At 28.8% G+C, this 42096-nt stretch carries 37 protein-coding genes and 1 pseudogene; 19 read left to right on the top strand and 19 right to left on the bottom strand.

Annotation, left to right across the window (positions count from 1 at the left end):
- From EGM88_RS12280 to EGM88_RS12325, 10 genes are all read right to left on the bottom strand, one after another.
- Positions 1–191 (bottom strand): GDP-mannose 4,6-dehydratase (locus EGM88_RS12280; RefSeq protein WP_203229466.1); only part of this gene is annotated, 191 nt, incomplete at its 3' end.
- 75 nt (positions 192–266) lie between these two features.
- Positions 267–1523, bottom strand: a complete 1257-nt coding sequence (locus tag EGM88_RS12285) for a glycosyltransferase family 4 protein (protein ID WP_123898660.1) — start codon at positions 1521–1523, stop codon at positions 267–269.
- Between the two features lie 19 nt (positions 1524–1542).
- Positions 1543–2895, bottom strand: coding sequence for a lipopolysaccharide biosynthesis protein (locus tag EGM88_RS12290; protein ID WP_123898662.1), 1353 nt, complete (start codon positions 2893–2895; stop codon positions 1543–1545).
- A complete protein-coding gene (locus EGM88_RS12295; RefSeq protein ID WP_162497578.1) occupies positions 2895–3827 on the bottom strand; it encodes an O-antigen ligase family protein in 933 nt (310 codons plus the stop codon). The genes EGM88_RS12290 and EGM88_RS12295 overlap by 1 nt, the downstream gene beginning before the upstream one ends.
- A 374-nt stretch (positions 3828–4201) precedes the next feature.
- Positions 4202–5488: an NAD(P)H-dependent oxidoreductase gene (locus EGM88_RS12300; RefSeq protein WP_123898665.1), complete on the bottom strand. Its 1287-nt coding sequence runs from the start codon at positions 5486–5488 to the stop codon at positions 4202–4204.
- Positions 5489–5497: 9 nt separating this feature from the next.
- Complete coding sequence (gene rfbC, locus EGM88_RS12305) at positions 5498–6028, bottom strand: dTDP-4-dehydrorhamnose 3,5-epimerase (protein WP_123898667.1); 531 nt, start codon at positions 6026–6028, stop codon at positions 5498–5500.
- Positions 6029–6036: 8 nt separating this feature from the next.
- Positions 6037–7134: a CDP-glucose 4,6-dehydratase gene (gene rfbG, locus EGM88_RS12310; protein WP_123898669.1), complete on the bottom strand. Its 1098-nt coding sequence runs from the start codon at positions 7132–7134 to the stop codon at positions 6037–6039.
- Between the two features lie 6 nt (positions 7135–7140).
- The gene (rfbF, locus tag EGM88_RS12315) at positions 7141–7923 is read right to left on the bottom strand and encodes a glucose-1-phosphate cytidylyltransferase (RefSeq protein WP_123898670.1); all 783 of its coding nucleotides are present in this window, start codon (positions 7921–7923) and stop codon (positions 7141–7143) included.
- 30 nt (positions 7924–7953) lie between these two features.
- Entirely contained in the window at positions 7954–9012 is a 1059-nt protein-coding gene (locus EGM88_RS12320) for a glycosyltransferase family 4 protein (protein ID WP_123898672.1), read from the bottom strand.
- Between the two features lie 34 nt (positions 9013–9046).
- Positions 9047–9874 (bottom strand): hypothetical protein, encoded by an 828-nt coding sequence (locus EGM88_RS12325; RefSeq protein ID WP_123898674.1) that lies wholly within the window; start codon positions 9872–9874, stop codon positions 9047–9049.
- A 249-nt stretch (positions 9875–10123) separates the two neighbouring features.
- On the opposite strand from EGM88_RS12325, the gene EGM88_RS12330 reads away from it, so the two are divergent.
- Positions 10124–11215 (top strand): glycosyltransferase, encoded by a 1092-nt coding sequence (locus tag EGM88_RS12330; protein ID WP_162497579.1) that lies wholly within the window; start codon positions 10124–10126, stop codon positions 11213–11215.
- A 50-nt stretch (positions 11216–11265) separates the two neighbouring features.
- Here EGM88_RS12330 and EGM88_RS12335 read toward each other — a convergent pair whose 3' ends face one another.
- Entirely contained in the window at positions 11266–12240 is a 975-nt protein-coding gene (locus tag EGM88_RS12335; RefSeq protein ID WP_123898678.1) for a Gfo/Idh/MocA family protein, read from the bottom strand.
- A 160-nt stretch (positions 12241–12400) separates the two neighbouring features.
- On the opposite strand from EGM88_RS12335, the gene EGM88_RS12340 reads away from it, so the two are divergent.
- Entirely contained in the window at positions 12401–13792 is a 1392-nt protein-coding gene (locus tag EGM88_RS12340) for a PIG-L family deacetylase (RefSeq protein WP_123898680.1), read from the top strand.
- Here EGM88_RS12340 and EGM88_RS12345 read toward each other — a convergent pair.
- On the bottom strand, positions 13785–18536 hold the full coding sequence (locus EGM88_RS12345; RefSeq protein WP_123898682.1) for a T9SS type A sorting domain-containing protein: 4752 nt from the start codon (positions 18534–18536) through the stop codon (positions 13785–13787). The genes EGM88_RS12340 and EGM88_RS12345 overlap by 8 nt on opposite strands.
- 437 nt (positions 18537–18973) lie before the next feature.
- On the opposite strand from EGM88_RS12345, the gene EGM88_RS12350 reads away from it, so the two are divergent.
- Positions 18974–19612: a DUF4369 domain-containing protein gene (locus tag EGM88_RS12350; RefSeq protein WP_162497580.1), complete on the top strand. Its 639-nt coding sequence runs from the start codon at positions 18974–18976 to the stop codon at positions 19610–19612.
- A gap of 49 nt (positions 19613–19661) precedes the next feature.
- On the opposite strand, the gene EGM88_RS12355 is transcribed toward EGM88_RS12350, so the two are convergent.
- The 3 genes from EGM88_RS12355 to pepE all read right to left on the bottom strand — a co-directional run bounded on the left by EGM88_RS12355 (position 19662) and on the right by pepE (position 22988).
- A complete protein-coding gene (locus EGM88_RS12355; RefSeq protein WP_123898686.1) occupies positions 19662–20597 on the bottom strand; it encodes an SGNH/GDSL hydrolase family protein in 936 nt (311 codons plus the stop codon).
- Between the two features lie 9 nt (positions 20598–20606).
- Entirely contained in the window at positions 20607–21698 is a 1092-nt protein-coding gene (locus EGM88_RS12360; RefSeq protein WP_203229467.1) for an MBOAT family O-acyltransferase, read from the bottom strand.
- Between the two features lie 582 nt (positions 21699–22280).
- A complete protein-coding gene (gene pepE, locus EGM88_RS12365) occupies positions 22281–22988 on the bottom strand; it encodes a dipeptidase PepE (protein WP_123898689.1) in 708 nt (235 codons plus the stop codon).
- Positions 22989–23132: 144 nt separating this feature from the next.
- On the opposite strand from pepE, the gene EGM88_RS12370 reads away from it, so the two are divergent.
- The 5 genes from EGM88_RS12370 to EGM88_RS12390 all read left to right on the top strand — a co-directional run bounded on the left by EGM88_RS12370 (position 23133) and on the right by EGM88_RS12390 (position 28564).
- The gene (locus EGM88_RS12370) at positions 23133–23912 is read left to right on the top strand and encodes a carboxypeptidase-like regulatory domain-containing protein (RefSeq protein WP_123898691.1); all 780 of its coding nucleotides are present in this window, start codon (positions 23133–23135) and stop codon (positions 23910–23912) included.
- On the top strand, positions 23899–24723 hold the full coding sequence (locus tag EGM88_RS12375; RefSeq protein WP_123898693.1) for a carboxypeptidase-like regulatory domain-containing protein: 825 nt from the start codon (positions 23899–23901) through the stop codon (positions 24721–24723). Before EGM88_RS12370 ends, EGM88_RS12375 begins: the two co-directional genes overlap by 14 nt.
- 64 nt (positions 24724–24787) lie before the next feature.
- Positions 24788–25285, top strand: a complete 498-nt coding sequence (locus EGM88_RS12380) for a DUF6702 family protein (RefSeq protein ID WP_123898695.1) — start codon at positions 24788–24790, stop codon at positions 25283–25285.
- Positions 25286–25297: 12 nt separating this feature from the next.
- A complete protein-coding gene (locus tag EGM88_RS12385) occupies positions 25298–26170 on the top strand; it encodes a coiled-coil domain-containing protein (protein WP_123898697.1) in 873 nt (290 codons plus the stop codon).
- Positions 26171–26311: 141 nt separating this feature from the next.
- Complete coding sequence (locus EGM88_RS12390) at positions 26312–28564, top strand: M1 family metallopeptidase (RefSeq protein WP_123898698.1); 2253 nt, start codon at positions 26312–26314, stop codon at positions 28562–28564.
- Positions 28565–28627: 63 nt separating this feature from the next.
- Here EGM88_RS12390 and EGM88_RS12395 read toward each other — a convergent pair whose 3' ends face one another.
- Together EGM88_RS12395 and EGM88_RS12400 are read right to left on the bottom strand one after the other, a co-directional pair.
- On the bottom strand, positions 28628–29584 hold the full coding sequence (locus EGM88_RS12395) for a phosphoribosylaminoimidazolesuccinocarboxamide synthase (RefSeq protein WP_123898724.1): 957 nt from the start codon (positions 29582–29584) through the stop codon (positions 28628–28630).
- Positions 29585–29620: 36 nt separating this feature from the next.
- Positions 29621–30568, bottom strand: coding sequence for a PhoH family protein (locus EGM88_RS12400; protein ID WP_123898700.1), 948 nt, complete (start codon positions 30566–30568; stop codon positions 29621–29623).
- A gap of 137 nt (positions 30569–30705) precedes the next feature.
- On the opposite strand from EGM88_RS12400, the gene EGM88_RS12405 reads away from it, so the two are divergent.
- The 6 genes from EGM88_RS12405 (at position 30706) to EGM88_RS12430 (ending at position 35620) form a co-directional block, all read left to right on the top strand.
- Positions 30706–31524 (top strand): SAM hydrolase/SAM-dependent halogenase family protein, encoded by an 819-nt coding sequence (locus tag EGM88_RS12405; protein WP_123898702.1) that lies wholly within the window; start codon positions 30706–30708, stop codon positions 31522–31524.
- 1 nt (position 31525) lies between these two features.
- Positions 31526–31822, top strand: a complete 297-nt coding sequence (locus EGM88_RS12410; protein WP_123898703.1) for a putative quinol monooxygenase — start codon at positions 31526–31528, stop codon at positions 31820–31822.
- A 3-nt stretch (positions 31823–31825) separates the two neighbouring features.
- Positions 31826–32539 (top strand): gliding motility-associated ABC transporter permease subunit GldF, encoded by a 714-nt coding sequence (gene gldF, locus EGM88_RS12415; protein ID WP_123898705.1) that lies wholly within the window; start codon positions 31826–31828, stop codon positions 32537–32539.
- Entirely contained in the window at positions 32536–34176 is a 1641-nt protein-coding gene (gene gldG / locus EGM88_RS12420; RefSeq protein WP_123898707.1) for a gliding motility-associated ABC transporter substrate-binding protein GldG, read from the top strand. The genes gldF and gldG overlap by 4 nt, the downstream gene beginning before the upstream one ends.
- A gap of 78 nt (positions 34177–34254) precedes the next feature.
- Positions 34255–35097 (top strand): DUF2911 domain-containing protein, encoded by an 843-nt coding sequence (locus EGM88_RS12425; RefSeq protein ID WP_123898709.1) that lies wholly within the window; start codon positions 34255–34257, stop codon positions 35095–35097.
- 25 nt (positions 35098–35122) lie between these two features.
- Positions 35123–35620 carry a DUF2911 domain-containing protein gene (locus EGM88_RS12430; protein ID WP_123898711.1) on the top strand — a complete coding sequence of 166 codons (498 nt, stop codon included), beginning with the start codon at positions 35123–35125 and terminating at the stop codon, positions 35618–35620.
- A 79-nt stretch (positions 35621–35699) separates the two neighbouring features.
- Here the strand turns inward: EGM88_RS12430 and EGM88_RS12435 are convergent, their stop codons facing one another.
- Positions 35700–36506, bottom strand: a complete 807-nt coding sequence (locus EGM88_RS12435) for an alpha/beta hydrolase (protein ID WP_123898713.1) — start codon at positions 36504–36506, stop codon at positions 35700–35702.
- A 142-nt stretch (positions 36507–36648) separates the two neighbouring features.
- On the opposite strand from EGM88_RS12435, the gene EGM88_RS12440 reads away from it, so the two are divergent.
- From EGM88_RS12440 to EGM88_RS12460, 5 genes and pseudogenes are all read left to right on the top strand, one after another.
- Positions 36649–37368: an alpha/beta hydrolase-fold protein gene (locus EGM88_RS12440; RefSeq protein WP_123898715.1), complete on the top strand. Its 720-nt coding sequence runs from the start codon at positions 36649–36651 to the stop codon at positions 37366–37368.
- 117 nt (positions 37369–37485) lie between these two features.
- Positions 37486–38433, top strand: a pseudogene (locus tag EGM88_RS12445) (ATP-grasp domain-containing protein); the annotation flags it as partial.
- Between the two features lie 222 nt (positions 38434–38655).
- Complete coding sequence (locus EGM88_RS12450) at positions 38656–39753, top strand: carboxylate-amine ligase (protein ID WP_123898719.1); 1098 nt, start codon at positions 38656–38658, stop codon at positions 39751–39753.
- Positions 39754–39874: 121 nt separating this feature from the next.
- Positions 39875–40711 carry a type 1 glutamine amidotransferase gene (locus tag EGM88_RS12455; RefSeq protein ID WP_123898721.1) on the top strand — a complete coding sequence of 279 codons (837 nt, stop codon included), beginning with the start codon at positions 39875–39877 and terminating at the stop codon, positions 40709–40711.
- Entirely contained in the window at positions 40708–41904 is a 1197-nt protein-coding gene (locus EGM88_RS12460; RefSeq protein ID WP_123898723.1) for a hypothetical protein, read from the top strand. The genes EGM88_RS12455 and EGM88_RS12460 overlap by 4 nt, the downstream gene beginning before the upstream one ends.
- A gap of 76 nt (positions 41905–41980) precedes the next feature.
- On the opposite strand, the gene EGM88_RS12465 is transcribed toward EGM88_RS12460, so the two are convergent.
- The coding region (locus EGM88_RS12465; protein ID WP_148084083.1) for a single-stranded DNA-binding protein at positions 41981–42096 on the bottom strand (116 nt) is incomplete at its 5' end.

Here is a 42096-nt window from a genome sequence, read left to right on the forward strand (position 1 = left end):
CCATAATGCAAGATGAAATTTGCATTATCTACATGAGGATCTTGATATAAGTGATCTATTCTATCAGTGTTAAATAAAGAAGATCTTCGTTTTAATCCATGAACTATATATCCTTTTTTTAATAAGAATTCACTTAAATAAGCTCCATCTTGTCCTGTTACTCCAGTTATTAAGGCAATTTTTTTTATCATTTAATTTTTTTTAAACTAATTGTGTTATATTAACAATAACTATTTTATAAGGTGAACGAATTTATTATCTAAATATTATTTTTGAGAATCTTTAATTATATTTTCATAAATATTAATCAGTTCTTTTACTATTCTATCGGGATTATGTCTTAATAAAGCTTTTTTTCGTGCATTTTCACCATAGGTTAATGCTTTATTTTTATTATTAATTAATTCTAAGATGGCCCCTGACAACACATAAGAGTCGCCATCCTGAATTAAAATACCATCTTTTTTATTTTCTAACAAAGTGGCTGTACCTCCAGCATGAGATGCAATGCAAGGGAGACCTAAAATCATTGCTTCACATAAATTATTAGGACTATTCTCTATATGAGAAGCCATAACATAAATGCTTGCGGATTTTAATTCTTCGACTAATATATCTTCACTGATTTTTCCTAAAAAAATTAAATTTTCAGAAACTTTAATTTTTAATGATTTCGTTGCCAACTTTATTAATCTATCATCTGGCGTTAATCCTGCTATTTTCCACATATATTTTACATTTAAATTATCTAGTAATAATGCGGATTTAAGAATATTTTCTATACCTTTATATAAATTAGAACCAGTTGTAGTAAATATAATAGGCTCTGTATTATTGTTATTTGACCATTTATTTTGATAGAATGGGGTTCTTAGAATTTCATCATTATGAAAATATTTACTTTTAGGAGCTAAAACTCGAGTGATTCTTTTGTCCCAATCAGTTCTGCCTATAATATAATTGGCGTTTTTTAATATTTTCTGTTCTCTTAATGCTTTCTTTCTAAAAACTAAAAAGTCTCGATAATAAGTTTTTAGCAATATTTTAGATTTAAGAGGAGAATGTTTTTTAGTTGATGATTCTGAAATGCCTACAAAGAATTTATCGGAATATACCGTTAAATTTCCTTGGATAGATATTACAATTGGAATATCTTTAATTTTTTGATTAATTAATCCAAAAATACCCTCAGTACCTAAAACATGAATTAGATCAGGTTTAAAATCTTTTACAATTTTAATTAATTTCTCTAAATCACTTTGAGGTTCTATCCTACTATTTAATCTTTTCAATATAACGTCAAATTTTGAGTTATTATTCGAAGGTTTAATAGGATAATATTTCGTTGTTGACTGATCAAAATCATCAATATTTGTATCAGAATAAAATGATATTCCCAATTCAATATTGGAGTTTTTTATTATTTCTTGCTCTAAAGATTTAATCCACCCTCCGCCTACTGGCTTTCTTTTAGCTTTATTTTCCGCAAGTGAAGGCGTGTTGGTAAACCAAAGTACTTTCATAATATTTTAATTATAATTATTAGGCATTCCAAATACCTTTAGCTTTATTGTTGATTATTTTTTTGTATTGAATAGGAGCAATAATAATACCATTAAAATTACTAATTATTGATGCTAAAACTAGTCCTACTACTCCCAAATCTGTATATTTTGCCAATGATATAGCAATAACAATGAATAATATAGCACCTATTACACTTGTATACATCTGTAATTTAACTTTACCAACACCATTAATAAACATATTATATACTCCTCCAAAGGTAAAGGTCATAAAATATAACAATAAAACTAACGAAAGTTTAAATGGTATTTGTATTTCAGTCCCTATCCAAAAAGCATAAAACTGTTTCGCAAAAATTAACATTATGATACCAGCCACACTTAACATCATCCAAATATTTAATAATTTTTTAACTGTACTTTTAATCCATTTCATATCATTTTTAGCCCATGCTTCAGTATAAGCAGACCAAAAAGGTGTTATTATAATAGTAAATCCCATCATAATTATTGAAAAATATTTGTATGCTATATTATATACGGTTACTTCTGCTGGTCCAATATATTGCGTAATAATGAAATTTGTTGATTGATAAATTATTAAACCAGAAACTTGAATTACAAAAAATTTGATTCCTAAATTTAATAAACCTCGAGCATATTTAAAATCAACATATTTGATTGATGGAGCAATTTTTTTATAGTCATGTGTGTAAAAATAAAATGTTGATATAGTTAAAACAACAACAGGAATAGCACTTAAAGCCCAAGCTAAATAGATTAACGATCCTTCTGTTGTTTTAGTTAAAATAAATATTGTCAAAAGAACAAATAGATTACCAAGGGTATTTAACATATTGGATAAGGCCGGTCGTTGGTCTGCAAATAATACTATTCCAATCAACTTAATCACAAATCTAAAAAAGAAAAACGAAAAGACAATATATGCAACAGTAGTTAAATCTTGCAAAGAAACTTCATTAGTATTTAGAACGATAGTCCAGTCAATAAAGATGTTTGCAATAAAAAAAGCAATTGCCAGAAATATGACTACTAACGATAAAATAGCATAAGCAGTACTTACATAAATTTTACCTTTTTTATAATCTTTAGACGCTAATGACTCGGCAAGTTTATTTTTTAACCCACTACCTAAGCCTATCTCAAAAAAAGTAAACCAAGTTAAAAAAGATGTTAAGGTTAGCCAAATACCATAAGTTGTTTGATCTAAATAATCTAAAGTAACTCTAACCATTAAAAAACCAACAGTCATACTTATTCCTTTGATCAGAATAGATGCTAGAATATTTTTTTTGGCTTTAACAGAACGCTCGTGTCCTTTAAAAAAATTATTTATATATTTTTTCATTAATTAATTTTTAAGTCCTTTTGTTTAAGACTTTGTAAATAAAATTTATTAAATAATAAGGCCAAAATAAGTCCCATTTCAAAAAAAGTAAATGTAACTAGTGTCAAATTTGCTAAAGCAAAACCAAGAAAAGCTACAAAAGGACCGTAATATCCAGTTTTTTCAGCATTTTTATATAATCTTTTTAAAATTAGATATATAAATCCTAGAAAGAATATCCCACCTACTAAGCCGTATATGTATAATAAAGAAAGATAACCAACATGCAATTGTGACGATTTTCCTCCTAATATTTTTTTTAGTTTTGAATCTTGTTCTCCAGTACCGGCCATTCCATATTTTACGTTTCCTCTTCCTAAAATAGGATTATCCATATATACTTGACTAAAAGCTGTGAAAGCCAAAATTCTAGAACTAGCAGAGCCTTTACCCACTCCTCCACTATCCTTTTCTAAAATTCTATCTTCAACAATTCCCATTGTTTTTAATCCAAATGACTCTCCAACAAATAGAGCGATTACAACAATAGAAGGGACTAAAATGAGGTATTTGTAAAATGAGGTTAATTGTTTACGATGATTAAAATAAAGCAATAAAAAAACCATTAATGCATTTAACATAATCCATCTAGTCTTAGTTAAAAATGAAAATAATAGACCTAATAGAACATATAGTAATAGCTTTTTGTTTTTTTTAGATTTTATCAACAACTCAGTAATTAATATAAACACGGGAACAAACCCAAAGCCAACGGCTACTGGACTTATATATGAATAAATTGAAACAAGTCGACTTTCTGTTTCATCTCCTCCGCCCCAATCTCTCATATAATCAGGATTTGTCATAAACTCTTGTCCTATAACTTGTTGTAGTAAAATAACAATAAAAGCTACAATTAATAAAATGTTAGAGAACTTTAATATAGAATTCATGTACTTTAACCTTACCTCTAAATTTTCTACTATAATGAGAGCTAGGAAGGAGCCTATCATAGGGTTTGAAACTAAAAATATGCTTTTAAAATCTCTATCTAAAAAAATAAATTCAGAGATATATGCGTATATAACAAAAAGTAAATAAAAAATAGCATACCTCGGAATTTTAACTGGTTTTCCTTTTTTTGCATAGAAAAATAGCAGTATCACTCCTAAATACATTAGCACTGTAATATTTTTATTGTAATCCGTTTTAAGGATTCCTAGTAAAATATAGGATACTAATGGAGCAAGAGCAATCAATACTATTATAAACCGGTTTAATTTATTCGGTATGGAATAATAATTTGCCAACGTTTAAAATATATGGATTAATTAAACAACAGATCTTGTTCTTTTTTTAGAAAATTTCCTAGCCTATTTTCTGGCAATATTACATCATTATAACTAATTGGTTCGTCTTTTTTAATATCTTTAGTTAAAAGACACTTATTTGCAAGTCCAATAGGTAATAAGTTTTCTTTTTTAGTAATCTCATGATTTTCACATACGCCATAGGTTTTAAATCCTCCCATGCGATCTAAAGTTTCTCCTTTCTTTAAATTTGTTTTTGCTATAGAAATGACATCAACCATTGGACCTGCTTTTGGTGCTATGATTATATCATCAAAATCTACCATTCTTGCAATTGAAATAGGTATTTCAAAAAACAATAAATGATAAGGAATATAAAAACTATAAAGAGGACCATCACCTAATTTACCATATTTTAAATATTTTTCTGTAAATGGATCTCCATCTGAACTGGCATACACAAATACTCCTGGGCCCGGTTTTGCTCCTACTGTAAAATCTACAATTCCACCAAGTTCTTTTAACTGATTGAGGTCATATAATCCAGTTAAATTATCTATATGATCTGTAGATTTAAAACCTAACATTCCTCTTTTAGCTACTTTCATTCCTGTAGCATTGGCTATGCAAGCTTGTTCTAGACTTACTTTAGTTCCATCGGCGAAGTTGGTTGCCATATAAGGAGACATATCCCATGAAGCAGCAAAATTTTCCTGTGTCTTAGGTGTTCTATATTCATCTAACATCCCTTTTACATTTCCACAAACTAAAGGGGTTAAACCAATTTGTTTAACAAAACGATATAAGTTCATAGTACATCCAGGTTGATCACCTTCAGCGACACTATATTTTACACCTGCTTTATCGGCTTTATGTTTTAATATTGGACCTAAAGTAGCATCCAATTCTGCATTAAAAGTTAAAATATCTTTTTTATTACTAATACAGTCTAATGTTAGTTGAGCTGAAAATTCTATAGAACCTGTCATATCTACAATAATATCTACATGTTCTGTTTTAAGTAAAAGTTCTAAGTTTTGAGTTACAGCAATAGTTTTTTCATTAAAAGCTTTATCAAATTCATTTGAAGTTTCAACAATTCTATAGTCTAAATTTAAATCTTTATATACCCGCTTAGGTCGCTCTAATGATCGATTAAAATGACCTACTACCTTCATTCCTGGAGTAAATTTTTCAATTTGATTTAGCAACCCTTTAGCCATTTCTCCTGAACCTACAATTCCAACTTTAATAGGATTGTTTTCTTTTGCTCTTCTATTTAACGCAGTGTCTATTATTATCATAGTTTAATTTTATCCTTTATAATCAGGGCGATTTTTATCTTTATCTGAAATTTCTGTAACAGGAATTGGCCATTCAATTTGAAAACCAGGATCATCATATCTAACTCCCCCTTCGGCATCCGGTTGGTAAAATTGAGTTACAAAATAAGTTACTTCTGAATGATCTTCTAAAGCTAAATAACCATGAGCAAATCCTTCTGGTACATACAACATGGTTTCATTTTTTTCACTTAGTTCTATTCCTAACCATTGTTTATAAGTAGGAGAATCTGGTCTTAAATCAACCACTACATCATAAATAGCTCCCTGAGTACAGCGAACATATTTGGTTTCTTCGTATGGTGCTTTTTGAAAATGAAGTCCTCGCAAGGTACCTTTTTTTTTGTTATAAGAAATATTCGATTGAACTACATTCGCATTTAGATTTAACTCCTCTAATTCTCTTTTACACCATAATCTACTAAAAAATCCGCGTTTATCATTAATTTTTTCTAATTCAATTAAATAAACGCCTTTTAATTTTGTTTCTTTAAATAGCATATTTATTTTTAATTGGGTATTTTATTTATAAAAGCTTTTTCGTAACTATTAATTTGATTAATGGTAATCTCTTTGGGATTACCGTTATCATGGTTTTGTTTGTACCATTCTATCGTATTCTTTATTGTGGTTTCAAATTCCCAAACAGGCTGCCAATTTAATAACTGTACTGCTTTATCAATATTTAAATTTAATAAAAAGGCTTCATGTACAGCTTCAGATTCATTATACTTCCATCTGCCAGGCCAGTTTTTCAATACGGCAGAAACTAATGTTTCTACACTTTTGTTAGAGGTTGTAAATGGTCCAAAATTAAATCCAGAACAATAGTTTTTTAATTCATTACCTTCAGCTGCTAGTAATGTAGCACCTAGCAATAAATAACCTCCAAGAGATTCTAAAACATGTTGCCATGGTCTTGTCGCATAAGGATTTCTAACAGCTATTTCTTCATTATTTTGAAGAGCTCTTATACAATCTGGAATTATTCTATCTTTAGCCCAATCACCTCCACCAATTACATTACCAGCTCTTGCTGAAGCTAATTTTACACCATGGTTTTTATAATCTTCAGGATTGAAAAAAGAACGTCTATAAGAGGATACAACTAATTCTGCTGCACCTTTACTCATAGAATAGGGATCATAACCTCCCATTGCATCATTTTCTCTGTATCCATAAATCCATTCTTTATTCTCATAACATTTATCAGATGTTATAACAACTATAGTTGTAGAAATTCCTAGTTGACGAACAGACTCTAAAAGGTTTGCTGTTCCATTAATGTTTGTTTCAATTGTATTTATTGGATCATTATATGAATCTCTAACTAATGCTTGTGCCGCCAAGTGATAAATTATATCTGGTTTTACCTTAGAAATATAAGACTTTAAAGCAGGAAGATTTCTTACATCATTAATTTCAGAATCTATACTGTCTTTTAAATTCAATTGATTAAAGAGAGCATATTCTTCTTCTGGAGCCAATGCGTATCCATATACATTTGCTCCAAGTTCTAACAACCATTGAGAAAGCCAACTACCTTTAAAACCAGTATGGCCAGTTACTAAGACTTTTTTATTTTTAAATAAATCTAATTTACTCATAAAAAATTACCATTTTTTCCATGCAGGGTTACCTTCATCCCATATAGTTTCTAACACAGTTTTATCTCTTAATGAATCCATACTTTGCCAGTAACCTTCGTGTTTAAAAGCCGACAATTGACCTTCGTGGGCTAATCTTTCCATAGGTTCTCTTTCCCAAACTGTACTATCTCCTTCTATATAGTCAAAAATTTGAGGTTGTAAAACAAAAAATCCACCATTAATCCAAGCTGTTTCTCGTGTACCTCCTTTAGGTTTTTCTCTAAAGTTTTCAATTTTATTATTATCTTTTTCAAGGTTAAAAGCTCCATATCTACCAGGTTGCTGAACGGCAGTTAAAGTAGCTAAAGTACCTTCTGATTTATGAAAATTTAACAATTCGTTAAAATTCACATCACTCACCCCATCTCCATAGGTTAAAAAGAAAGGTTCATTGCCTATATACTCCTTAACTCTTTTAATTCTACCTCCAGTCATTGTATTTTCACCTGTATCAATTAAGGTTACTTTCCATGGTTCAATACTATTATTAATTATTTCAGTAGTATTATTTTTTAAATCAAAAACAACATCAGATGAATGTAAGTAATAGTTTGAGAAAAATTCTTTAATCATATGACCTTTATATCCACAACAAATTATAAAATCGTTATGACCATAAGAGGAGTACATTTTCATTATATGCCATAAAATAGGTTTTCCTCCTATCTCCACTAAAGGTTTAGGTCTTACACCAGTTTCTTCACTTAACCTGGTGCCAAAACCACCAGCTAATATTACTGTTTTCATGATTGCTTTTTTAATTTAAATATTTGTCTTTTAATTGGTACAAAATTCTAGTACTTGATTAGATATCGATTCTATATTATAACGTTCCATTTTTAATTTCGCTTTTCTTCCAATTTTAGTTCTTAATTCTTCATCATCCATTAACATTTCAATTTTATTAGAGAGTTCATCTACATCTTGTAAAGGAACTAAAAATCCATCTTCTCCATCATCTATAATCTCATCAGGACTCACTTCACAATTAAAACTTACAACAGGTAATCCAGTAGCCATAGCTTCACAAATGGCATTTCCCCAAGCTTCAGATAAAGAAGTTGAAGTAAAAATCATAGATTTAGCTAACCATTCATGAACATTTTTAACCGCTCCAGCCAAAACAACATTATTTTCAATATTAAGTTCTTTTATTTTTTCTTCCAATTTAGATCTATATTCTCCGTCACCTAAAATAACAAATTTCCAATCGGGTCTATTTATTTTAGCACAGGCTTCTAAAAAATACAATTGTCCTTTTACAGCTGTTAATCTACCAACATCAATTACAATTTTTTCTTTTTGTGTAGAAACATTTTCAGGATGTTTCTTAACAGGGTTTGGAATAACAGATACATTGTTTATTCCTATTTCTGCCGAAACAAATTTCTTTGCTTTTTGAGTCATTACAATAACACCTGCCGCTTTTTTATATAATATTTTTCTTAATATTCTCTCAATCTTACTTCTCTTTCTATAAGGACTCATTGCTTCTCTAACAAAAATTTTTACTTTTAAAAATCTCGTAAATAATAACGTAAAAATATTAGTAGAACTTAATATTGATAAAACAAAATCTGGAGTCTCTTTTTTTATCGCATTTCTTAATTTTATTCCTGCTTTAAAACCTGTAAAAATTTTTTTTATTGTATCACCACCATAATAATTTAAATGAATTATTTTAATTTTTTCGGAGAGCGTAAAAAAAGACTTTCCAGATCTAAGATGTATAATGGTTACATCATGACCTAGAGAAACCCAGTAATTTGATAAGTTTGCAATATATTTTTGACCTCCTCCATGATCTAATAAAGGAGTTACTAGAACAATTCGCATAGCATTTGATTTTTTTTTAATGCGAAGATACTTATTATATTTTTACAAATAGAGATTTTATAAATAATCCAATGACATTTAGAAATGATTTTGATGATGTAATGGGGGTTTTCATAATTGCCTTTTTAGAAGCCCATCTTGTTTGTTCCATCTTTGAATCATCTAAAATACCCCTTTTACTATAGTCAATTTGTAAGTTTTCCTTATCTAAAAATTCGATTCCCCAAGGTACCCATTTACCTTTAAAAACATACCCGCTATTCCAAGTATCGTAAAGTTGACCATAATTAGATACATATTCATCTGAAATTACGTAAAAACCATCTTTTCTAATCCAAGATCTATATCCATTAATTTTCTCAGACATAAATACGTTCTCGTAATTTTTTAAATATTTATTTAATATTTCTTTTTTCCATAAGCCTGGTATAAGCAGAAAACGATGTTTACAAGTAGCATTAATTTCATTTAGATAATCAAACTTAGAAGGTTTATCTTTCCATCGCACATTGTACCTAAGCATTCTAAGGTGATCAATTTCTTCATTATTCTTCATTAAATCCACAAAATGTTTAAACATTTTAAAATTCACCCTTGAACGCAAAAAATAATCTTCTGATAAAGGAAATACAATATCATATTTTGCCAATTTTAGACTTTCTTTCTGCCGTTTTCCCCAAGGGGCATCATTTCCATGCTTTAAAACTCTAATGTTTAATCCTTCAAATTGATAATCTTTAGTATTTGTACTTAAAATGATATCAAAATCCTTTGCTTCAGGAAAATACTTAACTAACATTTTAAAATAAGGATCCCAACAATCGGAATAACCATCATAAGAACATACAATTAAAGAAATCATAAAGATATTTATATTTAAAATTAGTATTACATAACGTTTGTAACTCTAAGTAATTTAACGAAATAAAACGTTACTATTTCACAAATATAATAAACGTAAAAAATGTGTTTTAATTTTATCTCAAATTGTTTTTATAAAAATGAATATTATTTCATAATTTTATACTTACATTTAAAATATTAAATGCAACCCATTATCATCTTAAAATTTAAAAAATTAAATCTTTTAAGGTAATAAAAAAAAATTGTTGTGAAGATAAAGTTGAGTTTTGTTATACCTCTGTATAACGCAGAAAAATACATAGAGCAATGTATTAATAGTATTATAAATCAATCATTAAAAGAAGAAGAATTTGAGATAATTATTATCAATGATGGTTCGATAGACAATAGTTTATCTAAAGCGATTGAAATTTCTAAAAACTATAAAAATGTTGAAGTTTATGATCAAATAAATAAAGGTGTTAGTGCTACTAGAAATAGAGGTATAGATTTAGCTCGAGGTACTTATATTTGGTTTATTGATTCTGATGATTATATTATTTCAGATACCGCTAATGAATTGTTAAGTTTTGCAGAAGACAACTCTTTAGATATTCTGGAATTTAAAATGATTAGGACCGAATCAAGAGTTTTAAATAAAACTATAAATAAAGGTGTTAACCGTTCTGAGGTAAAAATATTGGATGGAAAAGAATATTCTTCTAAAGTTGATTTAAGCGATAGCACTTGTACAAATTTATACAGAAGAAAATTTATAATTGACTCAGAGGTTAGGTTTATTGAAGGAAAAATAATGGAGGATATGACCTTTAATGCTGAACTTTTTCCTCAAGCAAAGAGAATAGCATTTTACCCATTGGATGCATATCGTTACGTCATAAACCCTAATTCAATTTGGACCAATAAAGAGTCTAAGGCTTATAGGAAATCGATTGAAGATTTTATTTTTATGACTAAAAAATTCTCAAATTTTATTGAAGAGTATAAAAAAGAAGGAATAGATACCAACCTTATAAAAAATAAACAACAAGAAATGCTTTACAATATCTCTAAGCGGTTATTGTTATGCGACTTTAAGCTTTCTGAAATAAAATTAAAAATTGACGACCTTTCAAGTCATAATCTATATCCTATTAACCCATACCTTGGCCATAGTTATTATAAAAAACTAGAAACTTTTTTATTCAATAAAAAATATCTATTCTTATTGTCAGTGTTACTTTATAGATTATTTAAAAGACCTATAAATTATTTTATAATTAAAAATCACCAGCGTAAAAGAGAAAAACGAATAAAAGAAATTGTAGTAAAATTTGAGGAAGAAAAAGTTGCTATATAAACTTTTAACTTGCGTTAACAAATACGTTATCTTTTATTGTTGTAATACTTTTACATTCCGTTTTTAAAAGGGTGATTAGATTTTTCTTTTTTAGCAAAAGGATGATAATCACCTGTTAATGGAGTAATTTCAGCATTTCTTATTTGTTGTACAATTTCAATAGATTGTCTAGCATCTGATAAACCAAAGCCATTTCCTTTTAAAATATCTTCGTAACTTTTGGTATGTAATTCTGTAAATCCGCCACTAAATTCAATCTCTTCTCCATCAACTGTAATAGAACGGTAAGTTCGTTGTCCCGTAGCCTTAATCTCATCTGGAATTACATTATAATCTATAGATAGAAACCAACGTACTCGAGCTTTTTCAAATTCTAGATACCCAGAAGCTCTATCATGTGTATGTAAATGGACTATATTTTGTTTTACTTCACCAAAAATCCAAGACAACATATCATAAAAGTGAACACCAATATTAGAGGCAATTCCTCCAGATTTGGAAGTGTCTCCTTTCCACGATGTATAATACCAATGCCCACGAGAAGTTAAATAAGTTAAGTCTACATCATAGACTTTGTCTTTAGGTCCATTCAATATTTTATTTTTTAAAGCTATTATGCTTTCATGTAATCTTAATTGTAATATGGTATAAACTTTCTTATTTGTTGCTTTTTCAATATCTTTAAGAGCATCAATGTTCCAAGGGTTTAACACTAATGGTTTTTCACAAATAGCATGTGCATCTCTTCGTAAAGCCATTCTTATATGTGCATCATGTAAATAGTTTGGCGTACAGATGCTTACGTAGTCTAAACCAATATTTTTTTGTCTTTTTAATTTTTCAATGTGTCTATCGAAACGTTCAAATTCAACAAAAAAATCAGCATTTGGAAAGTAACTATCCATTATACCAACGCTGTCAAATTTATCTAATGCTGCAAGTAAATTGTTATTAGTGTCTTTAATAGCTTTTAAGTGTCTAGGGGCAATATATCCAGCAGCTCCTATGAGTGCAAAGTTTTTCATAAATTATGAGTGTCTAAATAACTAAATGTTTTGTAAATAGTTTTCAAAAGTAAAAATAATCTATTTTATAAATGAGTTTATTAAAGACTATCTGTGTTTTTGATTACTTTTGTTTTAACGTATTATTATTAGACTTATTTTGAATTTTATTGAATAATTTATGAAAAAAATCATTTTTACGTTTCTTGCTCTCGGTTTGATTGCACTAGGCATTATTTTATTTTATGCTCATAAGAAGAGAGTTTCTGTTTATAATTACGATACTTCAAGAAATTATAATTATAATTTTAAAGGTAGTAATGCTGAAATATTGAATTTAAAATTAACTAATAATACACTTAAAATACCTATTACAGCTAATGATAATATATCAGCATTTTTAAAAGTAGACATAAAATCAACATTAATTGGAAAATTTTTTAGACCTCAAATAAATATTCATTTTAATGATAAAATAATATCTCAGCAATTTGAAATTGGAGCTAACAAAATTCGTTATTTGAATGTTAGTGAGGCTTTAAACTCTAAATGTTCTCAAATTGAATTAGAAACTAAAAATATAAAAATTGTAAGTGATGAAGTTACCCTTTTTCTATTTAAGAATGATAGTTTAAAAGGTAAACGAATATTAATACTTTCTCCACATCCAGATGATGCGGAAATAGCAGCTTATGGATTATACGCATCTTATCCTGAAAACACCTATGTTGTTACAGTTACCGCAGGTGACGCGGGCGAATTTAAATATGATGAAATTTATCAAGATAGTTTAACTCATTATTTACAAAAAGGAAAGATACGTACTTGGAATAGTCTTACAGTTCCTATGTTGGGTGGTGTTAAATCAGAAAACATTATAAATCTTGGGTATTTTAATGAAGCTCTGCCTACAATGTATAAAAATGATACTGCTTTAATAAAAACACGTTTTACTAAAACTTATGATATTAGTACATTTAGAAAACAGAATATTAGTAAAACTATACAACATTTAAATGCTACATCCAATTGGGTGTCTTTAATTAATGATTTTACTTTTTTATTAGACTCTATTAAACCAGATGTTATTATTACTCCATATCCTAAATTAGATAGTCATCTAGATCATAAATTCACCTCGATTGCATTATTTGAAGCTCTAAAAAAATTAGGCGTAAATAAAGGAAAATTGCTGTTATATACTAATCATTTACCTGAAAGTGGTTCTTACCCTTATGGTAAAACAAGAACCCCAATTACTTTACCTCCTAACTTTGAAAGTTCTTTATACTTTAAGAATATTTATTCATTTCCTCTTTCTAAAAAACTGCAGCAGGAAAAAATTTTAGCCTTAGACGCAATGAATGACTTAAGATTAGATACTGATTATTTAAAAACTAAAAGTGCCTTTATTTATGCCTTAAAAATATTTAAACGAAATACTGTTGGACCTCAAATTGATTATTTTAGAAGATCTGTTCGTTCTAATGAATTGTTTTTTGAAATTCCTATTAGTGACTTATATGATACTAACAAACTAAAAATAATATCAGACGACATTTTGTCTAAATAACAATTATTTTTTCTGTTGCATTAAAATTATCATTATACATTTTTACAAAATAAATTCCATCTGCAACATGAGATAAGTTAATTTGTGTAAAAACACCATTAGTATCACCTTTCACTTCTCCTCTGTAAACGATTTTTCCACTTAATGCGGATACGATAAATTTTACTCCTGTTTTTTCTGAGGGTATATTAATGTTTATCAACCCTTCTGACGGATTTGGATACATACTATATTCTACTGCTTTTTTAGAGGTACAATCTTCTACGGTTACTAGTATGTCAACAGTTTCTAAAACTCCGTTTTTCTGTGCAGATACCGTATAAATTGTAGTGGTTTCTGGATTGACAGTAATCTCAGACTCCATACTACCGTTGTTCCAAAGATAATTTAAACTTCCACGGGCCTGCAATACTAGTTCATCGCCTTTACAAATGGTTAAATCTTCACCGTTATTAATAATTAAAGGAACATTTTCTACAGTAACCTTTACTTCATCATATCCACTACAATTAGTTCCATTACCTACATTTACAGAATAGATTGTTGTACTTTCTGGTTGAACAGTTATACTTTGAGTTGTTTCTCCTGTACTCCATAAATAGGTACTACCACCTGTAGCTGTAAGGGTATACTTATCACCTGGTTCTATAAAAACATCATTACCAGCATCAGCAACTACACTTTCATTTACATAAACTGTAATTTCATCTGTTGCGTCTGCCATACAAGCACTACTACTTGCTGTTATTGTATATGTAGTAGTTTCGGTAGGCCTTACAGAGATACTTGAAGTTGTGGCACCTGTACTCCATAAATAATTTCCATGTCCTGTAGCTCTTAAGGTAACTACTTCCCCACTACAAATTGTTATATCTTCTCCTAAACTTACTTGTGCAGCTCGCTGAACATCAACAAAAACCTCGTCAGAAACTGAACAATTTCCATCAGAGCTACTTACCCAATAGCTTTCAGGTTTAACAGGGCTTACAGTTATGCTTTTTGTAGTTTCTCCTGTACTCCATAAGAAATTTCCAGTACCTTCTGCTGTTAAAACAACTGATTCTCCTACACATATACTTTTATCCTCGCCAGCATCTACATACAATTCTTTACCAACATTAACTACTATGTCATCAGATGCTGTTCCCCCACATCCATTAGTAGCAGTTACTGAATAAGTAGTAGTTTCTAAAGGGTTCACTATAATAGATGCCGTTGTTTCTCCCGTACTCCATAAAAAATCACCTACACCTTCTGCGGTTAAAGTCACTTGATCTCCATAACAAATATTTAAATCTTCGCCTAACTTCACTGAAGCCAAGTCATTTACTGTTACTACAACATCATCTGTTACTTTACAATCTCCTGTCCCCGATGAAACAGTGTAAGTTTTGGTTTCTTCAGGTTTTACAACAATACTTTGAGAGGTTTCTCCAGTATTCCATAAAAAATCACCATTACCTGATGCTGTTAGTGTTATTTCTTCTCCTCTACAAATTGTTACATCTTCACCAGCGTTTAGTGTAATTTCTTGAATAACATTAATAACGATAGAGTCAGAAACACTTAAATTTTCACCGCCACATAACGTACTGGCTGTTACAGAGTATGTTGATGTTTCTGTTGGATTTACAATTATGCTTTTTGTAGTTTCTCCAGTATTCCACAAGAAATCACCTATTCCGTTGGCAGTTAAAACCACTTCACTTCCAGAACAAATTGAAATATCATCACCCAAACTAACTTCAGGTGTAGTTGAAACTGTAACAGTGACTTCATCTGTTAATGAACATTCACCTGAAGATGAAGTTACTGTGTAGGTTGTTGTTTCAGAAGGAGTTACTGTTATACTTGGAGTTGTTTCTCCAGTGCTCCAAAGATAATCACCATTACTACTAGTTGCTGTTAATGTTACTTCTGAAGTACCACAAATAGTTATGTCTTCTCCGGCATCAAGTGTTATTCCTGGAATAACGTTTACAACAATGGTGTCAGAGACGCTTAAATTTTCACCTCCACAAAGAACACTGGCCGTTGCTATATACGTTGTGGTTTCCAAAGGAGCTACAGTTATAGTTTGTGAAGTTTCTCCAGTATTCCATAAAAAATTGCCAGACCCTTCAGCTGTTAAGGTTAATTCGCTTCCAGAACAAACTGTTAAATCTTCACCTAAATTCACAGAAGGTGATTCTGTGACCGTAACAACAACATCATCAGAAATAGAGCACTCACCAATAGCAGAAGTTACGCTATAAGTAGTGGTTTCTGTTGGAGATACAATTATACTAGCTGTAGTTTCTCCTGTACTCCATAAATAATTATCAGCTCCTTCAGCAGTTAAAGTAACTTCACTTCCAGAACAAATTGAAACATCATCACCAGCGTTGACGGTACTATCTACAATTTTTACAAGAATTTCATCAGTAACTGTAGAATCACAAGCATTACTTGCGGATACACTATATTTTGTAGTCTCGGTTGGACTAACTGTAATGCTAGGTGTAGTCTCTCCTGTACTCCACAAAAAATCACCAACTCCAACTGCAGTTAAAACAACCTCGTTACCAGAGCATGAAACAACATCTTCACCTAAATCAACCAAAGGCAAATCATTAACCGTAACTACAACTTCATCAGAAGCTGAATTTTCTCCATTGGTTACAGTTACGGTATATGTAGTTGTTTTTTCTGGACTTACATTGATACTTGATGATGTTTCTCCTGTACTCCATAAAAATGTGCCTTCTCCAACAATTGTAGCAGTTAGTGAAATCTCAGAGCCTTTACAAATTTCTACATCGAGACCTGCATCAACATCAATATATCCAGTAGTATTTTCACCATATTGATATGCTCCAATAGTATTTACATTACCTCTAAACTTCATATCATAATCATAATTAACTAATTCTGATATCTGTCCACCTTCAGTAATACTTTTGGGTGTATTATCTGTAGGTTTATAATATTTATCCAATTTTGGATCAACTGAAATATTTCCTTTACCAGATTCAGTACCCCAAGAATTATAAAAGTTAGAGTTTTCAAAAGAAACATTCAAAGAAGAGTTGCTAGGAGCTGTTGCAACATTTTTCTTAACATTCAAAATTTGGGAATTAATTACCTTTAAATTTGAAACCTTTGAATAAATCTCTTTGTAAAAGTAATTACTATCATCAAAAGTACAGTTAATAATAGTGTTATTTATTAATGTTGATGCGGCATTACTAGGATTATTACTTTGAACGTATATAGAGTATTTTGTTTTACTGAACACACTATTTCTGATAATATTATGACTTCCTATTGTGTTATCATTTGTATTTCCTTCTTCTCGATTATCTTTAAACCCAATTCCAAAAGTAGTGTTATGACCTTTAACTCTTTCTATAATATTATAATTAGAACCTCCCCAAATCCAAACAACCCCGGTGTTTTCATTTGAAGTATAATTTGAAGAATTAGCGTTATTACCAGCTACACAATCTTTTATTACATTGTAATTACTTCCATAATTTCTGATATAAAAAGGTTCTGCAATATTAATACCTTGTGATTTTTCAATAAGGTTGTAGGTATTGCTAAGATTGGAAGAACCACGAATTCCAATACCATGAGTACTATTGTTAGTTGACTTAGTATTAAAATTTTCAGCATAACAATTAGTTATAATATTATTATGTCCATTAACACTTATTTGATAGTCAGAATGATCATATTTACCTGTTCTATCGTTGTATGATTTTGTATCTTTAATTAAATTATTACCATCACCAAATAAAGTAAAATTACCCATAGAGGCATTCACTCCTCTACAGTCTAACACTTTCATATTATTATTTGATGTGAAGGGCCTATACCCACTTCCTGATTTGTAAGTTGCAAGATCTATAAAAGAAGCATTTAAATCATTAGGAGATGAATTATTACCTCCAAAAGTCAATCCATTTACTCTATCAAATATCAAATTACTATTTTTCGTATTGTTAGCTCTAATACCTTTGTAATAATTTGTAATTTGTAAATTTCTAAAAACAACATAATTTACTCCCATTAATTGTATTGCATGGCCAGTAGAAGGTGATTTTCCTGTAAGTGTTGGCATTTCATTAGTACTCCATGTTTTACCATAATCATAATAATTACTAGTAATGTCTCCTGGCGAATTCTTATAACCTATAAATTTTAAAGGACTAACCGGTGTTCCATCATTGTATAATGATAAGTTTTGATTTCCATAATTACCTGCTTTTATCCATACCGTAATTCCTGCATTGGCTTTGTCAAAGGCCTCTTCTAACGTCCATGCAGAATCTTCAGACTTTCCATCTCCTCCACCAGTAGCTGAAGTAGTAACATACCTATATTCATTAGCATCAGGTTCTGGAATGTTATTTACAATATATGACAAGGTAAATTCTATTAACGCATTTCCATTTACATCTTTAATATCACTTCCTCCTTCATACCTTATTGTATTATTGTCCCAATACGTAAACTTTTCAGAAACAGTTAAATAATGATTTGATAATTGACCTTCATTAATGGTAATACTAGAAATTGATTTATTACTTATTGTAAAACCATTATAACTAGAACCAATTATAGGTTTGTCACTATCAAAATAAACTCGGTCTGGTTCAGACGCTTCTATCCTGAAATTAGAAATTGTTGGGGGAGTAATCGCAAAAAGGATATTAGTAAAGAATACAATACCAATAAACAAGAATAATTTTTTTGTCATAGTTTTACCTCAGATAATTTATTTAATTAATTATCAGTAATATTTCTTTTTCAAAAAAGCAATTGTATTCTAGTTCATTGAATAATAAAATTCAAATCACAGGGAGGATATAGAATAAATATGTTTTTTAATTCTTTTCTTAGCAGATTTTATTTATTACTCAACGTTATATTTTTAATTAAATTGTATTTTATTAATAACATTTTAATAGTAATAAATAATTTCGTCGCGAACGTACTTTTCAATTCTAAAGGAATTCTAAAGTTATCTTTAGATTCTTATTTTTTGTTTAAAACTTCAATTTTTGTTAATAAGTTTATCACTCTAAGATTGAGTGTTGTATTTTTGTATAAACGTAATAAATTGCTTGATAATTTTTCATGAAGAATCTGATTTTATTTTTTGTTTTAATAGTGTCTTTTTTTTCTTGTGCTAAAATGTCAAGTAAAAATAATAGTAAAGAGTTTTATATTAATGGAATAATTGAAGAAATTAGAGATAGTACCAAAGTTTATTTAAAAGTTCAAAAGTCAAATAAAATATTACCTCTTGATACAGCTTACACAATTAATAATGTATTTAAATTCAATGGCAAAATAGATAAACCTGAAGTTGTTGGTATTTATATTGATAGCTTAAAAGGGGAAATAGGTTTATTTATTCAAAATGATAGCGTTTTTATTGAGGTAAATAAAAACAATTTAAGCGATTCTAAAATATATGGATCTGAATTGAATAATGAGTATTTAAAGTTTGTGAAGCAATCAAATAAGATATTATCAAAAACAAATTATTTATTTCCTCTTTTTCAAAAAGCTAGAACAGAAAATGATGTTGATAAATTGAAAAATATAAATAATCAAATAGAACAAATACACAAGGATAATATCGCTTTTACTCTTTCTTATGCTCGAAATAATCCAGAATCTTATATCTCTGCTTTTGCTTTAAAATCATTATTAAAAAGTGAATATGTAACTAAAGATACTATAGCTTCAATTTATCAAAATTTTACACATGAAGTAAAAAAAGGAGATTTTGCTATTGAAGTTTTATTATTTCTGGAAGAAAAATAGTTTTAAATATACTGGTGTTTGACTGAATACAAAAAGTATATATTATACCTTAATTATGTAACATACTCTTAATTTTTTTCGCTACTTTATTTGATAAAATGTTAGCTCCTTCCAAATTAAGGTGTGCTGCATCTTTAAATAATTCAGGTTTGTAAATAAAATCATTATCATTCATCAAATTTATAATTTTGAAATTATATTTTTCAGATAATTTATTATAAACATCTATAGAAGGTGTTTTATCGCCTGGTTGAAAATCAGGTGATATAACAACATATAACTGAACTCCTGCTTCATTAAATTTTTTAAGTAAAATTTCTAATTCTAATATCGTTTCTTCTTTTAACGTTTTTTCATCTCTTTCTATTTTATGTTTATAATTTAATGACGTATCTAATTTTATAGAACCAATTCTAGGTTTCATACCTTTCATTTTAACATCCCCGTCAATACCGTGAATAACAAAACTTCTAAACAAATAATAAAAAACCGAATTATATCTATATAAACTAGAAAACATTAGATATTTTTCATTGTTAGACTTTCTTTCTAGAATAGGTCTTATTTCAGGATGACTCCAATAAAAAGGTTTAAGAAACATATACCTATTTTTGTCTAATTCATTTTCCAAACGATAAGCTCCTAAATTTAAAATCACTATTTTAGGAATATATCTTTTTAATGTAGCTTCTTGAACACATCTAAAAAAAGGAATAGACTGCCCTCCTCTACCTGAATTCCAAACAGATAAACCAAGAGTTTTTTCAAAAACATGAGGATTAAAATTGGTTTCAGCTTTTGAACTACCCATTATTAAAATATCTGCAGTTGAAGTTTCTAGAGTATGAATACTCTTAAAATATCTTCCATCAGGAGAATTGTACATGATAAAATTAAAAATCACCCCAAATAAAATGTCAATAATTGCCACAAGCAATATTAAAAAAATTATATTTCTAGAAATTCTAATGATTACATTTTTCATCTAAAAAAGTTAAAATTGGAAATATATAAATTGCCCACCATCAAAGACTCCTAAATAAAATATTATAGCTATAAATATTGCAGTTCCTATTAATCTTATATAATAATTTTTATTATGTAAGATTAAAAACTTACCAGGAAAATATTCTTGCTTAATTTCAATAAGAGTTAGGATAGTTATACCAACCAAACATAAAATAAAAATATTTAAATCGCCTGCTGAAAATCCAGGTTTCCAATCGTAGAAAACACGTCTAAAAATAAAAAAAGAGTCACTAACTGAATTTGCTCTAAAGAAAAAATAAGAGCCTACTTTAATAATAAACACAATAATAATTCCTAAAATTGTAAAATTAAATTTTCTTAAAAAGCTAATCTTTACATTCTTTTTTAAAAACACTTCCATAACCATAAACATACCATGATAAACACCCCATAATACAAATGTCCAATTAGCTCCATGCCACAATCCACTAATTAAAAACGTTAAAAAAAGGTTTAAATAAAATCTATCTATCGACACCCTATTACCACCTAAAGGGATATAAACATAATCTCTGAACCATGTAGATAAAGAAATATGCCATCTATTCCATAAATCTCCGATACTTGATGCTAAATTAGGTCTTCGAAAATTTTCCATAAGATCAATTCCCATAATTTTAGCAGCACCAATCGCGATGTAAGAATAGCCCGCAAAATCACAATAAATTTGAAACAAGAAAAAAGAGGAAGCAGTAATAATTGTTAGTGAACTTTGATTGTTCAAATCATTATATACCATGTCTACATAAATTGAAAGCCTATCAGCTACCACAAGCTTCATAAAAAATCCCCATAACATTATTTTGAACCCCTCAGAGATATTGTGATAAGATAATTTTTTTTTCTTCTTAAGCATTGGTATAAATCTGTTTGACCTTTCTATTGGCCCAGCAACGAGCTGTGGAAAAAAAGAGACAAATACGGCAAATTTTCCAAAATGTCTTTCTGGTTTTGTATTTCCTCTATAAACATCAATTGTATAACTTAATGTTTGAAATGTGTAAAAAGAAATTCCAACGGGTAACAATACATCTAAAATAGGTTTATTATAAAACACATTGAATGCTTGAAAAAAATCATGAACAGAATTGTTGAAAAAATTAAAATATTTAAAAAAGAATAATAGACTAAGGTTGAAAATTAATGAAAAGTATAGCAACTTCTTTTTTCTTGACTGAACCTTAATTTCTGAAATTTTAATTGCGACAAAATAATCTACTGTTGTTGAACTTAGTATTAACACCAGATATTCAGGCTTCCAGCACATGTAAAAATAATAACTAGACAGCAATAACAGAATCCATCTGTACTTATCGTGAATGGAATAATAAACTATTATAACAACCAGAAAAAATAGTAAAAAATCAACAGAATTAAATAACATACTATTTTTCTTTAATGGTTTCCTAGATTAATATTAATAATTTACCTGTAAAAGAACTGAAGAAGGATATAAAAAATATAAACAACTAATATTCTTACACTTACAAAATTAAACTTTTTTAAATATTAACCTAATTTTTTTAATTAAACAAAATCAATAGAATGTTAACTAAATTGTTTTACTATTCTTTTTTATTATTATGAAAATAGTCTAATAAATGATTTCGACAAAAAAGAAATTTTAAATGTAAAGCATTTAGCTTTTGTAGTTTACAATTTTATCAGACCCAATCTCAATAGGTAATTTTCCTTTTTGAAACCACCGTGCAGATAATCCTCCTTTTAAAATTATTTTATTTTCTTTTACTTCTAACCAGCTGCCTTCTCGCAAACCAAGAACAGGAATACTATTGTAAGTATGAAATTCTTTAAGTCTAGTTTCTCTAGTTTCTCCCTTATGTTTTGAAGTGGGATCAGGATCTAAATAATGTGCATTAATATTAAATGGAATAAAACCTAATGTAGCATAACTAGGTGGATAAACGATAGGCATGTCATTGGTAGTTTGCATTGTTTGGCCAGCAATATTACTTCCAGCACTTGTCCCCAAATAAGGAATACCTTTGTCAATTGATGCTTTTAATATTCCCATTAACTTTTGATCATATAATTCTTTGACTAAAACAAAAGTATTACCACCTCCTACAAAAATACCCTCAGCGTTTTCTATGGCATGTTGTTTATCTTTACAATTATGTATACTGTTCACTTCAATATCAATAGTTTTAAAAGCTGTAGAAACTATTTTTGTGTATGCCTCATAACTAATTCCACTTGGTCTAGCGTATGGTACAAATGTGATTTTATTTACGTTTTTAAAAAATATTTTTAATTCTGGTAATAAATATTCGAGATACTTACTACCGTAAATTGTTGATGTGCTAGCTAAGATTAAATTTTTCATTCAGATGAGTTTTATGAAGAACATTATGGGTAGTTCTTAATTTATTACGGTAATCAAAAAGCAACACCAAAAGTATTAATCTTTAACAAAAAATTACAATTGATTTAATATTTATTTAGCATTTCATAGGTTTAATTTGTAGCAATGCTAAAAATAACTAACCTAATCCTATTTCTACTTTGTACTATTGGCTGTTTTGGTCAAGAAGATGAATTACTCATTTCAGGAACTATTATAAACGATGAAAGCGATTTAATAGGTGTTCATGTTATAAATAAATCTACCAATAGAGGTACTATTACTAATGAAAACGGATTGTTTTCATTATATGTTCATTATAAAGACACCTTAGTTTTTCGGGGAATACAATTTGAAACCAAAGAATATATTATTACACGAACTAATATTGATAATAAATCAATATTAGTAGAATTAATTACAAGAACAAATGTTCTAAATGAAATAACACTTAAAGAGCCTGAGAATATGGCAAAAGCACTTAATTTGCCAAATGCAGGAAAAGAAAGATTAAGTAGGATTGATAGAAAACTTGCTTACTATAATCAAGGAAGTACACCACTAGTTGGTTTAGCTACTGTATTAGGTCGCAAAGGTGGTATTGAAGATCTTTATAATATAATTTCAGGAAATCGAAAAAAACAACGTAAATTAAAGCAGCTTATTGAAGCGGATAAACAACGGGAGTACTATCAAAAAAAATCTAATGAAATTAGAAAACATTTTAAAGACGATTTTTTTATTTATACTTTAAAAATTCCTAGTAAAAAAATTGATTCTTTTATAGAATACTGCAAGCCAAAAGGTATACTAGGATTATTTAAAAAAAGAAATTATCTTCCTATAATAGATGTGTTTATTAAGGAAAGTAAACCTTTTTTAAAAGCTTTAAATGATGAAAATTAGGTTTCTTCTCTTTTTTATTCTCCTTTTAAGTATTAATTCTTTTTCTCAGAACGAAAGAGTTATGCTATTTGGTAATATTAAAAGTGAGGGTGATGAATTAGAGAATATACATGTACTAAACAAAAACTCTAAAATCGGAACTATTACTAATGCCAAAGGTTTTTTTTCTATTGAAGTCAGAGAAAAAGATACACTTATTGTAACGGGAATTCAGTTTTATTATTCAGAAATTCTTATAACCAAACAGCACATTAAAGACCTCACTATAACTATTAATTTACTCCAAAAAACAAATAAGCTAGATGAGGTTATCGTCAAACATAACTTAACTGGTAGCATTTTTATAGATGCTAATAATATAAAAACTACTAAAAATGTTGAAGATGGCGTTTTAAACTTTTCAGAAATAGACATGAGTTTGGTTGGAAATATTAACGATGATTTTTCTAGAAGTAGAACATCAAATGACAGTCAATTAATGCCTAATATGAATCCAAATTTAATAGCTATTGCAGGTCTACTTTTAAAACCATTAACAAAAATTGGAGAAACTAAGAGAAATATTAAAAAACGAGAGCGATATTACCAAAACAAAGTTCTAGATGCTCCTAAAAGTATTAGAATTGATTTTGGTGATTCTTTTTTTACTGAAACATTGCAAATTCCTACCAATCAAATTGATGAATTTATTACTTACTGTTTACCAAAAGGAATAGCAAATTTATATGTAGATAATCAAAAAATTAAAATTATAGATGTTTTTTTACAAGAAAGTAAAACATATCTTAAAGGATTAAAAAATGAAGATTAAATAATAACATAATATTAAATTATAATCTTAATTTTAACCCAATTAATTATTTTTAATTACCCCGATGACTAAATCAAAAGTTTTTTCCATTTTATTACTCATTCCTCTATTGGCATTTTCAGCCCATAAATTTTATCTTAGTCTTATTAATGTTGAATATAAAGCCGAACAGGAAACAATTCAAATTACTATGCGTGTGTTTATTGATGATCTTCAAAAGGTAATAAATGAAACAAACGACACTTTTATAGAACTTGGAGTAAAAGATGAAGTTAAAGATTCTAATAAATTAATTAATAATTATATAGGTAATAATTTTAAAGTTATTATTGACTCAAAAGAAACTGCTTTTAAATATTTAGGAAAAGAGTATGACAACGATATCGTTTTTTTGTATTTAGAAGTAACAGATGTAAAAAAAATAAATACTATTGAAATTCAAAATACAATGTTAATGGATTATTTTTCTACACAAAAGAATATTATAAAGCTCAATATTAATAACAAAAAAAAGACATTTTTGTTAACAAAAGAACATAACAAAGATAGTTATACATTTTAGAGGTTTGTGTATTTGGTTATATTTGTAGTTAAGAAATTGCTATATAACTATATGAAGAAAATCTACCTTTTACTATTATTAATCTTATTTAAAACTAGTTTTAGTTTCTCTCAAAAAGACACTCTTGATTCTCAAATTTCAGAAATAGAATTAAAGTTAAAGCAAATTGAAGAGGAAAAAAGAATTCGTGCTTTAGAAAAAAGAAAGAAAGCGGATTCTATAAAAGTGGCTGTATACCAAGAAAAGAAACTAGCCAAACAAAAAGCCATTTTAACAAGAAGAGAACGACGTGATAAACGGAAATTAGAAAAGGCTGAGGCATTAGCCTTAATAAAAGCTAAAAATGATTCCATTTTATTAGCTAAGAATAAAAAGGTTATCGACTTAAAAAATGAATTAGAAAGAAAACTTCAAACCCAACAAGACTCTCTTTTACAAAACATTAAAGCCAAAAGAAAGTTGAAAGAATATAATAAGGTTTTAGCTGAAAAAAAATTGCAAGCTTCAGAAGATTCCATTTTACAACGAATAAAATATAAAGAATTTACAAAAGCTGAAAATGAAGCTTACATCTTAGAAATTAGGAATAAAAAAGAACAAGCTTTATCAGAAAAAATGGAGTTTAGAGAGAGGCAACAGCGTATTCTTATTGATTATATCCGAAATAAACAAGATGAAAAAAGAGCAGCTTACATCACTAAAAAAATGGAAACATCTTTTAGACAAAAAGAAATAAAACAACTAAGAATTAAAAGATTAGAAACTGCTATTGCCGACAGAAAAATAAGAAGAAAAAAGACCGAAAAAAGGTTAGCGGAATTGCTTGAAAAGAAATTGCAAGAAACTGAAAAGTATGAAGGTGAAGTATTAAAAGTAGAAAATTAAATTTATAGTTTTTGATTGAATTATAATTGTATTTATTATTTTTGAAAAATAGCATGTGAATTATTCTGACTATAAGCAACTTGCATCACGCAAAATAATTATTAATCACTTTTAAATACTAATGAACAACAAATTAAACAAATGAGAAAACCCATTTTAACTCTATTATCTGTTGTATTTATAATTACTTCAGCCTTTACCCAACAACAATCTGAAAAAAATGAGCGAAAACCTGGACATGAAAACACAAGTAAATTTAGACAATTAAAACAAGAATTACCTACCCCAAATGATCAGCATACAGCTTCTGGAGCACCTGGCCATGCATACACTCAACAACAAGTTGACTATGTGATGAATATTACAATAGATGATGAAACTCAAAAACTTTATGGAGACGAAGTTATAACCTATCATAATAATTCTAAAGATGTTTTAGAATATTTATGGATTCAATTAGATCAAAACATGAGAGCTCCTGATTCTAAAACTCCAGACATCAGAGAAACTAGAATGCGAAATACTTTTACTACAGCAGAAAAGTTTGCAAAAGATAATTTGGAGCCCCCTTTTCCTGGAGGCTTTCATCTAGATTATGTAAAAGATGCTAACGATAACGATTTATCGTATATGGTAAATAGTACAATGATGCGTATAAATTTACCAAAACCTTTAGCTTCTGGAGAAAAATTTGTTTTTAAAATTAAGTGGTGGTATCAAATTAATAATTATTTTATTGATAGTGGTAGATCGGGTTATGAGCATTTTGAAAAAGATGGAAATAATCTATATGTAATTGCACAGTTTTTCCCTCGATTAGCTGTTTACAATAATGTTGAAGGATGGCAAAATATGCAATTTTGGGGACGCAGTGAATTTGCTTTAGAATTTGGAAATTACACTGTAAATATTACGGTTCCTGCTGATCACATTGTAGCTGCAACAGGAGTATTACAAAATCCTAAAGAGGTATTGACTAAAGATCAACAAAAAAGATTAGAAATTGCAAGAAAATCATTTGACAACCCAGTTATAATTGCAACACAAGCTGAAGCAGAAAAAGCAGAAAAAAAACGTTCTAAAAAAACAAAGACTTGGAAGTTTTATGCTGAAAATGTAAGAGATTTTGGAATTTCTACTTCACGAAAATTTATTTGGGACGCAATGGCTGTAGATATTAATGGAAAAACTGTTATGGCTTATTCTTATTACCCAAAAGAAGGAAATCCATTATGGGAAAAACATTCTACAAGAGTTGTAGCAAATACATTAAAGGTATATTCTAAATATACATTTGATTATCCTTACCATAAAGCAATTTCTATAAATGCAGAACGTCAAGGTATGGAATATCCTCAAATTTGTTGGAATTTTGGACGTCCTAAAGAAGATGGAACTTATTCAGATAGAGTTAGAGATGGTATGATTGGTGTAATAACTCATGAGGTTGGTCATAACTTTTTCCCAATGATTGTGAATTCTGATGAACGTCAATGGACATGGATGGATGAAGGGATAAATTCATTTGTTGAGATGTTAGCCGAATATGAATATGACCCTAACTTTAAAACACGTAGCTTACCTAAAGATATGGTTGGTTATATGAGTATTGATCAAGATTATTTATCTCCTATTATGACTCAAGGTGATGCTGTTTATAATTTTGGAGCAAATGCTTACAAAAAACCTGCCGCTGGATTATGGATGTTAAGACATACCATAATGGGCCCAGAGTTATTTGACTTTGCTTTTAGAACGTATTCAAGACGATGGATGTTTAAACATCCAACACCAGCTGATTTCTTTAGAACTATGGAAGATGCTTCTGCTATGGATTTAGATTGGTTCTGGAGAGGATGGTTTTATACCACAGATTATAATGATGTTGGTATAGGTGAAGTAAAACAATACCATTTATCAACAAAAGGAACTGATAAGGATAAAGAAAGAGCTGCAAGATATGGTATAAATGCAGACGATTTGATTTATTTTGTTGAAACTACTACTGATAGTGATACTCCAGTAAAGGCTAAAGACATTCCTGCAATTAACGAATATTTAAAAGATCTTTCTAAAGAAGAAAAAAAGAATTTAAAAACTTTTCCAAATTATTTTTATGAGGTTACTTTTGAAAAGCCAGGAGGTCTTGTACTCCCTTTAATTGTTGGGCTTGAGTATGAAGATGGTACTAAAGAAAGAAAACAATTTCCTGCTGAAATTTGGAATAAAAAAGACAATGGTGTAAAAAGAATTTTTGCCAGTTCAAAACAAATCATTAATATTGTAGTCGATCCGGACTTAGAAACAGCAGATATAGATATATCCAACAATAGTTGGCCTAAAAAAATTGAAAATAACCAATTTGAACAATTCAAGGACAAATTGAAAAATTAGTGTTTTTAAATTTAGAGTTTTTTGTTAAATGCCCTAGTCAGTTATGATTAGGGCATTTTAATTTTAGTTATTCTTTAATAAATAGTTATTGATATTATTTTCAATTCTATTCAGAATTGAAGTAGTATCTGATTTTTCAAATTTTTCTCCTATAATATTCTCATATAGCTCTATATATCGTTCAGAAATATCTATTACCTTTTCATCTGTCATTTCTGGAACTTTTTGACCTTCTAACCCTTGAAATCCATTTGCTATTAACCATTGTCTAACAAACTCCTTTGACAACTGTTTTTGAGGCTCTCCCCTTTCTTGTCTTTTTGCATAACCATCTTTATAAAAATAACGAGAGGAATCTGGGGTGTGAATTTCATCAATTAACACAATTTTACCATCATTAGTTTTGCCAAATTCATATTTGGTATCTACTAGTATTAATCCTCGTTGAGATGCTATTTCTGTTCCCCTCTTAAAAAGAGCTCTGGTATAATTTTCTAATATTAAATAGTCTTCTTCACTTACAATATTTTTAGAAATTATATCTTCTTTAGAAATATCTTCGTCATGCTCTCCTTCATCAGCTTTAGTTGCAGGGGTAATAATAGGTTCTGGAAATTTATCATTTTCTTTCATTCCTTCAGGTAATGTAACACCACAGAGTGTTCTTTTACCTAGCTTATATTCTCTGGCAGCATGTCCTGATAAATACCCCCTAATAACCATTTCTACTTTAAAAGGTGTACATAAATGACCAATAGCAACATTAGGATCTGGAGTTGCTATTAACCAATTTGGAACTATATCGGCAGTAGCATCCATCATTTTTGTAGCTATCTGATTTAATATTTGACCTTTAAATGGAATTTGTTTAGGTAAAACAACATCAAAAGCGGAAAGTCTATCTGTAGCTATCATTATTAAAAGTTTATCATCTATATTATAAACTTCTCTGACTTTTCCACGATAAACAGATTTTTGTTTGTTAAATTTAAAATTAGTTTGATTAATTGTATTGTTAATAGACATATGATTAAATTATTTTTTACTTAAAACTGATTACTCAGTTTCAATACTTTTATATGCTGTTATTATTTCTTTTACTAATCTATGACGTATTACATCTTTATCATCTAAATAAACGATGCTTATTCCATCAATATCTTTTAATGCTAAAATAGACTCTTTAAGTCCTGATACTTGTCGCTTAGGTAAATCTATCTGACCAGGATCACCAGTAATAATAAATTTGGCATTTTTCCCCATTCTGGTTAAAAACATTTTCATTTGAGCATGGGTTGTATTTTGGGCTTCATCTAAAATTACAAATGCATTATCTAACGTTCTACCTCGCATAAAAGCCAATGGTGCAATTTGAATAATACCACTTAAAATATAAGTTTCTAATTTTTCGTAGGGAATCATATCTCGTAAAGCATCATAAAGAGGTTGCATGTATGGATCTAATTTTTCTTTTAAGTCTCCTGGTAAAAAACCGAGATTCTCTCCTGATTCTACCGCAGGTCTAGTTAAAATAATCCTTTTTATTTCTTTGTTTTTTAACGCATTAACTGCAAGAGCAACTGCTGTGTAAGTTTTTCCTGTACCAGCCGGACCTACTGCAAACAGCATGTCATTTTTCTGCATTTCACTAACCATTTTTCGTTGATTCTCGGTTTGAGCTTTAATTAATTTTCCACCAACACCGTGAACTAATACGTCACTATTTTTTTTAGTATTTTTATGAGCGTCACCGTTAGAAGTTAATAATTGTTCAATGCTATTTTCGTCTAGTTTATTATATTTATTAAAATAATTAACTAGCATTGTAAGACGCTTTTCAAACTCGTCTAGTAATTCCTTTTCACCAAAAATTTTAATTTTATTACCACGAGCAACTATTTTAATTTTTGGAAAATATTTTTTTAGTTGTTCAATATTACTGTTGTGTGTGCCAAAAAAATCTTTAGGACTTATTTCTGTTAATTCAATAATTCTTTCGTTCAAATGAATTTATTTTTTTATTTATTAAAAACTGCGATAATTTTATATGGTAATCAATTAGATATTGATTAGTTTTGCATTACAAATTTAACAATTAAAAAGGTTATTAATTACTCTCTTACTCAATAAGTAATCAACAAATGTCTTTGATAACATTAACAACTGATTTTGGAACAAAAGACCATTTTATTGGTGCCATGAAAGGTGCAATATATACAGAATTAAATGATGCCAGAGTTGTTGATATTTCTCATCAAATTACACCCTTTAACATTACAGAAACAGCATATATTTTAAAAAATGCGTATAAAAAATTTCCAAAAGGTAGTATTCACATTATTGATGTTGATTCTGAATTAAGTATAGAGAATAAACACATAGCTATTGCTTTAGATGGTCATTATTTTATTTGTGCTAATAATGGTATTATTTCAATGATTTCATCTGAAATAAAGCCTGATAAAGTTGTTGAAATAAACATTCATAATTCACTATCTAGTTTTTCTGCTTTTGTAAAAGTTGCTTGTCATATTGCTCGTGGAGGCACCTTAGAAGTAATTGGAAAGCCCATTGCAGATATAAAACAAATAAATGAAGTTCAGCCTTATATTAATACTGAAAACAATCAAATTATTGGAAGTGTAATTTATATTGACAATTACGGAAATGTAATTACTAATATTACAAGAAAATTATTTCATGAAATTGGTAAAAGTCGCCCATTTGAAGTAAAAGCAAGAAATTATACCTTTAAAAAAGTATTAAATAGGTACAATGAAATAATAAATTTTGAAAGCACCAAAGAGCTTAGAGATTATGATGGTCAAAAGTTGGCACTTTTTAACTCTTCTGACTATTTAGAAATTGCTATTTACAAAAGTAATTTAAAATCTGTAGGAGGTGCTTCTACCCTATTGGGATTAGATTATAGAGATTCCATTACTGTTAGATTTTTATAAAATGTTGATAAGAATAGTAAAAATGAATTTTGAACTTAATGAAATTGATAATTTCTTAAGTATTTTTAACGCCCATAAACAAAAAATAAGAAATTTTAAAGGTTGTACACATCTAGAATTGTTGAGAGATGTTAATAATACCAATATTATTTTTACGTATAGTTATTGGGAAAGTGAGCAACATTTAGAAGATTACAGAAAATCTGAATTGTTTAAAGATGTTTGGTCTAAAACCAAAAAATTATTTAACAACAAACCCGAAGCTTGGAGCGTTGAAAGGGTTGAAACTATTGAATAATATATGATATCTATTTTAAAAAAGGAATTAAATTCATTTTTTGCCTCGCCTATTGGGTACTTAGTTATTGCTGTGTTTTTAGTAATAAATGGCTTATTTTTATGGGTGTTTAATGGCGATTTTAACATCCTTAATGCAGGTTTTGCAGACTTAAATAGCTTCTTTTTTATAACCCCATGGTTTTTTTTATTTTTAATACCTGCAATTACAATGCGTACTTTTTCTGATGAATTTAGATTAGGAACCATTGAAATTTTAAAAACAAAACCCATAAGCAATTGGCAAATAGTGTGGGGGAAATTTTTAGGTGCATTTTTTTTAATAATTTTAGCTTTACTGCCAACACTTATTTATGCATTTAGTATTTTAAAATTAGGTAATCCTCCTAACAATTTAGATCTGGGCAGTACAATTGGTTCATATGTTGGATTATTATGCATTGCTAGTACTTATACTGCTATTGGTTTATTTACATCAACCTTTTCTAATAATCAAATAGTTGCATTTATTATTGCTATTGCTATTTCATTTTTTATATTTTATGGATTTGAAGCATTAGCCGATTTAAACATTTCTGAATCGTTACGTAGTTTTGGAATGTTTGATCATTTTAAAAGCATTAGCCGTGGAGTAATTGATACAAAAGATATAGTTTACTTTTTATCGGTTACAATCTTCTTTTTGTTTCTAACCCATATAAAATTAGATGCAGAATGAAAAATACACCTAAAATATTACTACTATTTATTGCTTTAATTTCTATTAATTTTTTAGCAAGTAAATTTTATAAAAGATTAGATTTAACTAAAGATAAACGCTATACTTTATCTAAAACTACAATTGACATTGTAGATAATTTAGATGAAAATGCTATTATAAAAGTATATTTAGAAGGAGATTTTCCTTCTGAATTTAAACGGTTACAAAAAGAAACAAGACAGCATTTAGAAGAGCTTTATGCTATTAATAGTAATATTAAGTATAAATTTATTGATCCCTTAGATTCTGCTGAAGAATTAATAAAAAAGGGATTACAACCGAGTAGACTCTCTGTACAAGAAGATGGAAAATTATCGGAAGCGGTAATTTTTCCGTGGGCAACAATCACTTATAAAGACAAAACGGAAAATATTAATTTATTAGTTGATGTCTCAATAGACAACCAAGAAGAACAACTTCAGAATTCTATAGAAAATTTAGAATTTGCTTTTACAGAAGCCATTCATAAAGTATCTAGTGAAAAAAATCAAACTGTAGCAATTTTAAAAGGAAATGGCGAGTTGGATGATATTTACTTAGCAAGTTTTTTAAGTCAATTGAATCAATACTATAAATTAGCTCCTTTTACTTTAGACTCAGTAGCCAATCAACCTCAAAAAACTTTAGAACAACTATCAAATTTTGATCTTACTATAATTGCTAAACCTCAAGAAAAATTTACCGAAGAAGAAAAGTTTACACTTGATCAATATATTACCAATGGAGGAAAAACTTTATGGTTAATTGATAATGTTACGGCAGAATTAGATAGTTTAACAAATACCGGACAAAGTCTAGCTTTTAATAAAGATTTAAATTTAACCGATTTATTATTTAGTTATGGTGTAAGAATTAATTATGATTTAATTAGGGACGCTTATAGTGCTACTATTAGATTGGCTGATGGTAATGTGGGTAATAAAACTCAATTTAAAGATTATATTTGGCATTATTATCCATTTATAACTTCAAAGAATGATCATCCAATTACAAAAGGTGTAGATCCTGTAAATTTAAAATTTGCAAATACAATAGACACTTTAAAAAATAATTCTATTACTAAAACGGTTTTATTACAAAGTTCAAATTTTTCTAAACCCATAGGTTCACCTGTAATTATATCTTTAGAAGAGATAGCAAAAAAACCACAAAAAGAAGATTATAATAAAGGTTTTCAAACTTTAGGTGTATTATTAGAGGGTGATTTTACTTCGGCCTATAAAAATCGTGTAAAACCTTTTGAAACACCTATTTACAAAGAAAAAAGTGAACCCAATAAAATGGTAGTTATTGCCGATGGTGATATTATCGCCAATGAATTGGTGAAAGGACAACCCATTGAATTAGGTGTTGATAAATACACAGGTGTACGCTATGGAAATTCTGAATTTTTAATGAATACTATCAATTATCTATTAGATGATTCAGGATTGTTAAAATTGCGAAATAAAAAAATTCAATTACAATTCTTAGATAAAGAAAAAGCCTACACTGAACGCACTTATTGGCAAATAATTAATGTAATTGTACCACTAGTAATTCTTCTTGTTTTTGGACTAGTTTTTACGTTTTTGAGAAAACGTAGATTTAGTTAAATATATGTTAAAGAAAACTGACCATGTTAGTATTTAGTATCTTTAACAACTAAATTTAAATTAATCTAAATAACAACTATGAATTACAAAAAACTTTTAATCCTATTTTTATGTATGGGTACAATGGGTATAGGAGCCCAAATAAAGACACCTGCTGCTAGTCCAGCTTCAACAATAAAACAAACAGTTGGATTAACAGATGTTACTGTCGACTACTCTAGACCTTCAATGCGAAATAGAGTTATTTTTGGTGATGTTGTTCCTTATAATAAAATTTGGAGAACTGGGGCTAATGCCAGAACCAAAATTACATTTAGTGATGATGTAACTATTAATGGAAACGTCTTAAAAAAAGGAACGTATGCTATTTTTACTAAACCAACCGCAACGGCTTGGGATATTTATTTTTATACTGAATATGAAGGCAGTGGAGCTATAAATAAATTAGATGAAAGTAAAATAGCTTTTAAAACAACTGCCAAAACTCAAAGTATTCCTGTAAATATTGAAACTTTTACTATTACTATTGACGATTTAACGGACACTTCTGCGGTTTTAGGCTTTATGTGGGAAAAAACCTATGTTGGATTACAATTTACAGTACCAACAGACATCATTGCTACTAAAAGTATAGAAACTATTATGAATGGGCCTAGTGCAAATGATTATCATAGAGCTGCAAATTATTATAGAACTTCTGGTAAAGATTTAAAACAAGCATTAATTTGGTCAACAAAAGCAACTGAAATGAATAAAAATGCATTTTGGATGTTTAGAGAAAAATCTCTAATTCATGCTGCATTAGGTGATAAAAAAGCAGCTATAGAAACCGCTAAAAAATCATTAGAAATTGCTGAAAAAGCAGGAAGCGATCCTTATATTAAAATGAATAAGGAATCAATTAAAGAATGGTCAAAATAAATTAATTAACTAAACTAAAAAAAAAATGAAAAATTTAAAATTCTTATTCATATTTATGCTAGTGACTAGCATAAGTTGTGCTCAAAAAAGTCCAAGACTACAATCTAAAGGAGCTATTGATGGTGTTAATATTGCTATTGATTATGGAGCTCCTAGTGTAAAAGGGAGAACCATTTGGGGTGGTCTTGAAAAGTATGACAAAGTTTGGAGAGCTGGTGCAAATGAAAATACTACCATTTCTTTTGATGCAGCAGTAACCATTGATGGTGAGGAATTACCAGCAGGTAAATATGGATTTTTTATTATTCCCAAAAAAGGAGATGATTGGACTATCATTTTTAATACAAAAAATGATGGTTGGGGAGCTTATAGTTATGACGAAAAAGATGACGCCCTTCGTGTAGATATTACTCCTGAATTTGGAGATGAAAACCAAGAACAACTTTTTTATGGAATAATGGACAATGAAATAATTTTTGCTTGGGAAAAAGTAAAACTTACTATTCCTGTAGCTTCATTATAAAGTAAATTTATAAATAAGAAAAGCCCAACATTCATTAGAATAGAATGTTGGGCTTTTAATTTTCATATCCATTTAAGTTTTACATACCAAACGCCCATTTCAAGAAATCTGGAAATACACTTGCCCAAGTACTTAAATTATGTTTTCCATTTTCAATTTCAAGATAAAAAATATCAGATAAACTATATCCTTTTAAATTTAATTCTTTTATCACATCTTTAGTATCGTCAATAGCATCAATTATTCCATTATTATTTCTATCGGCATTTTCATCTAAAGTACCTACTTGAAACCAAAATTTTAAATGAGGATGATATTTTCCATTTTTTATAACGTCTAAAATAATCCTACTTCTGTCTGCTAAATCATTTTGTACATACGCTTTATTACGCCACCAAAAAGAGCCACTAAAAACACCTACTTTACTAAAACAATTAGCATTATTATAAACAATATCAAATGCTGACAAACCACCTAAAGACATCCCCATATAAGCCCATTGCTTGCCATCATACGAAACCTTAAATTCTCCCTTTAAAAAAGGAATAAACTCTTCAATTATAAATTTTGAATAGTGTAATGCTTTTTTTCCTCTACCTTTAAAATCGCCAGAAACTGCAGTTCCATATTCATTAATCCTATGCTCATTTGTTTCTATTCCAATGTAAACAAATGGACGTATGTTTTTATCAAGATAGCATTTAGATATGGTGTTTTCTAATCCCATAGCATTAAAATCTTGGCCATCATTCATTAACAACACAGGAAAACGGTTTTCTGCAATTCTATAATTACCAGGAGCCATCAAACGGAACTTCACCTGTCTGTTCAAGTTTTTAGAGAAGAAATTTCCTTTTAAACTTATATAATCTATGCTAAAAGTCATTATTCATTTTAAAGTATGCAATAATAAGTATTATTAAAATGTGAATCATAAAGAACTGTAAATAAATCAATTTAGTTCACATTTATTGTTAATTTATAACATTTTTAGCTATATTTAACAAACAAATTATTAAAATAACTCCATGGCCAACGTAGATTATATTCAATTTTATTCACATGCTTTAAGTAGAAATGTAAATATTGAAGTTACTGGACATTGGGGGTATCCAATATTAATGTTTCCTTCTTCAGGAGGAAAATACACTCAAAATACAGACTTTGGTTTAAATGATTCCGTATTAAAATATGTTGATGAGGGGCGAATTAAGCTTTATAATGTAGAAACTATTGATATGTTAACATTTTATGCCGAAGATTTGCCTTCAGAAGTAATTATTCATAATTATGAAATGTACATGCAGTTTGTTAAAAATGAACTAATTCCCTATATACAAAAAGAATGTAATTCACATAGAGTAGCTCTTGCCGGATGTAGCTTTGGAGGATATCATGCTGCAAATACTGCATTTAGATTTCCTGATTTAGTTTCTCATTTATTTTCTCTTTCTGGTATATTTAATATTAGAAGTTTTACTCCTGAATCTGATGATATGAGAATTTATTTTAATTGTCCTAATGAATTTATGGTTGATGAAGAGTCTTGGAAATACAATCATATGAATATAGTTTTAAGTACTTCTGATTGGGATAGTTGCAAACCTAAAAACGAAAATATGGCCAGTATTTTAAAAACAAAAGGAATAGCCTTTTGGTATGACGAAAAAAAATGGATAGAACATGATTGGCCTTTATGGAAAATGGTTTTTCCTGAATATATAGAAAAGTATTTTCCACATTCATAAATCATACCCTATTTTATATATAACATAACTACAAATACTTAAACTTTATAGAATTGTAATTAAAATTCTTAAAATATACTCAAACTAACTTAAACAAGAACCTAAACAAAAAATATTATGGCAAAAAAAGTAGGAATATTATTCGGAATGGAAGATACTTTTCCATGGGCATTTATAGATAAAGTAAATGAATTAGGTAAAGGAAAAGTTATTGCTGAATCTGTACAAATTGATAAAGTACAACAAGGGATAGATTATGGATACGATGTAATTATTGATAGAATTTCTCAAGAAGTACCTTTTTATCGTGCATATTTAAAAAATGCTTCGTTATTAGGCACTGCAGTTATTAATAATCCTTTTTGGTGGAGTGCAGATGAAAAATTTTTTAATAATTGTTTGTCGCTCCAAATTGGTGTGCCTGTACCTAAAACCATTTTATTACCTTCAAATGCAAGGCCAGATGATACCACTGACAAATCTTTTAGAAACTTAAAAGCTCCTTTAGATTGGGATTATATTTTTAATTATATAGGTTTTCCTGCTTATATGAAACCACATTCTGGTGGAGGTTGGAAAAGTGTTTATCGTGTTGAAAATCCTGAAGATCTATTTAAAAAACATGGTGAAACTGGACAATTGGTAATGATGTTACAAGAAGAAATTGTTTTTGAAGACTATTATAGAGTTTATTGTTTAGGGCAAAAATATGTGCATATTATGCCTTACGAGCCTAGAAATGAACCTCATTTAAGATATGTTACAGAGCCTAAAACTAAAGGTGAAGAGCATAAAAAATTAATGGAAAAAATTCATGATTATACTATTAAGCTCAATAAGGCTCTTGGCTATGATTTTAATACTGTTGAATTTGCAATACGCAATGGTGTACCTTATGCTATTGACTTCTGTAATCCTGCACCTGATGCAGATATTAATTCTGTAGGACAAACTAACTTTAATTGGATTGTAGAACATGCGGCTAAATTGGCTATTGAAAAAGCTTTGGCTCATACAGAGAAGCAAAACAATACCTCTTGGGGAACCTTTTTAAAAAGTGCAATAGCTTCTGCCAAACCCAAAGCAAAAAAAACAGTAAGTAAAAAAGAAATTAAGCCAAAAGCAGTTGTAAAAAAGCCTACACCCAAAAAAACAGCTACAAAACCAGCCAAAAATGTAGTAAAAAAAGCAGTAGCTAAACCTAAGGCAAATAAAAAAACAACTACTGCCAAGAGTAAAAGCACCTCTAAAAAGAAATAGAATAAGTATTAATCTACACGATAAAACATGCATAAATTCACTCTTGGAATAGAAGAAGAATTTCAAATTCTTGAAGGCGATACCTTAAGGCTACGTTCTCAAATGTCTAAAATACTAGAAGGAGGTAAAGTTTTACTTAAGGAACGTATAAAAGAAGAAATGCACCAATCTGTTGTAGAAATGGGTACTAATGTTTGTGATAATATTCATCAAGCTAGAGACGAAATTTCTTATTTACGTCAACAAATAATTGATTTAGCTGGCAAAGAAGGCCTTAAAATAGCCGCCGCAGGCACACACCCTTTTTCTAATTGGAGTGAACAACTAATAACGGACAACCCACGTTATGAAAAACTAATTGCAGAAATGAAAGATGTTGCTCGTTCTAATCTTATTTTTGGAATGCATGTTCATGTAGGTATTCCTAATAGAGATGATGGGTTGCATATTATGAATGTGGCTCGGTATTTTTTACCGCATTTATACGCTCTTTCTACCAACTCCCCATTTTGGGAAAGTAGAGAAACAGGATTTAAATCGTTTCGATCTAAAATATTTGATAAGTTTCCACGAACAGGAATACCTCCTTATTTTTCAAGCGTTGCTGAGTACGATAAATTTGTTGAAATCTTAGTAAAAACTAAATGTATAGATAATGGTAAAAAAATGTGGTGGGATATTCGATTACACCCCTTTTACCCTACTATTGAATTTAGAGTTTGCGATATGGTTATGACTGTAGATGAAGTAACTTGTATTGCTGCTATTATGCAATGTATAATCGCTAAATTAAGTAAGTTACACTCTAAAAATCAAAGTTTTAGATCGTATAGACGTATTTTAATTAACGAAAATAAATGGCGTGCAGCTAGATGGGGTATTGATGCTAAACTTATTGATTTTGGTAAAGAAGAAGAAGTACCTTTTACTATTTTAATGCAAGAATTATTAGAGTTTATTGATGACGTTGTTGATGATTTAGGATGTAGAACCGAAGTTAATTATGTGTATCAAATTTTAGAACAAGGTTCTGGTGCTGACAGACAACTAAAAGTTTTTGAAGAAACCGGAGATTTAAAACAAGTTGTTAACTATATTGTTGAACAAACTGCAAAAGGGTTATAAAACATACAAATTATTCTCTTTTTACTATAGGTTTAGCAACAAGTAAAAAGAGTATAATGTGAGTGTTTTTAGTGGTACATTTAAAAAATGTAAAAGCACCTATTAAAATTAAAAACTTATAATGTCTATTAAATTTAAAATTGCCATCTTAGATATGAATGCGGGTGTACCTAATGAAGGTATGCGATGTATAAAAATGTTAGTAAGTGAGTTTTTGACTCAAGATCATGTTCATGGAGAATTTAAAGTTTTTGATGTAAGAATTGAAGGCAAGCTTCCTAAATTAGATAAGTATGATATCTTTATTTCTTCTGGAGGTCCAGGCTCTCCTCTTGTGGTTGGTGAACAATGGGAGAAAGATTATTTTAGATTTTTAGATAGTTTATTGAGTCATAATTTATTTCAGCAGCAAAAAAAACATCTCTTTTTAATTTGTCATTCCTTTCAATTGGCGTGTTTACATTGGGATATTGCAAAGGTTACTAAGCGAAGATCTACCTCTTTTGGTATTTTACCCATTTTTAAAACAGAAGGTGGGTTTTCAGAACCATTATTTGAAGGATTAGACGATCCTTTTTATGCTGTTGATTCTAGAGATTACCAAGTTGTTATGCCTAATGAATCTAAACTAAGTAGTTTAGAAGGAAAAATATTATGTAGAGAAAAAATTAGACCTCATGTTCCTTTACGTAGAGCTGTAATGGCTATTAGATTTACCAAAGAAATTTTTGGTACTCAATTTCATCCAGAGGCAGATGCAGAAGGAATGATGAGATATTTTCAGCGTGAAGAGAAACGAGATATTGTCATTAAAAAATATGGGAAAAAGAAATATTTAAATATGATAGACCGCTTAGATGATGATGATAAAATAGTAAGAACACATAGTATTATTATACCTAAATTTTTAGCAATGGCAGCAGAAAATTGTAAACAATATAAATTGGCTTCTGTATGATACCTAACGTGCGTAACGCTTTTAACAAAAACTTTAAACAAGAGTATTATCAAAAATTACAACTTGATATTGAAGATACTTTTGGAGAACCTTCTGCATTTCGTATTTCTGAAACTCCGGTTTTTATAGATGCCACATTAAAAAATAAAATATTTGATGCTTGTAATGGTATACTAGAACAACTAAGTGAAATAGATTTTAATAAAATTAGACAAAAATTTATTCCCAAATCATTACAATCTCCTTCTCCAATTGGTAATCCTCATTTTTTAGCTATAGATTTTGGACTGTGTGATGATGGTAAAGGAAATATAGAACCTCAATTGATAGAATTACAAGCCTTCCCTACTCTATTTTTTTATCAACACTTTTTAGGTAAAGCATTTTTAAAGCATTATCCTATTATTCCTAAAGAAGATTTTTATTACTTTTTTAGTAATCTCAATGATAAAACTTATGTAGATGAAGTTAAAAACGTGATTTTAGGCAATCAAAAACCTGAAAATGTCATTTTAATGGAACTTTTTCCTGAAAAACAAAAAACACGTATAGATTTTTGGGCCACAAAAAAGGCATTAGGGATTGAAGTAGTTTGTATGACTCAAATTATTAAAGAAGGTAAAAAATTATTTTATATCAAAGATGGTGTTAAAAAACCAATACATCGCATTTACAATCGTGTAATTTTAGATGAATTGTTACAAATTAAAAATTTAAAAACAAGTTTAAATTTAAACGATGCTGTTGATGTGGAATGGGTTACACACCCTGATTGGTTTTTTATGATTTCTAAATGCATTTTACCTTTGTTAGAGCATAAATACATACCAAAATCATATTATTTAAATGAGTATCCTTCAGATTTAGACTTAAGCAATTATGTTTTAAAACCCTTATTTTCTTTTGCCGGAAAAGGAATAAATCTATATCCCACAAAAGATATTATTGCAACTATTCAAGACAAAGAGAATTATATACTTCAGAAAAAGGTAGCCTATGCACCTTTAATTAAAACCAATACTGCAAAAAATTCTAAAGTAGAATTAAGAATGCTTTATGTTTGGGATAACTCTTTACAAAAACTAAAACCGGTTATTAATTTAACAAGAATGAGTAAAGGAGAATTAATTAATGTTTCTTATTTAACACAAGATACTTGGATAGGATCTTCCATTAGTTTTTTTGAAAAATAAAACTATAACTTTTATTTAAAAAAGAACCAAGACGGTTAAGTCTCAGTTCTTGTTTGCATTAGATATTTTGTTTTAACTAAGCACTTTTATTTTTACCTAGCATTAACAATTCATTTACTACAACTTCTGTACTATACTTTTTAGTTCCTTCTTTATCTTGGTAACTTCTAGTAGTTAATTTACCTTCTACAG

The sequence above is a fragment of the Aureibaculum marinum genome (genome assembly GCF_003813905.1).
GTDB classification, from domain to species: domain Bacteria; phylum Bacteroidota; class Bacteroidia; order Flavobacteriales; family Flavobacteriaceae; genus Aureibaculum; species Aureibaculum marinum.

Coding starts and splice junctions, on each gene's coding strand:
- EGM88_RS12285 (WP_123898660.1), bottom strand. CDS start 1,523: ATGAAAGTACTTTGGTTTACCAACACGCCTTCACTTGCGGAAAATAAA.
- EGM88_RS12290 (WP_123898662.1), bottom strand. CDS start 2,895: ATGAAAAAATATATAAATAATTTTTTTAAAGGACACGAGCGTTCTGTT.
- EGM88_RS12295 (WP_162497578.1), bottom strand. CDS start 3,827: ATGAATTCTATATTAAAGTTCTCTAACATTTTATTAATTGTAGCTTTT.
- EGM88_RS12300 (WP_123898665.1), bottom strand. CDS start 5,488: ATGATAATAATAGACACTGCGTTAAATAGAAGAGCAAAAGAAAACAAT.
- rfbC (WP_123898667.1), bottom strand. CDS start 6,028: ATGCTATTTAAAGAAACAAAATTAAAAGGCGTTTATTTAATTGAATTA.
- rfbG (WP_123898669.1), bottom strand. CDS start 7,134: ATGAGTAAATTAGATTTATTTAAAAATAAAAAAGTCTTAGTAACTGGC.
- rfbF (WP_123898670.1), bottom strand. CDS start 7,923: ATGAAAACAGTAATATTAGCTGGTGGTTTTGGCACCAGGTTAAGTGAA.
- EGM88_RS12320 (WP_123898672.1), bottom strand. CDS start 9,012: ATGCGAATTGTTCTAGTAACTCCTTTATTAGATCATGGAGGAGGTCAA.
- EGM88_RS12325 (WP_123898674.1), bottom strand. CDS start 9,874: ATGATTTCTTTAATTGTATGTTCTTATGATGGTTATTCCGATTGTTGG.
- EGM88_RS12335 (WP_123898678.1), bottom strand. CDS start 12,240: ATGAAAAACTTTGCACTCATAGGAGCTGCTGGATATATTGCCCCTAGA.
- EGM88_RS12340 (WP_123898680.1), top strand. CDS start 12,401: ATGAAAAAAATCATTTTTACGTTTCTTGCTCTCGGTTTGATTGCACTA.
- EGM88_RS12345 (WP_123898682.1), bottom strand. CDS start 18,536: ATGACAAAAAAATTATTCTTGTTTATTGGTATTGTATTCTTTACTAAT.
- EGM88_RS12350 (WP_162497580.1), top strand. CDS start 18,974: ATGTCAAGTAAAAATAATAGTAAAGAGTTTTATATTAATGGAATAATT.
- EGM88_RS12355 (WP_123898686.1), bottom strand. CDS start 20,597: ATGAAAAATGTAATCATTAGAATTTCTAGAAATATAATTTTTTTAATA.
- pepE (WP_123898689.1), bottom strand. CDS start 22,988: ATGAAAAATTTAATCTTAGCTAGCACATCAACAATTTACGGTAGTAAG.
- EGM88_RS12370 (WP_123898691.1), top strand. CDS start 23,133: ATGCTAAAAATAACTAACCTAATCCTATTTCTACTTTGTACTATTGGC.
- EGM88_RS12375 (WP_123898693.1), top strand. CDS start 23,899: ATGATGAAAATTAGGTTTCTTCTCTTTTTTATTCTCCTTTTAAGTATT.
- EGM88_RS12380 (WP_123898695.1), top strand. CDS start 24,788: ATGACTAAATCAAAAGTTTTTTCCATTTTATTACTCATTCCTCTATTG.
- EGM88_RS12390 (WP_123898698.1), top strand. CDS start 26,312: ATGAGAAAACCCATTTTAACTCTATTATCTGTTGTATTTATAATTACT.
- EGM88_RS12405 (WP_123898702.1), top strand. CDS start 30,706: ATGTCTTTGATAACATTAACAACTGATTTTGGAACAAAAGACCATTTT.
- EGM88_RS12410 (WP_123898703.1), top strand. CDS start 31,526: ATGTTGATAAGAATAGTAAAAATGAATTTTGAACTTAATGAAATTGAT.
- gldF (WP_123898705.1), top strand. CDS start 31,826: ATGATATCTATTTTAAAAAAGGAATTAAATTCATTTTTTGCCTCGCCT.
- gldG (WP_123898707.1), top strand. CDS start 32,536: ATGAAAAATACACCTAAAATATTACTACTATTTATTGCTTTAATTTCT.
- EGM88_RS12425 (WP_123898709.1), top strand. CDS start 34,255: ATGAATTACAAAAAACTTTTAATCCTATTTTTATGTATGGGTACAATG.
- EGM88_RS12430 (WP_123898711.1), top strand. CDS start 35,123: ATGAAAAATTTAAAATTCTTATTCATATTTATGCTAGTGACTAGCATA.
- EGM88_RS12435 (WP_123898713.1), bottom strand. CDS start 36,506: ATGACTTTTAGCATAGATTATATAAGTTTAAAAGGAAATTTCTTCTCT.
- EGM88_RS12440 (WP_123898715.1), top strand. CDS start 36,649: ATGGCCAACGTAGATTATATTCAATTTTATTCACATGCTTTAAGTAGA.
- EGM88_RS12450 (WP_123898719.1), top strand. CDS start 38,656: ATGCATAAATTCACTCTTGGAATAGAAGAAGAATTTCAAATTCTTGAA.
- EGM88_RS12455 (WP_123898721.1), top strand. CDS start 39,875: ATGTCTATTAAATTTAAAATTGCCATCTTAGATATGAATGCGGGTGTA.
- EGM88_RS12460 (WP_123898723.1), top strand. CDS start 40,708: ATGATACCTAACGTGCGTAACGCTTTTAACAAAAACTTTAAACAAGAG.